Source organism: Streptomyces sp. NPDC015346 (assembly GCF_043078785.1).
In the GTDB taxonomy this organism is placed as follows: domain Bacteria; phylum Actinomycetota; class Actinomycetes; order Streptomycetales; family Streptomycetaceae; genus Streptomyces.
Window position 1 is genome coordinate 467,199 of record NZ_JBIBTW010000002.1, and the last position, 55,198, is coordinate 522,396.

A 55,198-nucleotide genomic window follows, 5' to 3' on the forward strand; every position below is an offset into this window, starting at 1 on the left:
GGCGCCGCGGCGGGTCTAGTCGCCACCCGCCGCCCCCGCCCGCCCCCCGCCGGCACACGTGGGGGGGCCGGGGCCCCCGGCCGGCCGCGGGGCCCCCCCCCCCGACTCCTGGTGCGTGGCGGTCAGGCGCGGTCGGCGCCGACCGGCTCGCCGACGATGCGGCCGGCCAGGGCCTGGGCCCAGGCGTCGACGTCGGCGGTGAGCTCGCGCTCGGCGGCGGCCCGCTCGGCGGCGATGCGCTCGGCGCCGGCCGCGAGGATCGCGTCCCGCTCGGCGATGCCCTCGGCGCGGGCGGCGGCGATGGCGGCCGCGCCCTCCTCGGTGGCACGGGAGCGGATGCGGGCGGCCTCGTGGCGGGCCTCGGCCAGCTCGGCCTCGTACTGCTCGCGGATCCGCGTGGCCTCGGTGCGCAGGTCGTCGGCGCGCTCGGTGCCGCCCGCGATGGCGTCCTCACGCGCGGCGAGGGTGCGGTTGATCTTCGGCAGGATGCCCTTCGCCAGGATGAGGAAGGTGAGGCCGAAGATCACGAAACCGAGGATGAGCTCAGCCGTGACGGGGTTGAGCGGACCGAGGTCCATGTTGAAGAGCGTCGAATTCTGCGCGAGGGTCATGCGCGCATCCTACCTGGTCGCAAAACCGACAATTCATGCGAATGGGCCGGACCGAACGAGAGTTGGCGCGTTCGTGCGAGCCAGGCAAGATTCCCGGCATCCAATGGCTACCGGAAGGTAACCGGGGCTGCTTTGATGTGCGGCGCCGGTTCAACCCCCCACCACCTCACGGGAGTTCCAGTGCCGCTCGCTCCGCTCCACCGCCGTACCCTCGGCGCAGCCCTGTCCGGCGCTCTCGCCGCCGCCACCCTGGCCGCGACCGCGCCGGCCGCCACGGCCACGAACGCCACGGCCACCACCGCCGCCGGTGCCGCTGCCGCCGAGACGCCGACGCTGAGGGTGCTCTCGTACAACGCGTTCCTCTTCTCCAAGAGCCTCTACCCGAACTGGGGCCAGGACCACCGGGCCAAGGCGATACCGGCCGCCTCCTTCTTCCAGGGCAACGACGTGGTCGTGGTCCAGGAGGCGTTCGACAACTCCTCATCGGACGCGCTGAAGGCGAACGCGGCCGCGCAATACCCGTACCAGACGCCGGTCATGGGCCGCGGCAAGACCGGCTGGGACGCCACGAGCGGGGCGTACTCCACGACCACGCCCGAGGACGGCGGGGTGACGATCCTCAGCAAGTGGCCGATCGTCCGCAAGGAGCAGTACGTCTACAAGGACGCCTGCGGCGCGGACTGGTACTCGAACAAGGGCTTCGTCTACACCGTCCTGAACGTCGGCGGCGCCCGCGTCCACGTCGTCGGCACCCACGCCCAGTCCACCGACCCGGGCTGCTCGGCGGGCGAGGCGGCGCAGATGCGCAGCCGCCAGTTCAAGGCGATGGACGCCTTCCTCGACGCCAAGAACATCCCGGCGAACGAGCAGGTCGTCGTGGCCGGCGACCTCAACGTCGACTCCCGCACGCCCGAGTACGGCACGATGCTGGCGGACGCGGGCCTGGCGGGCGCGGACGCCCGCACCGGCCACCCGTACTCCTTCGACACCGAGCTGAACTCGATCGCCTCCGAGCGTTACCCGGACGACCCGCGCGAGGACCTGGACTACGTCCTGCACCGCGCGGGCCACGCCCGCCCGGCGGGCTGGACGAACAACGTGCTCCTGGAGAAGAGCGCGCCCTGGACGGTCTCCAGCTGGGGCACGCAGTACACGTACACGAACCTCAGCGACCACTACCCGGTCACGGGCTTCGCGGCGCGGTAGCGGCGACCGGCGAGCCGGCAGGCCGGGGCCCTTCGGGGCCTCGGCGGACCGGCGGACCGGCGGACCGGTCACCTGGCCGCCGGGACGCCAGGCCGCGTACGTCCGTGCGGAGCAATACGGATGCGCCCGGCAGGGCGGGGCGTACGCTCCGAGTCGGGAGGCCGTCATGACCGCCAACGCCGGACCACCATCGCCCCGCGGGAAGGGCCTGCGGAGCGACTCCGTCGGTCTGCTCGCCACCGTCGCGCTGGGACTCGCCTCCGTCGCCCCCGCGTACAGCATCGCCGTCACCCTGGGCCTGGTGACGCTCACGGTCGGCGAGCTCGCCCCCGCCGCGCTGCTCCTCGGTTTCGTGCCGGTCCTCCTGACGGCCTTCGCCTTCCGGGAGCTGAACCGCCGGATGCCGGACTGCGGCACCACCTTCGTCTGGAACACCCGGGCCTTCGGGCCGGCCACCGGCTGGCTGGCCGGCGGCTGGACGCTCGTGATCGCCACCGTCATCGTGATGGCGACGCTCGCCCAGGTCGGCGCGGCCACGCTGCTCGCCGTCCTCGGTCTCGACGCGGCGGCCGGCAGCACCCTCGTCGTCACCGCCGTCGCCGTCCTGCTGATCGCCCTGGTCACGACCGTCGCCTACCGGGGCGTCCAGCTCGCCGCGCATGTGCAGTACGCGATGCTCGGGCTTCAGCTCCTCGCGCTGCTCGGCTTCGGCGTCGCCGCCTTCGCCCGGGACGGGGCGGCCACCCCCTCCCTGAGCTGGATCGACCCGTTCGCCTTCGAGGGCCTCGGCTCCTTCGCCGAGGCGGTGCTGCTGTGCCTGTTCATCTACTGGGGCTGGGACGCCCTGATCACCTTCAACGAGGAGACGGTCGACAGCGGACACACCCCGGGCCGGGCGGCGGTCGTCGCGACCCTGGTCCTCGTGGTGACGTACGTCTTCACCGCCTTCGCCGCGATCTCCTTCGCCGGAACCGGCGGCGCGGGGCTCGGCCTCGGCAACGAGGAGACCGCCGCCGACGCCCTCGGCCGGCTCGCGCCTGCGGTGCTCGGCGACACCCTCGGCCGGGCCGTCGCGCTCGCCGTCGCGGTCTCGGCCGTCGGCGCCCTGCTGACCGGTACGGGCGCGGTGTCGCGGACCACGCTCTCGATGAGCGCGCACGGCGCCCTGCCGCCGGCCTTCGCGCGGACGCATCCCCGCTTCCGTACGCCGGCGTTCGGCACCGTGTTCTTCGGGATCGCGACCGCCCTCCTCCTCGTCCTGCTCACGCTGGTCTCGCCCGACTTCCTGGGCGACGCCGTCCTGTCGATGGGCCTGCTGATCGCCTTCTACTACGGCATCACCGGCTTCGCGTGCGCCTGGCACTTCCGGCGGGAGATGCGGAACTCCCGCCGCGACCTCCTGATCAAGGGCGTCCTGCCGGCCGCCGGCGGCCTGATGATGCTGGGGGCCTTCGTGCGGAGCGTGTACGACATGCTCGATCCCGGCTACGGCTCCACGTCCGTGGGCGGCGTCGGCGGAGTCTTCCTGCTCGGGGTCGGCTCGATCCTGCTGGGCGCCGTCGTGATGCTTCTGGCCCGCGTCCGCTTCCGCCGCTTCTTCCGCGACGGACGGGCGTCTGTCGCCGCCCTGTCCGTCCCGGAGAACGGATCGCCCCGCTCCGGCTAGTAGCCGTACGCGCCGAACACGCTGTAGGCCCAGAGACCCACGATGCCGGCCACGCAGATCAGCACCACCCAGGAGCTGAGACTGGTGTGCCGCCGGCGGACGGGCTTCGCGGCCTTCGTGGGCTTCTCGGGCTTTCGGGGCTTCGACGCCCGGGCCGGGCGCGCCGGAGCCGTGTCGGCGGCGGCGACGTCGGCGAGCAGGCGGCGGCAGACGGCGGCCAGCTCGTGCGTCCCGGCGGTCAGGTCGACCACCGCCTCCGAGCGGGCCGGGGCCGTGGTGCCCCCGTCGAGGAGCCGCCCGGCGCGGACCCGCGCCTGGTCCTTGCCCCCGGTGGGCGCCAGGCTGATCCATCGCCCGACGTGCTCCCCCCGGATGACCACGCCACCGCCCCGCTCGCGGTAGACGGCGTGCTCCCGCCACAGGACACCGGCCAACTCCGTTGCCGTGTCCCTGAGTTCCGCGTACATCCCGCTCCCCTGTCCCGCTTCCCCATATTCGAACAAGCACGTGACTCTAGCGCCAGCCACCCCCACCCCACCGCCCGGGTACACCCCTGCCCCGAAGGCCCTTTACGCGCCGAAGTCGTACACCATGACCGGTATCCCCGCCTCACCACAGTCGCGGGCCGACCTGGACGAACTGGGTGGCGCCCAGGCCGAAGTCGTTGTGCACCGCCAACAACACCCCCATGCTTTTACAACGCTGGTGAGACAGCAATACTGTTGCACCATGGGGGAACGGCACGGCACCGGAAGCGAGGCACCTCAGATGGCCACCGAGACCGAGGAGCAGCCCGAGCAGCCCGAGCGGGGGCCGACGTTCACCGTCGACGAGTTGGCCGCGCGGGCGGGGGTCACCGTGCGGACCGTGCGCTTCTACGGGACCAAGGGGCTGCTGCCGCCGCCCGTGATCGGTCCGCGTCGGGTCGGGCACTACGGGCCCGACCACCTCTCCCGGCTCGCGCTCATCGAGGAGCTTCAGCGCCAGGGCATGACGCTGGCCGCCATCGAACGGTATCTGCACCAGCTGCCGCCCGATCTCAGCGCGCGGGACCTCGCCATCCACCGGGCCCTGGTCGCCTCCTGGGCGCCGGAGTCCGCCGAGGAGATCACCCGGCGGGAGCTGGAGCGCCGGGCCGGGCGGGCCCTCTCCGACGGGGACGTCGACCGGCTCGCGGCCATGGGCGTCCTCGACAAGAGCGCCGACCCCGACGTCTTCCGGCTCGACTCCACGCTGCTGCGTCTCGGCGTCGAGCTCCTCGACGTGCCCATCGCGCACGAGACGATCCTCGCCTCCCGCACGGTCCTCCTCGAACACGCCCGCGCCGCCGCCCAGGAGCTGTCCCGGCTCTTCCGGGAGGAGGTGTGGAACCCGTACCGCGAGAGCGCCGAGGACCCGGACCACCTCGCCGCCATGAAGTCGCTCTCCGCGCACATGCAGCCGATGGTGATCCAGGCCCTCGTGACCGCGTTCCAACGGTCCCTGCGGGAGGAGCTGCGTGCGGCGTTCGGTACGGAGCAGGCCCCTGCGGCCGACTAGCCGATCGGCCGACTAGACCGGCAACCGCGGCACGGTGCCGGGGGTCAGGCCGATCCACACGGCGTCGCTCTCCCGGATGATGTACATCGCGTCGCGCTCCACGTTCCACCCGAGGGGGACGACGTAGTACCGCCCGTCGCGTTCCAGGAGCAGACGGAGCCCGGTGTAGCGGTAGCGATGACGTAGTCCGCTCGGCAGCACCTCCCTCGTGACCGTCCCGGTGGGGAGGGCGAGCGGATGACTGCTGAGGATCATCACTCCGGTCCAGTCGGTGACGTTCCGGGCACGGGCCCGGGCGTCCCGCTCCGCCGTCTGCACGGTGATCTGGGTGAGCGTCCAGAACAGGAAGACCACGGCGGCGAAGACCGGTAGCGCCTTGCGCCGCAATCCCTTCGGCCGCCGCCCCCGGGAGTCGCGGCACTGTCCGAGGAGCAGCCCGACGGCGATGACGAGGGGGGCGGTCCAGCCGTACGGCTGGATCTCGTTCCACAGGGCGAGGAGCACCACACCGACGAGCACGACCGGCACCGACAGCCGAGCCGCCACAGCCTCGGCCGACGCGAAGCCCTCGTACCTCCTGACCCGGGCCCACGGAGCCGCCACGACCAGCACGATCACCCCGGCTGCCACCAGAACCTCGAGCTTCAGCAGACGCAGGCTCTGGGTGACCAACTCGCCGAAGCCCAGGTCGAGCGTGCTGAGCGAGATGCGGAAGTACGAGTAGAACGTGCTGGTGTACATCGCCCCCAGGTAGAAGAGCAGCGCGGCGATGAACGTCCCTTGCGCGACGACCGCCCGCAGGAGCGAGGTGGCGCGGTACGGATCGGCCTCCGGCTCCTCGGACGGGTCGCCCAGGGGCCGCTCGCTCACGTGCCGTCGGGATCGGGCGGGTCGATCGGCTCCGGAGGCGCGTCCGGCATCGGCGGCGGGGGCGGGGGCGGGGGCGGGGGCGGAGCCGTGGTGAAGCTCGGGGCGGTGGTCGGGTCGCCGTTGTCGCTCGTGGTCCTCGTCGGGGGAGGCGGCGGAGGCGGTACGTACGGGTCCCCCGTGTCCGTCGTGCGCGGCAGCGCGGACGTGGGCGGCGGCGGGGACGTCGGCGGGCTGGACACCACATCGGGCGGCGACGGGGAGCCCGCGGGGCCCGGCTCGTCGGAGTCGCACGCGACGAGCCCTCCGGCGATCACCACGCCGAGCACGGCCGGCACGACGCCCCGGATCCAGCGACCGGTCTTCTCCCGCATCCGACCTCCTCAGATCGTCCGCGAGCGTAGGGGCCCCGCCGCACTCCGCCCCGTACCCACACGTGACGGCCCCGCCGCACCCCTCGATCGAAGGACCGGGGAAGGGCGCGACGGGGCCGTTCGGCCGATGCGGACCGGCGGCGTCACGCGTCCGTGAAGACCTCGCCCCGCTCCGCCTTCTCCACCAGGAGCGCCGGCGGCAGGAAGCGCTCGCCGTACGTCCCGGCCAGTTCACGCGCGCGTGCCACGAAACCGGGCAGCCCCCCTTCGTACCCGTTGATGTACTGGAGCACGCCGCCGGTCCAGGCGGGGAAGCCGATCCCCATGATGGAGCCGATGTTGGCGTCGGCGACCGAGGTGAGGACGTTCTCCTCCAGGCAGCGGACGGAGTCCAGCGCCTCGGAGAAGAGCATCCGCTCCTTCATGTCCTCGAAGGGGATCGTCACGTCGGAACGGGTGAAGTGCTCCCGCAGGCCCGGCCACAGACCGGCGCGCCCGCCGTCCTCGCCGTATTCGTAGAAGCCCGCCCCGCCGCTGCGCCCGGTGCGCCCGAACTCGTCGACCATCCGGTCGATCACCGCGTCCGAGGGGTGGCCGGCCCACGTGCCGCCCGCCTCCTCGATCGCCCGCCGGGTCTCGTCGCGGATCTTGCGCGGCAGGGTCAGGGTCAGCTCGTCCATCAGCGAGAGCACCTTGGCCGGGTAGCCGGCCTGGGCCGCCGCCTGCTCGACGGAGGCCGGGTCGGCCCCCTCCCCGACCATGGCCACGCCCTCGTTGATGAACTGGCCGATCACCCGGGAGGTGAAGAAGCCGCGCGAGTCGTTGACGACGATCGGGGTCTTGTTGATCTGCCGTACGAGGTCGAAGGCGCGGGCCAGTGCCTCGTCGCCGGTCCGCTCGCCCTTGATGATCTCGACCAGCGGCATCTTGTCGACGGGCGAGAAGAAGTGCAGTCCGATGAAGTCGGCGGGCCGGGAGACGCCCTCGGCGAGGACGGTGATGGGCAGGGTCGAGGTGTTGGAGCAGAGCAGGGCGTCCGGCTCGACGACGTCCTGGATCTCCTGGAAGACCTTGTGCTTGAGCGCGGTGTCCTCGAAGACCGCCTCGATCACGGCGTCGCAGCCCGCCAGGTCGGCCGGGTCGGCGGTCGGGGTGATCCGGGCGAGCAGCTCGTCGCGCTTGGCCTCGGTGGTGCGGCCCCGCGAGAGCGCCTTGGCGAGCAGCTTCTCGGAGTACTCCTTGCCGCGCTGGGCGGCCTCGGCCGACACGTCCTTGAGGACGACGTCGATACCGGCCCGCGCGCAGGAGTACGCGATACCGGCGCCCATCATGCCGGCGCCGAGGACGGCGACCTTGCGGACGGGACGCGGTTCGACGCCCTGGGGGCGGTTGGCCCCGGAGTTGACGGCCTGGAGGTCGAAGAAGAACGCCTGGATCATGTTCTTCGCGGTCTGGCCGGTGAGCAGCTCGGTGAAGTACCGCGCCTCGATGGTCTGGGCGGTCTCGAAGTCGACCTGCGCGCCCTCGACGGCGCAGGCCAGGATGTTGCGCGGCGCCGGGTAGGGCGCGCCGTTCAGCTGCTTCTTCAGATTGGCGGGGAAGGCCGGCAGGTTGGCGGCGAACCGCGGGTTGGAGGGGGTGCCGCCGGGGATCTTGTAGCCCTTGACGTCCCAGGGCTGGTGCGACTCGGGGTGGGTGTCGATGAAGGCGCGCGCCTTGGCCAGCATCTCTTCCGGGGTGGCGGCCACCTCGTGGACCAGGCCGTTCTCCAGCGCCCGCCGCGGGGAGTACTGGGTGCCCTGGAGGAGCACCTTGAGCAGCGCGTCGGCGATGCCCATCAGCCGTACGGTACGGGTGACACCGCCGCCCGCGGGGAGGAGGCCGAGCGTGACCTCGGGCAGGCCGATCTTGGAGCCGGGCGCGTCGAGGGCGATGCGGTGGTGGGAGGCGAGGGCGATCTCGTAACCGCCGCCGAGGGCCGCGCCGTTGATGGCGGCGACGACCGGCTTGCCGAGGGTCTCGATCCGGCGCAGGGACCGCTTGATGGCCATGCCGGTGTCGAAGGCCTGCTGGGCCTGCTCCGGCCCGACCTTCATCATGTCCTTGAGGTCGCCGCCCGCGAAGAAGGTCTTCTTGGCGGAGGTGTAGACGATCCCTCGGATGGAGTCCTTCTCCGCCTCGGCACGGTCGGCGATCGCGGCGATGGAGTCCTTGAACGCCTGGTTCATGGTGTTCGCCGACTGGTCGGGGTCGTCGAGGACGAGGGTGACGATCCCGGTCTCGTCCTGTTCCCAGCGGATGGTCGTGCTCTCGGTCATTGCTGCTTCTCCGTATGAGGGTGCGGACGGGACGGTCAGACGCGCTCGACGATGGTGGCGATGCCCATGCCACCGCCCACGCAGAGCGTGGCGAGGCCGTAGCGCTTGTCCTGGCGCTCCAGTTCGTCGATCAGGGTGCCGAGGATCATCGCGCCGGTCGCGCCGAGGGGGTGGCCGAGCGCGATCGCGCCGCCGTTGACGTTGACCTTGTCCAGGCTGATGCCCATGTCCTTGACGAAGCGGAGCACGACGCCGGCGAAGGCCTCGTTGATCTCGACGAGGTCGATGTCGTCCATCGTCAGGCCGGCCTTGGCGAGCGCCTTGCGGGTCGCGGGCGCCGGGCCGGTGAGCATGATGGTCGGCTCGGAGCCGGAGACGGCGGCGGCCACGATCCGGGCCCGGGGCGCGAGGCCGTACCGCTCGCCGACCGCCTTGGAGCCGATGGCGACGAGCGAGGCGCCGTCGACGATGCCGGAGGAGTTGCCCGCGTGGTGGACGTGGTCGATCTTCTCCACCCAGTGGTACTTCTGCAGCGCGACGGCGTCGAAGCCGCCCAGGTCGCCGATGTCGGCGAAGGAGGGCTTGAGCGCGGCGAGCGAGTCGGCGGTGGTGCCGGGGCGCATGTGCTCGTCGTGGTCGAGGACGAGCAGGCCGCTGCGCAGGTCCCTGACGGGGACGACGGAGCGGTCGAAGCGGCCGTCCTTCCAGGCGGCGGCCGCGCGCTCCTGGGAGAGCGCGGCGTACTCGTCGACGTCGCGGCGCGAGAAGCCCTCGATGGTGGCGATGAGGTCGGCGCCGATGCCCTGGGGGACGAAGCCGGTCTCGTAGTTGGTCATCGGGTCGGCGAACCAGGCGCCGCCGTCGGAGGCCATGGGGACGCGGGACATGGACTCGACGCCGCCGGCCAGGACGAGGTCCTCCCAGCCCGAGCGGACCTTCATGGCGGCCATGTTGACGGCTTCGAGGCCGGAGGCGCAGAAGCGGTTCTCCTGGACTCCGGCGACGGTGTCGGGCAGTCCGGCGGCGATCGCGGCGATCCGGGCGATGTCGGAGCCCTGGTCGCCGACCGGGCCGACGACGCCGAGGACGATGTCGTCGACGGCGGCGGGGTCGAGTCCCGGGAAGCGGGCCCGGATCTCGTGGATGAGGCCGACGACGAGGTCGATGGGCTTGGTGCCGTGCAGGGAGCCGTTGGCCTTGCCGCGGCCTCGCGGGGTGCGGATCGCGTCGTACACGTACGCTTCGGTGCTCACGAGAAGCCTTTCAAGAGGGTGGGTGACGGGCGGGGGTCAGCCGAGCAGGGAGCGGCCGATGATCTCCTTCATGATCTCGGTCGTCCCGCCGTAGATGGTCTGGATGCGGCCGTCCGTGAAGGCCCGGGCGACCGGGAATTCGGCCATGTAGCCGTATCCCCCGTGGAGTTGCAGGCAGCGGTCGGCGACCCTCTTCTGCAGCTCGGTGGCCCACCACTTGGCCATCGAGGCGTGGACGGCGTCGAGCTCCCCGTTCGCGTGGTCGACGATGCAGCGGTCGAGGAAGGTACGGGTGACGGCGCACTCGGTCGCCATCTCCGCGATCTCGAAGCGGATGTGCTGGAGCCTGGCCAACGGGCGCCCGAACGCCTCGCGCTCCTTGACGTACCTCGTGGTGATCTCCAGGAGGTGTTCGGCGGCGGCGATGCCGGCCACGGCGATGGCCATCCGCTCCTGGGCGAGGTTCGTCATGAGGTGGACGAAGGCGCCGTTGAGCTCGCCGAGGAGGTTCTCCTTGGGGACGCGGACGTCGCGGAAGAAGAGTTCGGCGGTGTCCTGGGACTTCTGGCCGATCTTGTCGAGGTTCCGGCCGCGCTCGAAGCCCTCCATGCCGCGTTCGACGACGAGGAGGGAGAGCCCGTGGGCGCCGCCCTCGGGCGTGGTCCGCGCGACGACGATCACCAGGTCGGCGAGGATGCCGTTGGAGATGAAGGTCTTGGAGCCGTTGAGCACCCAGTGGTCGCCCCGGTCCTCGGCCGCGGTCCTGATCCCCTGGAGGTCGGAGCCGGCGCCCGGCTCGGTCATCGCGATGGCGGTGATGAGCTCGCCGGAGCAGAAGCCGGGCAGCCAGCGGCGCTTCTGCTCCTCGGTGGCGAGGGAGGTGAGGTACGGGCCGATGATGTCGTTGTGCAGGCCGAGGGCGATCCCGGGCGCGCCGGCCCGGGTGAACTCCTCGGCCAGGACGGCGCTGTAGCGGAAGTCGGGGTTGCCGCCGCCTCCGTACTCCTCGTCGACGGCGAGGCCGAGGAGCCCCTGGCGTCCGGCGGCGCGCCACGCCTCGCGGGAGACGATGCCGTCCTTCTCCCACTGGTCGTAGTGGGGCAGCACCTCCTTGGCGAGGAAGGTGCGGACGGTCTCGCGGAAGGCGTCGTGGTCGTCGGTGTAGAGCAGGCGCTTCATGCTGGGGGCTCCTGGGAGGCGTCTGTGCTGATCAGGGACGGTACGGCCCAGTCGCGGGCGACCTCGTCGGTGTCGGCGCCGGGCAGCGCGGGGCCGCTGCGGACGGCGCCGGGGGTGGCGGAGAAGCGGGGCGCGGGGGCCGGCTGGGTGAGGCCGCCGTGTTCGACGAAGGTGGAGCGGGCGGCGAGATGCGGGTGGGCGGGGGCCTCGCGCAGGGAGAGGACCGGCGCCACGCAGGCGTCGGTCCCGGCGAAGACCTCGGTCCATTCCGCTCGCGTACGGCTGCGGAAGCGGTCGGCGACGGACGCGCGCAGCTCGTCCCAGCGGCCGAAGTCCTTACGGGCGGGGGCGGCGTCCTCGATGCCGAGGAGGGTGACGAACTCGTCGTAGAACTGCTGCTCCAGTGCGCCGACGGCCATGTGGCCGCCGTCGGAGGTCTCGTAGACGCCGTAGAAGGGGCAGCCGCCGTCGAGCAGGTTGACGCCCCGGCGGTCCTGCCAGCCGCCGGCCGCCAGCATGCCGTGGATCATGGTGGCGAGGTGGGCGGCGCCGTCGACGATCGCCGCGTCCACGACCTGGCCTTCGCCGTGCGTGCGGGCGTGCTGGAGCGCGGCGAGGACGCCGATGACCAGGTAGAGCGAGCCGCCGGCGTAGTCGCCGACGAGGTTGGCGGGGACGGTGGGCGGGCCGTCCGGGTCGGGGCCGATCATGCCGAGGGTGCCGGTGATCGCGATGTACGCGATGTCGTGTCCGGCGCTGGTGGCGAGCGGCCCGTCCTGCCCCCAGCCGGTCATCCGGCCGTAGACCAGCTTCGGGTTGCGGGCGAGGCAGGCGTCGGGGCCGACGCCGAGCCGCTCGGCGACCCCGGGGCGGTAGCCCTCGATCAGGATGTCGGCCCGCTCCACCAGGTCGAGGACGGCACCGGGGCCGTCCTCGGCCTTGAGGTCGACGAGGACGGAGCGTTTGTTCCGGTTGGTGAGGTCGTACGCGGGGTCGATGCCGAGCCCCGAGCCGCCGGGCCGGTCGACCCGGACGACGTCGGCGCCGAGATCGGCCAGGAGCATGGCGGCGAAGGGGCCGGGCCCGATCCCCGCCAGCTCGACCACGCGCACCCCGGAGAGCGGGCCGTTCCGGGCGTTCCGCGTCCCTGCCATCAAGCCCCCAGCGATGTGTGACACCAATGATGTAACACCGATGATGCTAGGAACGTGTTCCACTCCGCACAAGCCCCCTGCCGAGCAAGCGCTTGGAAATTGTGTCTGGGGAGAGTTCCGCTAGGCTCCGCCGACGACAAGCGCCCGGAGAGCGGCGCAGGGGAAGGCGAGGGGCCGGATGGAGACAGGGGCGGTCGCGGGGCGGGACGCCGGAGGGAGACCGTACGACGTCGTCCTCTTCGGGGCGACGGGGTTCGCGGGCGAGCTCACCGCGGAGTATCTGGCCGAGCACGCCCCGGGCGGGTGCCGCTGGGCGCTCGCCGGGCGCAGCCGCGACAGGCTGGCGGCCCTGCGCGAGCGTCTCGCCGCACGGTGGCCCCGGTGCGCGGAGCTGCCGCTCCTTGTCGCGGACTCCGCCGACGCGGACGCGCTGCGCGAACTGGCCGAGTCCACCCGGGTGGTGGCCACCACCGTCGGCCCCTACGTCTGGTACGGCGAGGGCCTGGTGGCGGCGTGCGCGGAGGCGGGTACCGACTATGTGGACCTCACCGGCGAGGCGGAGTTCGTCGACCTGATGTACGTACGGCACGACGCGCGGGCGCGGGAGACCGGGGCGCGGATCGTGCACGCCTGCGGCTTCGACTCGGTGCCGCACGACCTGGGCGTGTACTTCACCGTCCAGCAGCTCCCGGAGGACGTGCCGCTGCGGATCGACGGCTTCGTGCGCGCCGGCGCGCTCTTCTCCGGCGGGACCTTCGCCTCCGCGCTCACGGCGATGGGGCGCGGCCGCCAGATGCTGCGCGCCGCCCGCGAACGGCGCCTGTACGAGCCCCGGTTGGTGGGCCGACGGGCGCGGGCACCGCTGGGCGGGCCGCGGTTCAGCCGCGAGACGGGGACGTGGGCGCTGCCGCTGCCGACCCTGGATCCGCAGGTGGTGGCGCGTTCGGCGGCGGCGCTGAGCCGGTACGGACCGGACTTCCGCTACCGGCACTACGCCTCGGTCAGGACACTCCCGATGGCACTCGGCGGCGCCGCGGCAGCGGGCGTGGGCGTGGCCGCCGCCCAAGTCCCCGCCGTTCGCGCGTGGCTGATGGACCGTTACGAGCCGGGCGAGGGTCCGGACGCCGAGCGGCGGTCCCGGAGCTGGTTCTCGGTGCGGTTCGTCGGCGAGGGCGGCGGGCGGCGGGTCTTCACGGAGGTCTCGGGCGGCGACCCGGGGTACGACGAGACGGCGAAGATGCTCGCCGAATCGGCGCTCTGCCTCGCCCTCGACCCGCTCCCGAAGACCTCCGGCCAGGTGACGACGGCGGTGGCGATGGGCGACGCCCTGCTCGACCGGCTCCGCGCGGCGGGCATCCGCTTCCGGGTGGCCGACGCGCGCTAGCTGTTCAGGGGTGGCGGCGGTCGTCGCCGCCACCCTGCCCAACTCCCGCCCTCCGGGCGGCCCCTTGGGCCCGGCGGGTGGACCGGGCCCCGGCACGGCGTCCAAGATCACCTCGGTGCAGAATGACCCGTATGTCGATGACGAACACCCCGACGGCGGCGACGATCGACGACGCCGCCGCGATCGGTCGCACCTTGTCCCGCGCCTTCGACGACGATCCGATGATGCGCTGGCTCTTCCCCGACGACGCCTCCCGTGAGGTGGGGCTCGGGCGCTACTTCTCCACCCTCTTCACCCGGCAGTACGTCCGCCACGGCGTGTGCGAGCGCACCGAGGCCGCGGCCGCCTTCTGGGTGCCGCCGGAGGCGGCGGCCAAGGCCGTGCCCGACGCGGAGACCGTCCAGGAGCTCTCGGACATCCTCGGCGACCGGGCCCCCTTGCTGCGGGACGCCGTCATGACGGCCGCGGAGCACGGGCCCCGGGATCCGCACTGGTACCTGGCGGTGATCGGCGCCGACCCGGCCGCCCAGGGCCAGGGCCACGGAGCCGCCCTGCTCCGCTCGGGACTGGCCAGGGCCGACGCGGCGGGCCTGCCCGCCTACCTGGAGTCCTCCAAGCGGTCCAACCTGCCCTTCTACGAGCACTTCGGCTTCACCGTCTGCGGCGAGGTGAAGCTGCCGGGCGACGGGCCGGTGCTGTGGGCGATGCGGCGCGCACCGGGCCGCCCGGCCGGCGCCCCGTAGCCCCGCGACGCGCCGGGTGGCGGCCGGGCTCCCCGTCGAGGGCCTCCCGCCACCCACTCCCGCTACGCCACCCCGTGCTGGTGCCGTACGAGACAGAAGGGGTGACCGGCCGGGTCCGCGTAGATGCGCCAGCCGCCGTCGCCGTCCCCGTCGTCGAGCTGCCACGCCCCGAGCGCGAGGACCGCGTGGTGGGCGGCGTCCAGGTCCGTCACCCGCACGTCGAGGTGGAACTGCTGCTCGGGCGCGCCCCAGACGGGCGGGCGGTGGTCGGCCACGCCCTGGAAGGCGAGGACGGGGGCTCCGGCGGCGTCGTGCAGGGTGGCCCAGCCGTCGCCGAGGGCCCATTGCGGGTCGGGGCGGTTGATCTCGCCGCCGAGCAACGCCTGGTAGAACGAGGCCAGTTCCATGACGTCCGTACAGTCGAGCACGACGCACTGCAGGGTGCCGATCATGCCATCACCCAGGCGGCGACGACGTAGACCATGGCGCAGACCCAGGCCAGCGCGACGAGACCGGCGAAGGCGAGGATCGCGGTCATGCCGCGCTCGGCGGGGCGCGGCGAGGTGGGGAGGGAAGCGGGGGCTGTCATGCCCCCCACTGTGCCGCCCATGATCGAAGGCCGGTATCCGTACTCGTACTCAGGTCGCGCACGATGCGGTGCCACGCCTGCTCGCCTCCGGGCAGGGGCCAGGCCCAGCTGGGGCGGCTTCCCGTGCGCAGCTCCTCCAGGCGACGGGCGAGGATGCCGCCCGCGATCTCGGCCCCGTCGGGGACGGCCGGACCGTGGCGGGCCATGAGGGCCGAGTAACGGGCGAGTTCGGCCTCGTAGTCGGCCGCCGCCTCGGCCTCCCCGCGCTCGCGCTCGTCGCGGGGCACGGTGCGCCGCAGGATGAGGACGGACGGCTCCACGTCCTCGGCGAGGGCGGCGGCGAGCCGGGCGTGGCCGTCGAGGACGACGTAGCAGTCGAGGCCGCTCACCCACCACAGCAGGACCGGGGGCAGGATGCCGGCGCGGGCCTGCTTGCGGTACGCCTTGACGCGGGCGTCGCCGGGCGCGGGCAGGGGCCGCAGCGGCAACAGCTCCCAGGAGCCGTTGTGGATGAACCAGTCGATGTATCCGTCCGGGTGCCCTTCGACGACCAGTTCGCGCCAGAAGGCGGCCGGGCCGAGGCCGTGGCGGTTCCACTGCGGCTCCGTCGCCGAGGTGAGCAGCCAGCGGCCGTCGTGGAGCGGCCCGTCCGGGTCGGCGGTCAGCAGCTGCGCGAAGCGATGGGCCCACCGCTCGGGCCGGTCCGCGTACGCCTCGGCGGTGGCGGCCCGCAGGGGCGGGAGCAGAGGAAGGGGTGCGGCCGTGCGGTGGAAATCGACGCCGAAGTCGCCCCGGTCCACCACCGCGAGCAGCAGCGGATCGCCGCCCTGCGTCAGGACAAGACGGCTCCCCGCCGTCCACAGGCACAGGCCCGGCCGGGGGCGGTCCCGTACGTCGAGGATCAGCTCGGTCACGGCCCGCCGCCGAGCGCCGCCTTCAGTGCGCGGCGGCAGAGGGAGTCCGCGCGGCGGGTCGTCTCCGGGATGCGGTAACGCGGGGCGAGGTGGAGGGTGTGGGCGCAGGCGTGGTCCAGGGAGATCCGGTGGCCGACGGAGACGAAGACGGGTTTCACACCGGACTGCGTACGCAGGGCGCGGCCGACCTCCTCCTCGTCGGCGAGCAGCGGGCTGGAGTCCCCGCGGGCCGGGCCCGGCTGCTCGTAGGTGAAGGTGAAGGGGTTCTTGGCGACCCCGATCGACGGCAGGCCGGTCAGCACCCCGAGGTGGCTCGCCAGGCCGAAGCGGCGCGGGTGGGCGAGGCCGTAGCCGTCGCAGACGAGCAGGCCCGGCTCGGCGGTGAGCGAGTCGAGCGCGGCGAGCACGGTGGGGATCTCGCGGAAGGCGAGCAGTCCCGGCACGTACGGGAACGAGACGCGGCCGACCGCCGTGGCCTCCGCCACGACGTCGAGCGTCCGCGCGTCGAGCACGACGGCCGCCGCCGCCACGAGGTCGCGCTCGTCGTCGTACGCCACGTCGAGCCCCGTGACATGCCCCGTACCGGGCCGTGGGCCCGGCTCGTCGAGGACGAGCCGTCCCCGCAGCTCCCGCTGGAGCGCGCGGGCGGCGGCCTCGTCGGCGGGCCAGCCCGCGGGAATGTCGATGATCGTCATGATGACGGCCACCCTACGGCGCCCCCGCGTCCGAAGGACGAACAGTTTTCCGCACCCCTCGGACGCCCGGGTAGCCTGGCGATCATGTTCGTACTGGAATTGACCTACACCGCGCCCGTCGAGCGGGTCGACGCCGTGCTCGACGCGCACATCGAGTGGCTCGACGCGCAGTACGCCGCGGGGGTCTTCATCGCCTCCGGCCGCAAGAACCCGCGCGACGGCGGGATCATCCTCGCCGCCGGCGTCGACCGCGAGCGGATCGAGAAGATCGTCGCGGCCGACCCCTTCACGGTCGAGGGCGTGTGCGCGTACCGGATCACGGAGTTCTACGCGACCAAGACCGCCGAGGAACTCGCCCCGTACCGGGAGCAGTTGCCCTCCTGAACGCGGCGAAGCGCCCTAGGCCCGGTGCCAGGGCACGCGAGCCCGGCCTGATCGGCAGGACACCCCCTAGCCGCGCGTGAGGCGGGCGATTCTGCCCTGTTCGCCGGAGGCCCAGCACGCGCCGTCCCGCGTGCAGTCGACGGTGTCGTACGAGCCGGTGTCGACCGTCCGCCAGGTGTGGCCGCCGTCCGTCGTGAGGTCCGTGCCGGTGGGGCCGACGGCGAGCGCCGCCGAGCCGCCGTGCGGAAGCCAGGCGACGCCGGAGCGGTACGCCGGCGGCGGCGTGGCGGCCTGGCGCCAGCTGTGGCCGCCGTCCCCGGTGACCGCGGCCGCCCGCTGCGACGGCCGGTCCGCGCGGTAGTCGCCGCCGACCGCGATGCCGTGCGTACGGTCGCGGAACGCGAGCGCGAAGACGCCCCGCGCCGGGTCGCCCGCCGGGATCGTCGATTCGGCGGCCGTCCAGGTCATGCCCCGGTCGGCGGAGTGCAGCACCCGGGCCGTGGCGCCGCCCCCGGTGGCCAGCCAGACGTCCCGGGGGCCGGAGGAGACGAGGCACTGCCCGCTCGCCGCGAACCCCGCCTCGCCCGGCAGCGCGGTCGGCATCCCCTCGTCGGGGAGCACCCGCCAGGACCGCCCGCCGTCGCGGGTGGAGAGGATCCGGTACTTCCCGTCGACCGGGTCGCTCATGGCGAGTCCGTGCCGGTGGTCGAAGAAGGTCATGCAGTCGTAGAACGCGCGCGGGTCGGTGTTGCGGAAGGACTCGGTCCAGCTCGCGCCGCCGTCCTCGGTACGGAAGACCCGGGACGCCTCCCCCTCCCCGATGGCGAGGACCACCGCGCGCCGGGCGTCGAACGCCTCGACGTCGCGGAACTGCAGCTCCGCCGCCCCCGGCGGCGACACGTTCCGCCAGCTCCGGCCGCCATCGGTGGTCCGGAGCACGGTCCCCTTGGAGCCCGCGGCCCACGCCGTGTTCCGGCTCACGGCGGCGAGCCCCCGGAAGCGGGCGTCGGTACCGGTCGGTGTCAGCTGCCAGCCGGGCGCCGCCGCGGGGGTCTCCCCGGCCTGCGCGGGGACCGCCAGGGCCATGGCCAGGGCCGCCCCGCTCAGTCCCAACGACAGCATTCGTCTCGTCTTCCCCATGGACGTCATGGCGCGGGAAGCTAGCCCACGGGGCCGGTCCCGTCCAGGGTGCGTCGCGAGGGGGAGGTGCGGCGCCGATGGGCCATCCGGCTATGGCGCACGGACACGCCGTGTGGATACGGAGGTTCGGGGAACCAGACGTACTGCGATCGCTCGGGCCGGCTCCCACCGGCGGGGGGGTACGGACGCGTGAGGAGCGGTGACACAGCTCACGTGGCCCTCCAGTGCACGTTCCGGCCCGATCGTTCGTCCTCCCTTGTGTCAGGGAGACGTCAGGAACCGAAGCCGCGTGACAGGAGCTGGCCTTGTCCACCGTCATCGAACAGGCCGTCCAGGCCCGTATGGTCGCATCCGCTCCCCGGATGGAAACCGTCCCCGCCACACTGCGCTACGACCGCGAGGATCCGTTCGCGGTGAGCATGGCCTTTCCGCCCCGGGCGACCCTGGAGGGCGTCGAGGTGTCGTGGGCGTTCTCGCGCGAGCTGCTCGCGCAGGGCGTGGAAGGCCCGGCCGGGGTCGGGGACGTGCGTGTCCGTCCGTACGGCTTCGACCGCACCGTCGTGGAGTTCCACGCGCCCGAGGGTGTGGCGGTGGTCCACATCCGTACGACGGAGGTGCGGCGCTTCCTGGAGCGCTCGCAGCATCTCGTGCCGGCCGGCCGCGAGCACCAGTACCTGGAGTGGGACAAGTGGGACGAGGAGCTGGCGGCGCTCCTTGAGGAGTACTCCTGACACGCCGCCGACGGCCCGCGGGCCGTCGGCTCCCCGCCCGTAAATCGATTGCCTCCCGCCCGGCGGCGCGCGTACCGTCCTGACCTGGCCCTGTCGTCGCCAGATCGGAGAAGGCCGTTGCTCGTCTGAGGTTCGAGACACCGTGCCGCGCGTGCCCCTTCGTGCCGCGTGTGCCGTGTTCGACCTCGGCGTACGAGCCTCTGTGCCTGCCCGCGCCCCCCGGTGTCTCACCCGTTGCCCCAGCCCACGCTCTCGCAACAGGGAGGCCCCCATGGCGACCCGCCCCACCTTCATCACCTGCTCGTCCCTCTCCTTCTCCTGGCCCGACGGCACGGAGGTCCTCGACGACTTCCGGCTCGCGGTCGGTCCCGGCAGGACCGGTCTGATCGGCCTGAACGGCTCGGGGAAGTCCACGCTCCTCAAGCTGCTCGCCGGTGAGCTGACCCCCGCCTCCGGCACCGTCCGGACCGTCGGCGAGGTCGGGTACCTGCCGCAGAACCTGGTCCTGGACACCACGCTCCGCGTCGACGAGGCCCTCGGCATCGCGCGGACCCGTGCCGCGCTGCACGCCATCGAGGCCGGCGATCCCGCCGAGGAGCACTTCGCGGCCGTCGGCGACGACTGGGACGTGGAGGAGCGGGCCCGCGCCACGCTCGACGGGCTCGGCCTCGGCCGCATCGGCCTCGACCGGACCATCGGCGAGGTGTCGGGCGGCGAGTCGGTCCTGCTGCGGCTCGCCGCGCTGCTGCTGGCGCGGCCGGACATCCTGCTGCTCGACGAGCCGACCAACAATCTCGACCTCCATGCCCGGGGGCGGCTCTACGAGGCGGTGGAGGCCTGGTCCGGGGTCATGGTCGTCGTCAGCCACGACCGCGAACTCCTGGAGCGGGTCGACCAGATCGCCGATCTGCGGGACGGCGAGGTCGCCTGGTACGGCGGCGCGTACTCCGCGTACGAGGAGGCGCTCGCCGCCGAACAGGAGGCGGCGCACCGCATGGTGCGGGTCGCCGAGGCGGACGTACAGCGTCAGAAGCGCGAACTGTCGGAGGCCCACCTCAAGTTGGCACGGCGCAAGCGGTACGCGCAGAAGAGCGCCCAGAACAAGGTGGTACCGAAGATCGTCGCCAACGGCCGCAAGAGCGAGGCGCAGGTGTCCGCGGGCAAGCACCGGGCCCTGCACTCCGAGCGGCTCGCCGAGGCGAGGGAGCGGTTGGACGCGGCGGTGGAGGCCGTACGGGACGACGACGAGATCCGGATCGAGCTGCCGCGCACCACGGTCCATCCGGGCCGGGGCGTGCTGACGCTGCGGGAGCTCGAACTGCGGTACGGCGCCCGGGTCGGCGGCGAGTTCGAGCTGCGCGGTCCGGAGCGGATCGCGCTCGTCGGCCGGAACGGAGCGGGCAAGACCACGCTGCTGCGGACCGTCGCCGGGGAGCTGGAGCCGGTGTCGGGCGAGGTGGTGACGGAGGTGCCGCTGCGCTTCCTGCCGCAGCGCCTGGATGTGCTGGACGACGGGCTCAGTGTCGTGGAGAACGTCGCCCGGTTCGCGCCGACGGCGACGGTGAACGCGATCAGGGCGCGGCTCGCCCGGTTCCTGTTCCGGGGCGCCCGGGCCGATCAACCGGCCGGCACGCTGTCGGGCGGGGAGCGGTTCCGGGCGACGCTCGCGGCACTGTTGCTCGCCGAACCGGCACCGCAGCTGCTGATGCTGGACGAGCCGACCAACAACCTGGACATGGCGTCGGTCCAGAAGCTGACGGCGGCGCTGGAGTCGTACGAAGGCGCGCTGATCGTGGCCAGCCACGACGTGCCGTTCCTGGAGTCGCTCGGGATCACCCGTTGGCTGCTACTCGACGGTGAGCTGCGGCCGACGACGGCGGACGCGGTACGGGAGGGTCTGCCGGAGGCCCGGTCGGCCGGCTCGGCGGGGTAGTCCGCCGCGCCCTTTCGCGCGCCACCCGTTCGGGGCGTCTGCTCTGCGTAGCCATGATCGCGACGGACGGGCCCGCCCACGCACGTGACCTGGATCTCTACGGGCGGGCCCGAGCCGCGCACATGCTGCGTACATAACGGAACGTAACCGGACATCGCTGAGACGGGCTTGGCCGACGCCTTACGGAGCCTTAACCTACGGTTTCGTAACCTACGAATGCGTAGGTAATTCCGTTCCCCTTTCCCCGTCCCCCAGGAGTCCCCGTGACGCTCACCTCTCCCCACCTCGGCAGCTCGACGGGGTGGACCGACGCCCGCCTGCTGTACGCGCTGGAAGAGGTCGTGGAGAAGGAGCTCAACCGGCACCTCAAGGTCACCAAGGATTGGATGCCGCACGAGTACGTCCCTTGGTCCGACGCCCGGAACTTCCCCGGTTTCTTCGAAGACGGCGAGGCCTGGGACCCTTCTCAGTCCAAGGTCACCGACATCGGCAAGATCGCCCTCGTGGTGAACCTGCTCACCGAGGACAACCTCCCCAGCTACCACCACGAGATCGCCAGCCTCTTCGGCCGCGACGGCGCCTGGGGCACCTGGGTGCACCGCTGGACCGCCGAGGAGGGCCGCCACGGCATCGTGATGCGTGACTACCTCCTCGCCTCGCGCGCGGTGGACCCGGACAAGCTGGAGCAGTTCCGGATGGCGCACATGAGCGAGGGCTTCGAGTCCGACAACCGGCACTCGATGCTGCACTCGGTCGCGTACGTCGCCTTCCAGGAGCTCGCCACCCGCATCTCGCACCGGAACACCGGCCATCAGTCGGGCGACCCGGTCTGTGACCGGATGCTGGCGCGCATCGCCACCGACGAGAACCTGCACATGGTCTTCTACCGCAACCTGCTGGGCGCGTCCTTCGAGCTGGCCCCCGACCTGACCATGCAGGCCGTGCGGGACGTCGTGGTGAACTTCCGCATGCCCGGTCACGGCATGCCGGGCTTCGAGCGGGCGGCCGCGCAGATGGCGATCGGCGAGATCTACAACATGCGCATCCACCACGACGACGTCCTGCAGCCCGTGCTGCGGTTCCTCAAGGTGCTCCAGATCGAGGGCCTCGGCCCGGAGGGCCTGAAGGCCCAGGAGGAGCTGGGGCTCTACATGGACGGTCTGGACAGCGAGGCCAGCAAGTTCGACGAGAAGCTCGCCGCCCGCAAGGCGCGGATGGCGGCCCGCGCGGCCGGCTGATCCTTCTGCGCGCCCGGGTCCTCCTGAGGGGTCACCACTCCGCCACGGCGTAGTCCTTCAGGAAGACCCCGGACTGGGGCTCCCCCGCCTCGCCGCGCACGATCGGGTCGTAGATCCTCGCCGCGCCGTCGACGACGTCGAGCGGCGTACGGATGCCCACGGCCGCGATCCTGGCCTTGCGGGGCGCGGGGTTCTCGTCCGTGATCCACCCCGTGTCGACGCTGCACATGTGGACGCCCTGCTCCGCCAGCTCAGCGGCGCTGGTGCGGGTCAGCATGTTGAGGGCGGCCTTCGCCATGTTGGTGTGGGGATGGCCGCCCGTCTTGTTCCGTACGGCGAACCGGCCCTCCACCGCCGACACGTTGACGATGTAGCGGCGCGGCCGCGGCGAGGCGAGCAGCAGTGGAAGCAGCCGGTCGCAGAGCAGCGTCGGCGCGACGGCGTTGACGAGCTGCGCCTCCAGGAGCTCGACGGCGTCCAGGTCACCGAGGCGTACCGACCACGAGTTCCGCGGCGAGGGGTCGGGCAGCAGCCCGGCCTCGTCCGGCCCGTCCGGCCCGTCCAGACCCGTGAGGGCGGGCAGATCGGCGAGTGCGGGCAGGCCGGCGAGGGCCGGGAGGCCGGCGGCGGCCGTGGCACGGGCGTCGCCGGGCCCGTACCCCGGCGCGGGGATCACGCCCTCGGGCAGTGCCCCGCGCTCCCCCGCCGCCAGCAGGGCGTACGACTCCGGGGGCCGGCGGATCGTCTGGGCGGCGTTGTTGACGAGGATGTCCAGCGGCCGGCCGTCCGCGCGCAGCCGCTCGCACAGGCCGAGGACCTGACGCGGGTCGCGCAGGTCGATCGCGACGACCGTCAGCCGGTCCATCCACCGCCCGCTGCCCTCGGCGGCCCGGAAGCGGCGCAGGGTGTCGTGCGGGAAGCGGCTGGTGACGAGCAGCTCGGCCCCGTCGCGGAGCATCATCAGGGCCAGTTGGAACCCGATCTTGACGCGGCCGCCCGTGAGGAGCACACGCCGTCCGGTGAGGTCGGTGGTCAGGGCACGGCGGGTGGTGTTGTCGGCGGCGCAGGGCGGGCAGAGCCGGTGGTAGAAGGAGTCGGCCTGTCGGTACGGCGTCTTGCAGACATAGCAGTGGCGCGTCCTGAGGAACGTGCCCGGTGATTCCCTCCCCGCGTCCGCGAGCGGCGCGTCCTCGCGTCGGTCGAGGGCCCCGGTCGCGGTGCGCGCGGTGAGCGCGGCGTCGGCGGCCGACTGCTCGGCGCGCAGCGCCCTGCGGCGCTTGTTGCGACTCTCGCGCACGAAGCGGGCCGCGGTCCGCTCGCCCCGGATCCGCGCGGGATCGTCGAGGGGCATGCCGCGCAGCCTGGCGATCGTGCGGTCGAAGGCGTCGAGTTCCTCGTCCGTGACGGGTATGTGGTGGGGCTCCATGATCCGGTGATCGTAGTGACGGCGGGCCGGGCTCGGCATCCCGTTATCCCCGCTCTCCCCCCTGTCCCGGGACGCCGCCGCTCAACCCCGCTGCCGCTTCAGGCGGATCCGTTCCTTCTCCGAGAGGCCGCCCCACACCCCGAACCTCTCGTCATGTGTCAGCGCGTACTCCAGGCACGCCACCCGCCCCTCGCACGCCCCGCAGAGCTGCTTCGCCTCGCGGGTGGAGGAGCCGGGGGCCGGGAAGAAGAACTCGGGCCCGGCCTGGGCGCAGAGGGCGTTCTCCTGCCAGGACATGTCGGGGGCGGGGGCGGGAGCGGTCAGCACGGTGGTGTCGGTCTGCATGGCTGACACGCTCCCCCGTGGCCGTAAACGGTCCATCAACGTTCGATCAATGCGGCGCGCCGAACGCCGTCTCGTCCCTGCGGAAGAGGGCGGTCCACAGGAAGGGCTCGCCGAAGCACGGGGAGTCGGGCGCCTCGTCGCGCATGCGCCGCAGTTCGACCTCCGTCAGATCGGAGAAGATCCACCGCAGGGACTCCTCGGTGTAGGCGAGCCCACCCTCCAGACCCGAGGTGCGGTAGAAGTCCGCGTCGGGCAGCTCCGACCCCATCCGGCCCGAGGCGAAGCACGTCAGGGCGAGATGGCCACCGGGAGCGAGGACGCGGTCGAGCAACTGAAGGTAGCTGATACGGCGGTGGGGCGGCAGGTGGTGGAAGCAGCCCGAGTCGCAGATCAGGTCGTACGGGCCGGAGAGGACGGTCGCGGCGAGTTCGAAGGCGTCCCCGTGGTGGAAGCGGACATCGGCTCCGGCCTCCTCCGCGCGCTGTTCGGCCCAGGCCAGCGCCTCCTCGGAGAGGTCCACCGCGTCCACCTCGAAGCCCAGGGAGGCCAGATGGAGGGCGTTGCGCCCAGGGCCGCAGCCCAGGTCGAGGGCGCGGCCGGGTGCGACAAGACCCCGGTCGACGTACGAGACGAGGCTTTCGTCCGGCTTCGCCACGAAGAACGGCACGCCTTTGGACCGGTCGCTGTAGAAGCCGTTCCACCAGCCGGCTCCGTCAGCGGTCCAGCGGTCGGCCTCCGGTGCGAACAGCCCGTCCAGGAGCTTCATCACATCGTCGACGGTACGTATGTTCCGGTCCATCCGGTTCCCCTTTCCCGATGGGGGGAACGGTAGAACGGATCATGAGGAAAGCCCAGGTGGTGGCGGCTCCTCGCCCTCGTCGGTCGCGGCGGGCTTCGCCGGCTTCTTCGCGCGGCTCGGCTGGACCCGTTTCGGCTCGCCCGGCATCTTCGGGTACTCGGGCGGGTACGGCAGGTCCCCCAGGCCGTGTTCCGCCTCGTCGCGGCGGGCCAGTTCGAGCAGGCCCTCCAGGCTGAACCGCTGGTCGTCTATGTCGGCGTGGACGTCACCCATCTCGGCGTACCGGGTCGGCATCGTCCTGATGTCGAAGTCCCGCGGCGTCGCGTCGTCGACCTCCTCCCAGCGCAGCGGAGCGGAGACGGGGGCGTGCGGCCGGGGGCGTACGGAGTAGGCGGAGGCGATGGTGCGGTCGCGCGCCGTCTGGTTGTAGTCGACGAAGATCTTCCTCCCGCGCTCCTCCTTCCACCATTTCGTGGTCACGTGATCGGGCATCCGGCGTTCCAGTTCACGGCCGGCGGCGATGGCCGCGCGGCGGACCTGGGTGAAGGTCCAGAGCGGCTCGATGGGGACGAAGACGTGCAGGCCGCGCCCGCCGGAGGTCTTGGGCCAGCCGCGCAGCCCCGCCTCGTCGAGGACGGCGCGCAGTTCGTGGGCGGCGCGCACGGCGTCGGCGTAGTCGGTGCCGGGCTGCGGGTCGAGGTCGAGACGCAGTTCGTCGGGGTGGTCGGTGTCCTCGCGCCGTACCGGCCACGGGTGGAAGGTGACGGCGCCGAGGTTGGCGGCCCACAGGACGGCCGCGGGTTCGGTCGGGCACATCTCGTCGGCGGAGCGCCCGCTGGGGAAGGTGATGTGCGCGGTCGGGATCCAGTCCGGGAGGTTCTTCGGGGCGCGCTTCTGGAAGAAGGACTCGCCGGTCACCCCGTCGGGATAGCGCTCCAGCGTCGTGGGCCGGTTCCGCAGGGCGCGGGTGATGCCTTCGCCGACGGCCAGGTAGTAGCTGACCATGTCGAGCTTGGTGTAGCCGGTCTCGGGGAAGTAGACCTTGTCCGGATTGGAGACGCGTACGGTCCGCTCTCCGACCTCCAGCTCGATCGCTGCCGCTTTGCCTGCCATGCGTGACAGCCTAGGGCTCGCCGACATTAGCCGCATACCGGACAATCGACCCATGGATCTGCCGGTGATGCCGCCCGTGAAGCCGATGCTGGCCAAGGCCGTGAAGAAGATCCCGCCCGGGATGCAGTACGAGGCCAAGTGGGACGGCTTCCGTGCCATCGTGCACCGCGACGGCCCCGAGCTGGTGATCGGCAGCCGTACGGGCAAGCCGCTCACCCGTTACTTCCCCGAGCTGGCCGCGGCGCTGCCGCCCCGGCTCCCGCACCGGTGCGTCATCGACGGCGAGATCGTGATCGAGCACGACGGCCGCCTCGACTTCGACCGGCTCACGGAACGCATCCACCCCGCCGACTCCCGCGTGCGGATGCTGGCCGAGCGGACCCCGGCCCGCTTCATCGCCTTCGACCTGCTCGCCCTCGGCGACGAGTCGCTGATGGACACTCCCCTCACGGACCGGCGGGCCGCTCTCGAGGAGGCCCTGCGCGGGGTGGACGCGCCGGTCCATCTGGCACCGGCGACGACGGATCCGGACGTGGCGGCGCACTGGTTCGAGCAGTACGAAGGGGCGGGCCTGGACGGCGTGATCGCCAAGCCGCTGGATCTGCCCTACCGGCCGGACGCCCGGCTGATGTACAAGATCAAGCACGAGCGGACGGCCGACGTGGTGGTGGCCGGTTACCGCTTCCACAAGACCGGGCCGGTGGTCGGCTCGCTGCTGCTCGGCCTGTACGACGAGAACGGCTCACTCCAGCACGTCGGCGTCTGCGCGGCCTTCACCGCCAAGCGCCGCGCGGAGCTCGTCGAGGAGCTCGAACCGCTGCGGATGGACCCGCCCGACGGGCATCCGTGGGCGGCGTGGGCGGAGGAGTCGGCGCACGAGAGCGCGCGGCTCCCGGGCGCGCCAAGCCGCTGGTCGGGGAAGAAGGACCTGTCGTGGGTGGCGCTCCGGCCCGAACGGGTCTGCGAGGTCGGGTACGACCACATGGAGGGCGACCGGTTCCGGCACACGGCCCAGTTCAAGCGGTGGCGGCCGGACCGTGCGCCGGAGTCCTGCGGGTACGGGCAGCTGGAGGAGCCGGTCTCGTACGACCTGTCCGAGGTGCTCTCCTCCGGCGGTCCCCCGTCCCGGCGGTAGCCGCAGTCGGCCTCGGCCCGAGCCGGTGCGCGAGCGGTGCCCGAGCCGCCGCTCGCACCTCATCTCCCCCCGTACGGAGGTGAGATGCTTCACATTCCCCGACGGGCCGCCGGCCGCCGAAAAACGGAATCATGACCCGTTGTTCGACGGACGTCTGAGCGATCCTCACCATCCTTTCGGTGCGGTGATCGCGCCGCGCGCCGCGCACCTGCGGGAACGCGGCGCGCCTCCGATGCTCCCGCCCCGCGCCCGGTGCCTCGATGATCCGTACACCTCGCCGAACGGCCCGACCGCCGTTGCGGCACGGAGACATCCCCGTCGACGAACCACGAAGCACATCCGGTACGTATGTAGGAGAGACCCCGCCTCGACCCGGACCCACAAGGACTGACTCGTGATCACCTCGCCCTCGCGCCTCGTTCCCGTTCCGATCCCCGACCGTGTGGCCGCGCTGATCGGTTCGTGCCTGCCGCTGCACGTCCTGCAGGCGGAGATCGACGCCGACTGCGCCGCGCGCGAGGTGTACCGGTTCCGCGGGCCGCTCTGCGCGGAGGACCGCGCCGACCGCGAGCACGCCCTGTCCACCCTGGCGCGGGCCAACAAGATCCTGGCCAAGCACCACCCCCTGCTGCCGGTCCGCCACAACTGACCGCGCCGCCCGAGCTGACCGGGCCGGATCGACCGGACCGACCGGACCGACCCGGCCGACGGACCGACCGGACCGACCCGGCCGACGGACCGACCGCGCCGACCCGGCCAGGAAACCCGGCGTAGCCCGTTCGGGGCGCGCCCCCGGCGCCGCACCGGTTCGGCCGTCCCCCGCATGCGGGCGGCCGCGCCCGGTGTGAGGCTGCGAGGGTGACCACCACCAGCGACGTCGCCCCCGCGCCCCCGGCCGCCGAGCCCCCCGTGCTCGACCGTCGCCGCCGCAACATCGTCTTCGGCACGATCATGCTCGGCGTCCTGCTCGCCGCGCTGGACCAGACGATCGTCGGCACCGCCCTTCCGACGATCGTCTCGGACCTCGGCGGCGCCGCCCACATGTCCTGGGTGGTCACCGCCTATCTGCTGGCCGAGACGGTCGCCACCGTCCTGGTCGGCAAGTTCGGCGACCTCTTCGGCCGCAAGGTGATCTTCCAGATCTCCGCGATCGTCTTCATCACCGGCTCGTTCCTCTGCGGCCTCGCCACCAACATGACCCTGCTGATCGTCTGGCGCGGCCTGCAGGGCATCGGCGCCGGCGGCCTGATGGTCACCTCGATGGCGCTGATCGCCGATGTGATCCCACTGCGCGACCGCGGCAAGTACCAGGGCGCGATCGGCGCCGTCTTCGGCATCTCCACCGTCATCGGGCCGCTGCTCGGCGGCCTGTTCACCGATCACCTGAGCTGGCGCTGGGCGTTCTACGTCAACGTCCCCCTCGCGATCCTGGTGGTCATCGCCGCCGCCCGCACGATCCCCTCCGTCCGCTCCGCGAGCCGGCCGGTCATCGACTACGCGGGCATCGCGCTGGTCGCCCTCGGCGCCAGCGCCCTGATCCTGGCGACCAGTTGGGGCGGCAACGAGTACGCGTGGGGCTCCGGCGTCATCATCGGGCTCTTCGCCGGCGGTCTGGCCGCGCTCGCGCTGTTCTGCCGGGTGGAGACGCGGGCCGCCGAACCGATGCTGCCCATGCGGCTCTTCGCCAATCCCGTGTTCACCGTCTGTTCCGTGCTGAGCTTCGTGGTGGGCTTCGCCATGCTCGGCTCCATGATCTTCCTCCCGTCGTATCTGCAGTACGTCGACGGGGACTCGGCCACCGTCTCCGGCATCCGGACCCTGCCGATGGTCGTCGGTCTGCTGATCGCCTCGATCTACAGCGGCAACGTGGTGAGCAGGACCGGCCGCTACCGGATCTTCCCCATCGCCGGCTGTCTGGTGATGGGGATCGGCCTCTTCCTGCTCTCGCTGATGGACACGCGGACCGGCACCTGGCTGGAGTCGCTCTACATGTTCGTGCTCGGCGCCGGCATCGGTCTGTGCATGCAGGTGCTCACGATCGCCGTGCAGAACACGGTGGACTACGCCGACCTCGGCACCGCCACCTCGGGCGTCACCTTCTTCCGTACGCTCGGCAGCGCCTTCGGCACCGCCGTCTTCGGCACCATCTACGCCAACTCCCTCGGGCCCAACCTCGCCCAGGGGGTCGGCGAGGCCGCCGCCGTCCCCGGGGCCGGGGATCCGGCCGCCCTCGCGAGGGCCGCGCAGAGCCCGGCGGGTGTCCACGGACTGCCCGACGACGTGGCGGCGCCGATCGTCCAGGCGTACGCGGACACGCTCCACACCGTGTTCCTGTGGACCGTGCCGGTCGCCGCCGTGGGCCTCGTCGTGGCGCTCTTCCTGAAGGAGGTGCCGCTCCGGGACACCGCCCGGGCCCTGGCCCCCGACATGGGCGAGGGCTTCGGCTCCCCCACGACGGCGGGCGACTCGGCCAAACTGCTCGAACTCGCCGTCGGCGGGATCCTGCGGAAGACCGACCTCGACACCGCGCGCCGGATCGTCGCCGAATCCGACACCCGGCTCGACATGGCCGGCGCGTGGGCGGTGATGCAGGTCGAGCTCTTCACCCGGCTGGTCGGGCACGCCAGCCTCGGCCTGATCTCGGCCGGCCGCCGGGTGCCGCCGGAGGTCCTGCTGCCGGTCTTCGACCGCATGGTCGACGAGGGCTTCCTGACCCGGGACGGCTCGCTGCTCTCGCACACCCCGGCGGGGAAGCGGGAGGCCGAGGTCATCACGCGCGCCTGGGGGCAGTGGCTGAGCTCCCGGATCGAGGGGGAGCGGGGCCGGCCGAGCGGGCCGGAGCTGCGGGCGGCGACGGACGCCATCGCCAAGAAGCTGATCGCGGAGGACCTCTCGAACGGCCTGCCGTCGGTCCGCCGCGAGCCGGTCGGCGTCGTGTCCTGACGGCCTCAGGCGCCGTCGAGGAACTCCCCGTCCACATACACCCACGCGCCCTCGTGGCGGCGGAACCGGCTGCGCTCGTGCAGCGAGCCGGCTTCTCCTGCCTGGGTGTAGCGGGCGACGAAGGTGACGGTCCCGGCCTGGTGGAAGGCGGTGCCGTCGGTGGTGTCCCGGATCTCAAGCCCCGTCCAGCGCAGCGACGGGTCGAAGTCGATCTCACCAGGACGGGTCTCCGGCGCCCAGGTGCGCAGCAGATACGTCTCGTCGCGGACGACGAAGGCGCTGTAGCGGGACCGCATGAGGAGCTCCGCCGTGGGCGCTGCCGTCGCCCCGGCGTGGAAGCGCCCGCAGCACTCGCCATAGGCGGCGGCGAGACCACAGGGGCAGGGAGCGTCGGCGGTGACTGCGGTGAGAGGGGTGGTGGCGGCGGGGCGCCGGGAGCGGGCGGGGTTCCTGCGGGCGTTGCGTCGGGACATGGGGTCCATTGTGTCGTGGGGCCTCGGGGGCGGGATCGCGCCATGTGTGCGGCGGGCGCCGCACGGGACTTCCGGGCGTCGGCGGGCGCCCGTATGCTCCTGCGCCGGACGTGACTGTTACCGCCGGTAAAGGGGTTGGGCATGAACCGTACGGGCACCTCGCGACGCACCTTCGTGACCACGGCCGCCGCGGTCACCGGCGCGGCCGCCGTCGGGGCCGTACCGACCCCGGCCGCCGCGGCCGGGACGGCGGCACAGGCCGACGCCGCCACCGCCATCACCGCGAGCACCGGTGCGCCGTCGGTCGCCGTGCTCGGCGGCGGGGTCGCCGGCCTGACCGCCGCCCACGAACTGGCCGAACGCGGCTTCCACGTCACCGTCTACGAACGGCGGGCGCTCGGCGGCAAGGCCCGGTCCATGGACGTACCGGACAGCGCGCGGGGCGGGCGGCGGGCGCTCCCCGCCGAGCACGGCTTCCGGTTCATCCCCGGGATCTACCACAACCTGCCCGACACCATGCGCCGCATCCCCTTCCCGGGGAACGCGAACGGCGTCTGGGACAACCTGGTCGCCCCGGCCGAGATGTCCTTCGCCCGCACCGGCCGCGAGGACCTGCGCATCCCGCTGCCCTGGCCCGGCCACCGGCCCGCCGAGCTCACCCTCGACGAGATCCGCCGCGCCCTGACCGCGCTCCTGGAGACCGCCCGCTCCATCCCGCTCCACGAGTCGGCGTACTTCGTCAACCGCTTCCTGGTCTTCCTCACCAGCTGCGACGAGCGGCGGAACGAGACATGGGAGCGGACGCCGTGGTGGGATTTCCTGCGGGCCGAGCGGATGAGCTACGACTACCAGCGCATCCTCGCCGTCGGCCTCACCCGCAACATCGTGGCCACCAAGGCCGAGGAGGCCAGCACCCGCACGGTCGCCACGCTCCTGGAGGCCTTCGCGTTCAACGCTCTGGGCCGCGGCGCCGACGGGCCCCTCGACCGGATCCTGAACCTGCCCACCAACGAGGCCTGGATCGACCCGTGGGTCACCCATCTGACCGGTCTCGGCGTGGAGTTCCGGGTCGGCTGGACCGTACGGGAGATGGCGTACGACTCCGGTGCCGGGCGGATCGCGGCGGCGGTGATCGAGGATCCGGGAGGCGTCCGCCGTTCGGTCACCGCCGACCATTACGTCTCGGCGATGCCGGTCGAGCACGCGCGGCGGACCTGGGGCGCCGCACTGCGGGCGGCGGATCCGCAGCTCGCGCGGTGCGACAAGCTGGAGACGGACTGGATGACGGGCATCCAGTTCTATCTGACCGAGCCCGCGCCGCTGCTCGCCGGGCACGCCAACTGCATCGACTCGCCCTGGTCGCTGACGTGTATTCAGCAGGCAGAGCACTGGCCGTCCCGCGACTTCGCCGCCGACTACGGCGACGGGGCCGTCGTCGACTGCCTCTCGGTGGACATCTCGGAGTGGGACCGGCCCGGCGTCCTCTACGGCAAGACGGCCAAGCAGTGCACCCGCACGGAGGTCGCCCGGGAGGTGTGGGCGCAGCTCAAGGCGGCGTTCAACGACACGGGCCGTACGGTGCTCAAGGACGGTGCCCTGCACTCCTGGTTCCTCGACCCGGGCGTGGACGGCCTCGGCACCCCGAACCCGACCAACGACGACCAGCTCCTCATCCACCCGGTCGGCACCTTCCACAACCGCCCGCGGGCGGCGACGGCCGTGCCCAACTTCTTCCTGGCCGGCGACTACGTGGCCGTCGACATCGACCTGGCGACCATGGAGGGCGCCAACGCCTCCGCCCGCCAGGCGGTCAACGCGCTCCTCGACCGCACGGGCTCCCCGGCCACCCGCTGCGCGGTGAAGCCGCTCTTCCGCGCCCCCGAACTGGAGGCGCTCAAGCGGCACGACCGGCTGCGCTACCGCCTCGGCCTGCGCAACGCCCTGGACGCGGGCTGAGCCCGCTCCGGTCCCGCCCTCAGGGGCGGTAGCGCAGCGGATGGTCCTCGGGGACCTCGACGACGGCGATCTCCACCCCGTCGGGGTCCGCGATCCACATCTCGACCAGCCCCCACGGCTCGGTCACCGGCTCCCGCAGGATCACCACGTCACGGCCCACCAGCTCCTCGTGCGCCGCGCGTACGTCGGCCACCTGCATCCAGAGCCGCAGCTCCGGCCGGGCCGGCGGCGCGCCGGCCCGCCCGGAGACCTCCAGAAAGCCGCCGCCGAGGAAGTAGACGGTCCCCCGGTCGGGGCCGGTGCCGAACTCGCGGTACACCGCGAGGCCGAGCGTCTCGCCGTAGAAGCGCCGGGAGCGTTCGGGATCGGCCGGCCGCAACAGAATCCGGCTGCTCAATACGTGCATCGCAGTAGCGTACGACCATGAAACTGACGATTCTCGGAGGCGGCGGATTCCGGGTCCCGCTCGTGTACGGCGCGCTGCTCGGCGATCACGCCGAGGGGCGGGTCACGCACGTCACGCTGTACGACCTCGACGGCGGGCGGCTCTCGGCCGTCGCCCGGGTCCTCGCCGAGCAGGGCGCGGGGGTGCCCGACGCGCCGGCGGTCACGGCGACGACCGACCTCGACGAGGCGCTGCGCGGCGCCGACTTCGTCTTCTCGGCGATCCGGGTGGGGGGCCTCGAAGGCCGGGCGGCCGACGAGCGGATCGCGCTCGCCGAGGGCGTCCTCGGGCAGGAGACGGTCGGCGCGGGCGGGATCGCCTACGGTCTGCGGACGGTGCCGGTCGCGGTGCGCATCGCCCGGCGGATCGCCGCACTCGCCCCGGACGCCTGGGTCATCAACTTCACCAACCCGGCCGGTCTGGTGACCGAGGCCATGTCCCGGGTCCTCGGTGACCGGGTCGTCGGCATCTGCGACTCCCCGGTGGGGCTCGGCCGCCGGGTGGCCCGGGTCCTCGGCGCCGACCCCGGCGAGGCGTGGATCGACTACGTGGGCCTGAACCACCTCGGCTGGCTGCGCGGGCTGCGGGTCGGCGGCCGGGACGAGCTGCCCCGCCTGCTGGCGGACGAGCGGGCGCTCGGCTCCTTCGAGGAGGGCAGGCTCTTCGGCCCGGAGTGGCTGCGCTCGCTGGGCGCGATCCCCAACGAGTACCTGCACTACTACTACTTCAACCGGGAGGCCGTTCAGGCCTACCGGCAGGCCGAGCGGACCCGCGGCGCCTACCTCCTGGACCAACAGGCCGGTTTCTACGAGGAGATGGCGAAGCCCGACACGCCTCCCCTGGCCACCTGGCACCGCACGCTCGCCGACCGGGAGGCGACGTACATGGCCGCCAACCGGGAGGCCGCCGGGGTCGGCGAGCGGGACGAGGACGATCTGGAGTCGGGCGGGTACGAGAAGGTCGCCCTGGCGCTGATGCGGGCGATCGCGCGCAACGAACGCGCCACGCTCATCCTCAACGTCCGCAACGGCACCACCCTTTCGGTGCTCGACGCGGACGCGGTCGTCGAAGTGCCCTGCTTCGTGGACGCGGCCGGCGCCCATCCGGTGTCGGTGGCACCGCTGCCGTACCACGCGGTGGGCCTGGTGACGGCGGTCAAGGCGGTGGAGCGTGAGGTCCTCGCGGCGGCGGAGAGCGGATCGCGGGCGACGGCGGTGAAGGCGTTCGCGCTGCATCCGCTGGTCGACTCGGTGTCCGTGGCGCGCCGCCTTGTCGACGGCTACACGGCGGAGCACGAGGGTCTGGCGTACCTGCGAAGCTGAGGCGACTGTCCGACGACTGTCCGGCGAACATCTTTACGCCACCGGGGGCGCGGCATACGCTCGCGCCCCATGACCTCACCTGGGACACGTCTTCGAAGGGCCATGGTCCGTCTCACCGCGGGCTGTCTGCTGACCGCCGGTCTGGTGGGCGCCGGACCGGCGGCGGCCGGCTCCGCCGCGGTCGTCGGCTCCACCGACGCCGTCGAAGCGGCGACCGTCGTTCCCGTGCAGACCACGGGCCCCGCCGACAAGCGCTTCAACCTGGTCCTGATGGGCGACGGCTACACGGCGCAGGAGATGCCGGCGTTCCGGGCCGACGTCGAGAAGCATCTGAACGTGCTGTGGAGCATCGAGCCGTTCGCCTCCTACCGCTCGTACATCAACGTCTGGGCGGTGGAGGTCCCTTCGCCTGAGTCGGGGGTCGACTGCGATCCGGGGCTCGACGCGCCCCGGCGCGACACCCCGCTGGACATGGGTTTCTGGGGCGGCTGCGACCCGGGCAGCGTGCAGCGGCTGCTGACGGTCGACAGCGCGAAGGCGGCCGCGCTCGCCGACCTCGTCCCGGGCACGAGCGGCGCCAACCGGCAGGTCGTGGCCCTCGCCCACAGCGACACCTACGGCGGCGCCGGCGGCGGTTACGCCACCGCGTCCGGCGGCAACGCGCTCTCCTCACTGATCACCCCGCACGAGATCGGCCACTCCCTGGGCAAGCTCCAGGACGAGTACGACTACTACGCGCGCGGCGTCCCCGGCGGCGCCTACTCCGGCCCCGAGCCGTCGTCGGCCCACCACACCCTGCTGACCGAGGAGCAGATGCGGGAGCGGCGCGCCAAGTGGTGGCGCTGGCTCGGCGAGAAGAGCGAGGCGGGCGGTGTCATCGGCCGGCACGAGGGCGGGATGTACAGCACCCGGGGCGTCTGGCGGCCGAGCAAGCACTCGATCATGAAGACGCTCGGCTACGGCTTCGACCAGGTCGAGCGCGAGGTGATGGTCCAGGCGATCTCGGCGAAGGTGAACCTCGTCCAGGCGCACACGCCCAACGGGACGCCGATCGGGGCCGATCGGACGGTGTGGGTGGACACCCTGCACCCGCTGGGCGGTGAACTGGACGTGGTGTGGCGGCTCGACGGCCGGACGCTCGGCACCGGCGGCGCACGGACGGTCGACCTGCGCGCCCTGACCCTCTCCCCCGGGAACCACACGCTGACGGCGACGGTCAGCGACCCGACCCCGTTCGTCCGTGACCCCGCGATCCGCGGCTCGGCGGCCCTGACCCGTACGGTGAGCTGGACGGTGAACCGCGCGCTGACCACCCCCGAGGACGACGCCGAGGGCGGCGTCGAGGCGGCCTTCACCGGCCACACGCCGACGACGTCCCCCGTCGCCGCCCGCTCGGTGGTCCACGCCGACACCACCCACCCGACGCGCGCCACCCTCGCCGTCCGGTGGCTGCTGGACGGCCGGACGGTCGACAACCCGGGCAACGACCGTGACCTGGACCTCCGTTCGCTGCGCCTCAGCCCCGGCACTCACCTGCTGACGGCCCGGATCCCGGGAACGGACGCCGAGTTGAGGTGGACCGTGGACGCCCGTCCGGCGACGGAATCGTACGAGCTGTCCGAGCCGCTGCGTACGGTGCACCGGCCCGGCCGCCCGGTCGAGTACGTCTACGACCGGGAGTTCACGATGAGGCTGGCGGCGCGCGACGACCGACCGGGCGCCGTGGTCAGCCAGTTCCGGGTGGACGGCGACGGCTGGTACACGTACTACGGCTGGCCGACCGACGCCGACGCGCCGTTCCGCTTCTCGCCGGGCGGCACGGTCATCGACGGTCTCGTCTACGGCAAGCTGGGCAGGACCCGGGCGGTCCCGTGGGACGACGCGACGCCGGACTACGGCACGCACACGGTCGAGTACCGCTCGATCGACGCGGCGGGCAATGTGAGCGCGCCGGAATCGTTCCTGGTGACGCTGGTCGCACCGCAGGACGACTGAGGCACGCGGGCCCCCGGCCCTTTCGGGGCTGCGGGCGCGTGGCCCTTTCGAGACTGCGGGCCCGCGGCCCTCCGAGGCCGCGGGCCCGCGCGTACGGGGAGATCGTCAGCGCTTGCGTCCGACGGCGGCCCATCCCGGGATGGGGTCGTCGCCCTGGACCGGGACGACCTCGCCCAGCTCCGGGTGCCACTCGGCGGTGAGCGAGACTCCGGGCTCGACGAGCTCCAGACCGTCGAAGAACGCGGCCAGTTCCTCCCGCGACCTCGGCCGCAGGGTCAGCCCGCGGGCCTTGTACATGCCCGCCGCCTTCGCCGCGCCCTCCGGGTCGAAGTCCCCGGTGACGTGCGACAGGACGAGGTAGCTGCCCGATGCGAGCTTGTCGACGAGCTTGCCGACCAGGTCGTACGCCCCGTCCTCGTCCCCGACGAAGTGCAGCAGGGCGAGCATCGACAGAGCGATGGGCCGGTCGAAATCAAGGACCTTTCCGGCTCTTTCGAGGATCAGCTCGGGGTCGCGGGCGTCCGCCTGGATGTACTCGGTCGCCCCCTCGGGCGTCGAGCGCAGCAGGGCGGCCGCGTGCGCGAGCACGATCGGGTCGTTGTCGCAGTAGACGATCCTGGACTCGGGCGCGGCGCGCTGGGCGATCTGGTGCAGGTTGGGCTCGGTCGGGATGCCGGTGCCGATGTCGAGGTACTGCCGTACGCCGTTGGCGCTGAGCCAGCGGATGGCGCGGTGCATGAAGGCCCGGTTGACCCGGGCCATGTCCCGGCCGCGGGCGTCGACGGTGAGCAGCTGCCGGGCCATCTCCTCGTCGACCGGGTAGTTGTCCTTGCCGCCCAGGAACCAGTCGTACATCCGCGCGGGATGCGGCCTGCTGGTGTCGATCCGTACGGCTGCGGGGTCCTGGGTCATCGGAGAGCTCCTGGTCGGCGGAGAGAACGACGGTTGCTGGATCAAGAGTTACGCGACGGTAGGGGTGTGACGGAAGGGCTCACGTGAGCAGAAAGTCGGCCTGGCCGGATTTCGCTCCCTGGATGAACGCGGCGATCTCGCCGTGGGTGTAGATGAGCGCCGGTCCCTCGGGGTCTGCGGACTGTCGCACGGCGACTCTGCCGTCGGCCAGCTTCATGGCCTCCACGCAGTTGCCCCCGTTCCCGCCGCTCCACGGCTTGTGCCAACCCTCGGCACCCAGTTCCGCGGCGGGCATGCCGTTGTATATGCGGTCCATTCACAGCTCCTTGCGGAGATCCCTGAGGATCTCCTTCGTGCGTTGTGCAGTCGCGGCCTGGGCCGCCATGCGGTCCATGACCTCGAGGTGAGAGGCCACCTCGGGGCGCGCGTCGAGATAGACGGCGCCGGTGAGGTATTCGCTGTAGACCATGTCCGGGAGTTCGGGCATGGCGAAGCGAAAGAGGACGAACGGTCCGTAGGTGCCGGGGTGATGGCCGGACGCGAACTCCGCGATCTGCAGGGTGACGTTCGGCAGCTCGCACGCTTCGAGCAGCCGGCCGAGCTGGTCGCGCATCACTTCGGGCCCGTCGCCGACCGGACGACGGAAGACGGTCTCGTCCATGATCACCCAGAACTTCGGCGCGTCTTCCCTGGTCAGCAGGGACTGACGCTCCATCCGCAGGGCTACATGACGTTCTGTCTCCTCGGCGTTCTCGGCGTTCCTCCCGCCGACGGCCCCACTGCGCAGGATGGCGCGGGCATACTCCTCGGTCTGCAGCAGACCGGGGACGAACTGTGGTTCGTAGGCGCGGATGAGGCTCGCGGCCCCCTCCAGGCTGACGTACATGGAGAACCAGCCGGGCAGCACGTCGTGGAACCGCTGCCACCAGCCGGGAAGGTTGGCCTCCTCGGCGAGGGCGATGAACCCCTCGGCCTCGGAGTCGGTGATTCCGTACGCCTTGAGCAGGAGCTGTACGTACGGGATCTTCAGCGCGACTTCCGCGGTCTCCATGCGCCGGATGGTGGCCGGCGCGACGCGGAGGACCTTGGCGGCCTCCTCCCGCTTCAGGCCGGCCCGCTCGCGCAGATCCTGCAGTCGCTTGCCGAGGACGACCTGTCCCACCGTGGGGGCGGACCGCGGCTCGCTCACTTCAGACCTCCCCGACGCGCTGTTTGGACCGAGTGTGCCACGAAGAGGTGCCAGAGAGAACATGGCACTCTGCAATTTTCAGAGTGCCCCTTGCCAAGTGTCCGAGTCGGGAGCAGAGTATTCCGGTGAACCAGTACGCGCTGCCGCCGCGCGCCGCCACGGTGGGCGACGTACGGCGCTGCTTACCCACTGTTGTGAGGAACCGGTCGTGGCTTCTGGTAACGCGCTCCCCTCAGGCCTCATGAGCCCCCGCGTCATGACCCAGCGCCCACGCACCGATGTCTTCCGCCCCGAGATCCGGCGGTTCGCCTTCGAACTCCCCGCCCGCACGGAATCGGTCGCGCGCGCCCGCAGACTGGCCGAGGAGCGGCTCATCCTCTGGGGCTGCGATCCGGAGATACGCGACACGGTGACGCTGATCGTCTCCGAACTGGTCACCAACGCGGTCGTGCACACCGCGAGCGGCCATGTCGTCTGCGAACTGCGGGAGGGCGAGGAGCAGTTGCGCATAGCGGTACGGGACGAGGGCGGCGCGGGCGACCCGTTGATCCGGGACTGCGGCGAGGAGGAGCGCGGCCGCGGCCTTGTGCTCGTCGACAGCCTGTGCAGCGCCTGGGGCGCGGAACGCACGGGACACGGGACGGCCAGAGTCGTGTGGGCGGAGCTGGCCCATGGCATGGGTGAGCCGTGCTGAGGTCGATGGCGACGCTGCTGACCCCCCGGGGCCGCAGGTCCACGGCCACCGGCTCGACCCGTCTGATCGTCCCGCCGGCCTTCTCGACGAGGCTGGGCTGCGACGCCGTCGGCGTGCCCGCCCGCTACGGCTTCCGGATCCTCTCCCGCCTGCCCGCGAAGGGCTGCGTCTACGCCGACACCGACTGGTGGTGGTGGCTGGTCCCGGCCGGCTCCGACCTGGACCTGATCTGGCCGATGCCGGCCTGTTACGCCCCCGGCGCGGAGATCCCGGACCGCCGCCCGCGCCTGATCCACCACCCGGACGGCACCTCCCCGTACTCCCCACCGATCCCGCTCTATCTGCTCACCTGCCAGCTGACCGGCATCGCTCCGTCCTGGACGGCCGTGCGGACGCCAGGCGACGGCGTACTGTCTGAGCATGTTCACCCCACAGGGCCCGACCGCCCGTGAGCTGACCTTCCAGGCGCTCTCCTCGGTGGAACGCGGCTACGACCTGCTGGCCGAGAAGTTCGACGAAACGCCCTTCCGTACCCCGGACCACCTCCTCTCCGCGGTGACGGACACCCTGCGCCCGCTCGGCCCGTTCGCCACCGGCCTCGACGTGTGCTGCGGCACGGGCGCGGGCCTCTCCGTCCTCCGGACGCTGTGCACGGGCCGGGTCGCGGGCGTGGACTTCAGCGCGGGCATGCTGACCGAGGCCCGCCGCGCCCACCCCACGGCGACCCTGATCCGCGCGGACGCCCTGGCCCTCCCCTTCGCCCCGGTCTTCGACCTGGCAGTGAGCTTCGGCGCCTTCGGCCACTTCCTCCCGCGCGAGCAGGTGCCGCTCTTCGCCCAGGTCCACGCCTCCCTCCGCCCGGGCGGCCGGTTCGCCTTTCCCCTCCCGGCTCCCCCGCGCGTCGGTTCGCCGCCCTACTGGGCCCTGCTCGGCTTCGACGCCGTGATGCGGGTCCGTAACGCGGTGTGGCGACCCCGCTTCGTCATGTACTACCGGACGTTCCGGCTCGCGGACGTACGGGCGAGGCTGGAGCGGGCGGGGTTCGACGTGTCGCTCATGGCGATCGAGAGCCTGGGCCGACGCGAGGACGGGAGCCCGAAGTGCCGACTGGTGGGCGCGGAAGTAAGGAAAGACGGACATACGGAAACGCGAAAATCCCCGTAGTTCGCGAGGAACTACGGGGATTTCGGCTGGTGTCCGAGGGGGGACTTGAACCCCCACGCCCGATAAAGGGCACTAGCACCTCAAGCTAGCGCGTCTGCCATTCCGCCACCCGGACAAGGTGTATGTCGCTCGGGGTTTTCCCCGCGGCGACATGGATAACTCTACCAGGGGTTCGAGGTGGCTTTCACCCGCGTTTCCCGTGGTCAGTGGGGTGCGGTGGGTGCGTCGGCGCTGATCCGGGCGGGGCCGGGGAGCCGCCCGTGCGGAGTGTTACGACGGCTTCACGGGGCGTCGTCGCACCCCATGGGGAGAGGGAGGCCTAGCCTCCGCGAGGTGGGTTACTTCTCCGAGTACCGCCGGCCCCGGATGCTGTCGCCGCTGCGCGAGCATCTGCGGGACACCTTCTGGTTCGCGCCGGTCGCGTCGATGGTGGCCGTGTTCGCGCTGTGGATCGCCGCGGCGACGCTGGACGAGGCGATCATCGGCGTCCTGCGCGACGACGGCGCGTACGAGGAGATCTCCGAACTGATCGGGATCGCCGACGACGCCAAGACGATCGTGACGACGATCGCCTCGGCCATGATGACCTTCATCGGTGTCGTCTTCTCCATCTCGCTGGTCGCCGTTCAGATGGCGAGCGGGCAGTTCAGCCCCCGGGTGGTACGGATCTTCATCCGCAGCCGCATCACCAAGGCGACCTTCTCCGTCTTCCTCGCCACCTTTCTGCTGTCGCTGCTCGTGCTGACCTCGTACGAGAGCGAGACCGACCCCCGGTACGTGACGAGCGTGCCGCTGGTGCAGTCGGTGCTGACGCTGCTGCTGGTGGGAGTGAGCCTGCTGCTCTTCGTGGCGTACGTGAACACGACGCTGCGGCTGATGCGGGTGGGGCACGTGGTGGAACGGATCACGACGGAGTCGCTGGCCGTCCTGGCCAAGCAGCCGGCGTACGGCGACGAGGCCGGTGAGCTGGGAGAGCCGACGGCCCACCTGGTGCACCGGGGGCGGGCCGGGGTGCTGCGGGACGTGAACGTGGCGTGGCTGGTGCGGGGCGCGCGGCGGCACGGAGTCGTACTGCGGCTGCTGCCGCGGATCGGGGACTTCGTGGTGCCGGGGACCCGCATCCTCGCCGTACACGGTGGGCGGGCGCCGCGCCGGATGGCGGCGGCGGTCTCCGTCGGGGTCGAACGGACTTTCCACCAGGATCTCGGCTTCGGGCTGCGCCAGCTCGCCGACATCGCGCTGCGCGCCCTCTCCCCCGCCGTCAACGACCCGACGACGGCCGTGCAGTGCCTGGACCGGATCGTCCAGATCCTCGCGGTGCTCGCGGACCGGCCGCTGGGGGCCGTCCTGCACCGGGACCGGAAGGGTGAGGTCCGCCTGGTGCAGGACGTACCGGGGTGGACCGATCTGGTGGATCTGGGGTTCACCGAGATCCGGGGCTGCGCGGCGGACAGCCCGCAGGTGTCCCGGCGGATGCTGGCCGGGCTCGACGATCTGCTGTCGCTGGCTCCGGAGGACCGGCGGGAGCCGCTGGTCCGGCACCGCACGCTCCTGGTCCAGCGGGTGGAGCGCACGGCGCCGGAGGCCGCCGACGTGGCCTTCGCCCTGGCGGCGGACCGTCAGGGGATCGGCTGAACGCCGGCTGGCACGGGGCGGGCTGGCATGGGGCGGGCCTCGGCTGCCTCTCCCGGACCCGCGGTCGATCAGCCGCGACGCGGGGTCGGAGTGACCCGCCCGGTCAGCTCTTCTCCCGCAGCGAGTGGAGGTGCGCGCTGGACTTGCGGGCGAAGTCGAACGACTCGACGGGGTTGTCGCGTTCGGCCTGCCAGTGGTGGGCGTGGCGGCCGTGACGTGTGCGGTTCACGGCCGAGATGAAACGCCCGTAGTCGATGTCGCCGTCCCCGACGTCCGCCATGCGGTAGCCGTCGCGGAGGGAGTCGTCGCGTTCGCCGTCCTTGACGTGGAAGAGGGGATAGCGGTGGGGCTGGTCGAGGACGTAGCTCAGCGGGTCGAAGGGGGCCGGGGTGCCGTCGGCGCGGCGGGAGAAGCGGAACTGGGCGACGTACGCCCAGTAGATGTCCATTTCGAGGTGGACGAGGTCCGGGTCGGTCTCGGCGAGCAGGACGTCGTAGAGGCGGACGTCCGGCCGGTCGGTGGCGAAGGAGAACTCCTCGGCGTGGTTGTGCTGGTAGAACTTCATGCCGCGCTTCTTCGCCTCGGCCCCGTACCGGTTGAACTCCTCGGCGCAGCGCTTCCAGCCGTCGACGGTGGCTCCGTAGCGCCAGGGGCCCGAGGCGGTGCCGATGTGCGGGAGTCCGAGGGCCTGGGCGTCGTCGAGGACCCGGTCGAGGTTCTGGGCGAAGGTGTAGGCCTTGGGATCGGAGGAGTAGTAGCCGACGTGGCTGCCGATGCCGCGCAGGCCGTGGTCGCGGGTGAGCCGCTTGAGTTCGGCGAGGGTGAGGGGGCCGGCGGAGCCCTGGGTGTATCCGGCGAACTCGACCTCGTCGTAGCCGTACTTCTTCAGCTCGGCGAAGACGGTGGCGAAGCCGAGCGTGGAGACCTTGTCGCGCAGGGAGTAGAGCTGGATGCCGAGGCGGCCGGGGGGCAGCACGGGCCTGCCGTGGCCGTCGCCGCGGGTGGCCGGGTCGGCCGCGGCCGGGGCGGCTTCGGTGGCGGCCGCGGCGGGGGCGGTCGCGCCGAGGAGGGCGGCCGCGGTGGCGCCGGCGGCGACTCCGAGCATGTTCCGTCTGCTGAGCTTACGGGCCAGTTCGGGGTCGGCCGGGGTGCTGTGGATACGTCGGGTGCGGCTCATCTGTGGATAACTCCTCGTTGTCGGTGGGGTCTGCTTCACTGGAGTCCGGTCAGCAGAGACCGGCCAGTCGGAGCAAGAGGGACTTCACATCGGTGGCCGCGACGCGGCCGCTCACAGCGCGGGGGGTGGAGCACAGAATGAGCGGACTTTCGTCGTCGCTCGTGGGGAGGCGGCCATGGCTGCCGCGAATAGGTGAGGGATCGAGGGGCACGACCGCGAGCCGGTAGCGCATGCCGAGCTTCTTGCGGGCGATCGCCTTCGCCGCCCTGACCCGTACGTACGGGTCGAGCGGGTCCATGAACAGTTCGGCGGGGTCGTAGCCGGGTTTGCGGTGGATCTCGACGAGCCGGGCGAAGTCGGGCGCCAACGCGTCGTCGAGCCAGTAGTAGTACGTGAACCAGGCGTCGGGTTCGGCGAGGGCGACGAGCTCCCCGGAGCGGGGGTGGTCGAGGCCGTGTTCCTTCTTGCCCTCGTCGTCGAGGAGCCGTTCCAGGCCGGGGAGGCCCGCGAGGGCTTCGCGGGTGGCGGCCATCTCGCCGGGGTCCTCGGGGCGGCGGACGTAGACGTGGGCGAGCTGGTGGTCGGCGACCGCGAAGGCACGGGAGGCCATCGGGTCCAGGTACTCCATGCCGTCCTGGGTGTGGACCTCGAGCAGCCCGGCGCGGCGCAGGGCGCGGTTGATGTCGACGGGCCGGTCGACGCGGGTGATGCCGTACTCCGAGAGGGCGACGACGGTGCGTCCTTCGGTGCGGGCCTCGTCGAGGAGTGGTCCGAGGGCGGCGTCGAGTTCGGCGGCGGCGCGCAGGGAGCGCGGGTCGTCGGGGCCGAAGCGCTGGAGGTCGTAGTCGAGGTGCGGGAGGTAGCAGAGGGCGAGGTCGGGGCGGCGGGTGCGCAGGATGTGGCGGGTGGCGTCGATGATCCACCGGCTGGAGACGAGGTCCGCGCCGGGGCCCCAGAAGTGGAAGAGGGGGAAGGTGCCGAGTTTCTCGGTGAGTTCGTCGTGGAGGGCCGGGGGCCTGGTGTAGCAGTCGGGTTCCTTGCGGCCGTCGGCGTAGTAGACGGGGCGGGGGGTGACGGTGATGTCGGTGTCGGCGCCCATGGCGTACCACCAGCAGATGTTGGCCACGGTGTAGCCGGGGTGGGCGCGGCGGGCCGCGTCCCAGAGTTTGTCGCCGGAGACGAGGCCGTTGTGCTGGCGCCACAGGAGGACGTCGCCGAGTTCGCGGAAGTACCAGCCGTTGCCGACGATGCCGTGCTCGGAGGGGAGGGTGCCGGTGAGGAAGGTGGACTGGGCGGTGCAGGTGACCGCCGGAAGGACGGTGGAGAGGGCGGCCTGCGAGCCGGACCGGGCGAGCGCTTTCAGACGGGGCATGTGCGTCAGGAGGCGGGGGGTGAGACCGACGACGTCGAGGACCAGGAGGGGGGTGGGTCGGGTGTCGCTCCGGGGACCGGTCATGGGAGTTCCTTGAGGCCGAGGTCGGTCAGGAGGTCACGGGCCAGGGTGAGTTCGGCGGCGATGCCGTCGGCGAGGCGGGCGCGGTTGCGGGGGCGCCGCGCGGCCGGAAGGGCCTGCCAGGTGTAGGTCTCGACCTCCAGGTGGTGGGTGCGGGGGCGGGGGCCGCCGACGAGGAGGCCGAGGGTGTCCTGGAGCACGGAGAGGGTGGAAGTGAGCGGAGGAGCGGGCGGCGCGTGGAGGGGGACGTGGAAGTGGGCGCGCCAGGGGGCGCCGTCGGGGAGGGACCGGCCGGCGAGCGCCTCGGGGAGGTCGTCGGTGCCGCGCAGTCCGGTGGCGGTGCTGGTGCGGGTCTGATGAAGGAAGCGGGGTTCGGCGAACGAGGCGAGCGCGGCGCGGACCTCGGGGAGGTGGGGGTGCTCGGCGTGCAGGGCCGCGGAGAGCTGGGACTTGACCACGGGGATCCCGGCGGCGGCGAGGTCGTCCAGGGCGGTGCGGGGGTCTTCGAAGGAGGTGGCGAGGTGACAGGTGTCGACGCAGACGCCGATGCGGGGGCTCGAGACGGCGGTGAGCGGGGCGATCGCGTCGGCGGTGGTCTCGACGGTGCAGCCGGGTTCCGGTTCGAGTCCGATCCGGACCGATTTGCCGGTCAGCTCCTCCAGGGCGTCGAGGCGTTCGGCGAGGGTCGTCAGGGCGGCGCGGGCGGTGTCGGCGGCGTGGGAGTCGAAGGGGGTGCGCCAGGCCAGGGGCAGGGTGGAGACGGAGCCGTCGGTGATGTCGTCGGGAAGGAGCGCGGCGAGGAGTCGGGCGAGGTCGGTGGTGTGGGCGAGGCGTTCGGGGCGGGTCCAGTCCGGCTGGTAGACGCGGTACTTGACCTCTTCGGCGCCGAAGCCGTCATAGGGGAAGCCGTTGAGGGTGACGACTTCGAGGCCGCGGTGGTCGAGTTCGGCGCGCAGCGCACGGAGGGAGACGGGGTCGGTGATGAGGGAGTGGGCGGCGTCGCGGGCGAGCCAGAGGCCGATGCCGAGGCGGTCCCGGCCGAGGCGCCGGCGGACGGGTTCGCAGTGGTCGCGGAGTTGTGCGAGAACACCGTCGAGGGTTTCGGCGGGGTGGACGTTGGTGCAGTAGGCGAGGTGGACGGTGGAGCCGTCGGGGTGGCGGAAGCGCATGGACGGCCTCCCTCATTCCCCGCCGCGGAGGATGGAGTTGCCCTCGTGGGTGGTGTCGGGTGAGGGGAGGTCGAGCCTGAGGCGGCCGCTGAGGCCGTAGAAGGCGACGGGGTTGCGCCACAGCACCTGGTCGACGTCGTCGTCGGAGAATCCGGCGGCGAGCATGGCGTCGCCGACCTTGCGGGTCTTGAGCGGGTCGCTCATGCCCCAGTCGGCGGCCGAGTTCACGAGGACGCGGTCCGGGCCGTGGTCCTTGAGGACGGCGACCATGCGGTCCTCGTCCATCTTGGTGTCGGGGTAGATGGAGAAGCCGAGCCAGGCGCCGCTGTCGGCGGCTTCCTTGACGGTGGTCTCGTTGAGGTGGTCGAGGAGGACCCGGTCGGGGGCGAGCGCCGATTCGCGTACGACGTCGAGGGTGCGGCGCAGGCCGGCGAGCTTGTCGCGGTGCGGGGTGTGGACGAGGGCGGGCAGGCCGTGGTCGGCGGCGAGCTGGAGCTGGGCGGCGAGCGCGGTGTCCTCGGCCGGGGTCATGGAGTCGTAGCCGATCTCGCCGACGGCGACGACATTGTCCTTCACGAGGTAGCGGGGCAGGGCGTCGAGGACGGGGGTGCAGCGGGGGTCGTTGGCCTCTTTGGGGTTGAGGGCGAGGGCGCAGTGGTGGGCGATGCCGTACTGGGCGGCCCGGAAGGCCTCCCAGCCGAGGAGGGAGTCGAAGTAGTCGAAGAAGGAGGCGGGTGACGTGCGTGGCTGGCCGAGCCAGAAGGAGGGTTCGACCAGGGCGCGGACGCCGGCGTCGTACATGGCGCGGTAGTCGTCGGTGGTGCGTGAGGTCATGTGGATGTGGGGGTCGAAGATGCGCATCAGGAGTCCTCCGTGGGGGCGGCGGTCAGGGTGAGGACGCGGTGGAGGTCGTCGGGGACGGGGCGTCCCGCGGCGGTGCGCTCGGCGGCGAAGTCGGTGAGCATCCGGGCGAGTTCGGCGTCGCCTCGGGCTCGGTGGGCCAGGCCGGCGACGGTGTCGACGGGGACGCCGGTGAAGAGGCACTTGAGGACGGCGTGGCGCCAGGAGTGGGGCGCCAGATGGGAGGCGGCGTAGGGGCCGAGGGCGGCGGCGATCAGCGTGGTGTCGTGGGTGCGCAGGGCGTCCTCGACGAGGGGGAGGGCCTGCGGGCCGGTGAGGAGTGCGGGGAGGGAGAGGAGGACGGCGCGGCGTTCGGCGGCGGTGCCGTGGTGGTAGAGGCGGGTCAGGGTGGTCGCGTCGGCGCGGGCCTCCTTGAGGAGCAGGACGCGGACGGAGTCGGCGTGTTCCTGGCCGCAGTGCCGGCCCGCTGAGGCGAAGCGCAGCTCCCACAGGGAGGTGCGGGCAGCGGCGGCGGTGAGGGCCTCGTCGAGCCAGCGGCGGGCGGAGTCGGTCAGCATGCCGGGCTCTCCCGTCGGGCCGGGTGGTCGCGGAGGAAGGCGAGGGAGGTGCGGGCGAGTTCGGGGCCGGCGTGGGAGTGGCGGGGCAGTTCGACGACCGTCAGGCCCTGGTAGCCGCCGGCCGTGAGGTCGGCGAGGGCGGCGAGCACGGGCGGGAAGTCGATCTCGCCCTCGCCGAACGGGAGGTGTTCGTGGACACCGCGGCGCATGTCCTCGATCTGGACGTGGTGCAGCCAGGGGGCGGCGGCGCGGAGGCAGTCGGCCGGGGCGGCCGGCTCCAGGCACTGGCAGTGGCCGATGTCGAGGGTGAGGCCGAGGACGGCGGGTTCCGGATCACCGAGGAGGCCGCGGAGGTGGTGGAAGTCGTCGAGGGTGGCGAGGAGGTGACCGGGTTCGGGTTCGACGGCGAGGGGGACACGGGCGGCGGCCGCGGCGTCGAGGACGGGGGTGAGGGATTCGGCGAGACGCTTCCAGGCGGTGGCCTCCGAGGTGCCCTCGGGGGTGATGCCGCTGAAGCAGTGGACGGCGTGGGCGCCGAGGTCGGCGGCGACGCGGACGGCCCGCAGGAGGAGACCGGTGCGGGTGGCGCGGGCGTCGGGGTCCGGGTCGAGCAGGGAGGGGCCGTGCTTGCGCCGCGGGTCGAGGACGTAGCGCGCGCCGGTCTCGACCGTGACCTGGAGGCCGAGGCCGTCGAGGCGGCGGGCGAGCTGGGCGGTGCGTGCGGCGAGGTCGGGTGCGAGGGGGTCGAGGTGCATGTGGTCGAGGGTGAGGCCGACACCGTCGTAGCCGAGGTCGGCGAGGAGGGCGAGGGCGTCGTCGAGCCGCAGGTCGGTGAGGCCGTTGGTGCCGTATCCGAGGCGGGGAGCGGGGCCGGGGGTGAGGGGGGTGCTCATGTGGGGCTCACCTTCCGGGCGAGGGCGCGGGCGAGCGGGGCGAGAGCGAGGAGTGCGAGGGCGGTGACGGGGGCGCCGGAGCGGGCGGCGAGGGTGGCCTGGAGGGGGATGAGGGCGCGGATGCCGGCGCCGACGGAGCGCTGGGTGAGGGGCGGTGACGGGTTGAGGGCCGCGTGGAGGAGGGGGGCGGCGGGGGTGCGGGCGTAGTCGGCGGCGAGTGCGGCGACGACGAGACGGGCCGGCGCGGCGGGGGTCCGGTCGCCTGCGACCGGGCGGGTCGCGGTCGCGGCCACGGCGAGGGTGGCGGCGAGGGCCAGCGAGGGGGCGCGGGTGGAGCCGCCCTGGGCCTCGTGCCGTGACACGGCGGTGACGGCGTAGGTGTGTACGGCGAGGAGGGCGGCGGAGGCGAGGGGGCTGGCGGGAGGGCGGGGGCGCGGGGAGGGTGGGCGGGGGGAGGGGGAGGGGGAGCCCCCCGTGGCGGTGGCGCCGAGGAGGAGGTCCAGGGCCCTGGCCGCCGCCATCGCCGCCGGCCCGGCCGGGGTGTGCTTGAGGTGGAGGTCGTAGGACCAGACCGTCGCGGCGAGGGCGGTGGCGACCCCGAGCGCCGGGCGGCCCGCGCGGGCGGCGAGGCCGAGGCCGGCCGCCGTCAGGGCCGCCGATGCGGTGAGGGCCGCGCGGGGGGTGATCCGTCCGGACGGGATCGGACGGTGCGGGCGGTCGACGGCGTCCTCGGCGCGGTCGGCCCAGTCGTTGAGCGCCATGCCCGCCTCGTACAGGCAGACGGAGGCGCCGATAGCCAGGAGCGTGGCGCGGTTCGGGCGCAGGCCCGCGGCCGCCGCGCCGGCGAGGGCGTCTCCGGGCACGGTGCAGAGGGCGGAGACGCGGAGCAGTTCCGCCCACGGGGCGACGCGCCGGGCGACGCGCCGGGCGAGGCGCCCGCTCACCGCCGTCACCACCGTCACCGCCGCCGCCGTCACCGCCCCTCCCCCAGGCGTGCGCCGAAGGCCAGCAGGCGGTCGTACTGTTCCGCCAGGGCGGCGGGCGCGTCGCCCTCCGGGTCCTTGAAGTAGAAGGCCAGGTCCTCCAGGGGTCCGGTGAGGCCCTTCTCGTGGGCGCGGGCCGTCAGTCGGGCGAGGTCGAGGACGAGCGGGGCGGCGAGGGCCGAGTCGCATCCCTGCCAGGTCGTCTGGAGGGTCATGCGGGAGCCGAGGAAGCCGTCGAAGGCGATGTGGTCCCAGGCCGTCTTCCACTCCCCCAGGGCCGGTACGTCGTCGATGTGGACCTGGCCCTGGGGTGCGCCGCCGAGGACCTCGGCGAGGACGCGTTCCTTGCCGGCGTTCTTCGCGGCCGCGGCGGCCGGGTCGGCGAGGGCCGCGCCGTCGCCGCCGCCGAGCAGGTTGGTGCCGGACCAGGCCCGTACGGTCAGGGCGCGCTGGACGAACATCGGGGCGAGGACGGAGCGCAGGAGTGTCTGGCCGGTCTTGCCGTCGCGGCCGGCGTGGGGAAGTCGGCTCGTGGTGACGGTGTCGGTGAGGGCGGGGTGGCGCAGTCCGGTGGAGGGGGTGAAGTTGACGTAGGGGCAGCCCGCGCGGAGCGCGGCGGCCGCGTAGAGAGAGCTGGGCGGGAGTCCGGCGCCCCCCGACGCCGGTTCCGCACCACCCGGAAGCCGCCCGTCCCCCGACGCCGGTTCCGTGGAGGCCACATTGACGACCACGACCCTGGCCAGGTCCAGTCGTTCGCGGAAGTCCGTCAGGTCGGCGGCGAAGAGGGTGATGAGTTCTTCGTCGGTGCGGGGGTCTCCCGGCAGGGGGCCGCCGGGTCTGATCCGTTCGTCGGCGGTGTGGAGTTCGGTGGCCACGGCGGCGGCGAGGCCGTGGGGCAGGACGCCGGCGGCGGTGAGTTCCTCGGCCCGTTTGGGCAGGGGGCAGGTGGTGGTGTCGTGTCCACCGAAGACGAGGGAGGACAGTGGGGGCAGGCAGGCCGTGGCGAAGGCGCGGGTTTCGGTGGCCATGCCGGTGGGTGGGTGCAGGCCGGCCGTCATGGCGGCGCAGCCGGCCACCACGGTGGTGGCGACGGAGCCTCTCGCTCCGATGAGCCAGACTCCGGTACGTGTTGGTGTTCCAGGGGTCACGTCGCTGCCTCCCTTGTTCTGGGGTGGAGACGGCGGGCGGGGGGTACGGCGCCTCCCCGCCCGCCGCCGGCTGTGCGGGGAGCTCTACGGGGTCGGGGTGAGCTCCTTCAGTCGGATGTCGCGGAAGGACACCTGGTCGTCGGCTCCGTGGTTCTGGATGCCGATGTGGCCGTTCGTGAGGCTGCGGGCGGGGTCGGTGTTGGTGAAGTCGTTGATCTTTACTCCGTTGAGGAAGACCTGGAGCCGTTCGCCCTGGACGCGGATCTCGTAGGTGTTCCACTGGCCGGGGGGCCGCAGGGCCGCGTCGCGGGCGGTGAGGTTCGCCGACTTGAAGCCGTAGACGGCTCCGGTGGTGCGGTCGGGGGCGTCGGTGGCGTCGATCTGGATCTCGTAGCCGTTGTTCACGGCGGACCAGGGGTCGTCGGAGGCGGGGAAGCCGACGAAGACCCCGGAGTTGTCGTCGCCCTCGGTCTTCCAGTCGAGGGTGAGGGAGTAGGAGGTGAACTCCTTGGCCTGGTACCAGAGCATTCCCATGCCGCCGACGGTGCGCAGTTCGCCGTCGGCGACGTCGAAGCTGCCGGGGCCGGCCTGCTTCCAGCCTTCGCGGGTCTCGCCGTTGAAGAGGTCGCGGTAGCCGGTCCGGGGCCGGCAGTCGGCGGTGACCTGACCGGTGGCGTAGCGCAGTCCGCCGAGGAGGTGTTGGCGGAAGGCGGGTTCGGTGTAGGACTCCTTGGTGTGGCCGCCGCCGGTGTAGAAGGAGCGGCCGCCGCCGTAGGACTTGCACCAGGCGATGGGGTGGTCGCCCTTCATCGTGCCGCCCTGGTAGGTGGTTTCGTCGAGGGTGGCGAGGATGCGGGCCTGGCCCCGGGGGTTGGTGCGGTAGTTGTACCACTCGTCGGTGCGCTGCCAGGGTGCGTCGATGTGGGCGGTGGCGGGGTGGTCGTGGTCCTCGACGCGTACGGTCGCGGGCTGGATGTGCGGGTGGGAGTGGAAGTGGGCGCCGACGAGTCCGCCGTAGAACTCCCAGTCGTATTCGGTGTCGGCGGCGGCGTGGATGCCCATGTATCCGCCGCCGTTGGAGAGGTAGTTCTCGAAGGCGGTCTGCTGGTCGGCGTCGAGGACGTCGCCGGTGGTGGAGAGGAAGACGACGGCGTCGTAGCGGGCGAGGTTGGCGCTGGTGAACTGGCGTGGTTCTTCGGTGGTGTCGACGGTGATGTCGCTGCCGGCGCCGAGTTCCTTGAGTGCGGTGATGCCGGTGCCGATGGAGTCGTGGCGGTAGCCGGCGGTGCGGGAGAAGACGAGGACGCGCTTGGTGGTCCGGTCGACGGGGGTGTTGCTGATGGTGAAGTCGTCGAGGTCGTAGAGGGCGCCGGCGCCTCCCTTGAAGACGAGGTGGAGCTGGGTGGTTCTGCGGGGGACGTTGCGCAGGGGTACGTCGATGTCCTGGAAGGTCTCCCAGCCGCCGGTGACGGGTACGGGGGCGGAGCCGAGGAGGGTGCCGGTGGGTGATCCGGTGCGGACTTCGAGGAAGCCGCCGGCGCCGCCGGAGGAGACGCGGGCGGTGAGTTTGGTGGATCCGGTGAGGTTGTAGGGGGTGAAGGCGATCCAGTCGCCGTTGTGGATGTCGCCGACGGTGCGGCCGCCGTTGGCCGGTGCCTTGTCGATGACGCTGGTGCCGCTCTGGGTGTCGAAGTGTTCGGCCTGGCGGTGGCGGGGCTGGAGTTTGGCCTGGTCGTGGGTGGTGAGGGGGGCTTGGCCGCCGCCTCCGCCGTCGGTGTATTCGGCGTCGAAGACGGCGAAGATGTTGGCGTCGTCGTCGTGGCCGCCGTCGGCGGAGGTCTTGATGGTGCCGGTGCAGCCGTTGGCTGAGGTGACGGGGTGGCCGTGGCTGTCGTGGCCGAGGATGTAGGTGACCTTGACCTTGGTGCAGTCGATGGGTCGGGTGGCGCCGTCTTCGGGGTCGGTGACCGTCACCTTGAAGGGGATGTCGTCGCCGAAGTTGAAGAGGGCTCCTTCGGCGGGCAGTTCGAGGGTCACCTTGGGTGCGGTGTTGCCGACGACGATGTGGACGGAGGCGGAGCCGGTGCGGCCTGAGGGGTCCTTGGCGGTCACGGTGGCGGTGTAGGTGCCGTTCTTGCGGTAGGTGTGGGTGGGGTGGGCGGCGGTGGAGGTGGCGCCGTCGCCGAAGTCCCAGTGGTAGGTGAGGGGGTCGCCGTCGCCGTCGGTGGTGCCGGCGGAGGAGAAGGTGACCTTGAGAGGTGCGACGCCGGAGGTTTTGGTGGCGCTCGCTTCGGCGACGGGTGAGCGGCCGCCGGTGGCGTTCTCGATGCGGTAGAGGCCGGCGTTGTGGTCGCCGCCGAACCAGGCGGTGCCGTAGTCGAGGACGTAGAGGGCTCCGTCGGGGCCGAAGCTCATGTCCATGACCTGGGTGCCGGTCCAGGGGACGGGGTTGATGGACTGGACGGTGCCGTCGGCGCCGTGCTCGATGCGCTTGATCCAGCGACGGCCGAATTCGCCGGCGAAGAAGTCTCCGTCGTACGACTCCGGGAACTTGACCGGGGAGGTGTTGGCGGGGTCGTAGCGGTAGACGGGTCCGCCCATGGGGGATTCGGAGCCGGTGCCGAACTCGGGGAGGGAGCCGCCGTTGTAGGGGATCCAGGCGGGTTCGGAGGGTGGGAGGTCGACGAGTCCGGTGTTGTGGGGGGAGTCGTTCTTGGGTGCGGCGCAGTCGAAGGTGGCGCCGGAGGTCTTGGTGGCGAAGTCGTAGTCGACGTAGGGGTCGTTGTTACCGGTGCAGAAGGGCCAGCCGAAGTTGCCGGGTTTGGTGACGCGGGCGAACTCGACTTGGCCGGCGGGTCCGCGGGTGGGGTCGGCGGCGCCGGCGTCGGGGCCGTAGTCGCCGACGTAGAGGACGCCGGTGGTCTTGTCGACGCTGAAGCGGAAGGGGTTGCGGAAGCCCATGGCGTAGATCTCGGGGCGGGTCTTGTCGGTCCCGGGGGCGAAGAGGTTGCCGGGCGGGATCGTGTAGGAGCCGTCGTCGGCGACCTTGATGCGGAGGATCTTGCCGCGCAGGTCGTTGGTGTTGCCGGAGGTGCGGCGGGCGTCGTAGGCGGGGTTGCGGCCGGGGCGTTCGTCGATGGGGGTGTAGCCGTCGGAGGCGAAGGGGTTGGAGTCGTCGCCGGTCGACAGGTAGAGGTTGCCCTGGGCGTCGAAGTCGATGTCGCCGCCGACGTGGCAGCAGATGCCCCGGGTGGCGGGGATGTCGATGACCTTCTTCTCGCTGGCGTTGTCGAGGGTGCCGTCGGTGTTGAGGGTGAAGCGGGAGAGGCGGTTGACGCCTTCGTACGGGGCGAAGTCGGCGGGGGTGCCGTCGTTGGGGGCGTCGCCTGCGGGGGTGGTGAGGGGCGGGGCGTAGTAGAGGTAGATGGCTCTGTTCTGGGCGAAGTTCGGGTCGAGGCCGATGCCTTGGAGGCCTTCCTCGTCGTGGGAGTAGACGGGGACGGTGCCGATGACGCGGGTGTTGCCGGCGGCGTCGGTGCGGCGGAGTTCGCCGCTGCGGGAGGTGTGCAGGACGCTGCGGTCGGGGAGTACGGCGAGCGACATCGGTTCGCCGACTTCTTCGCCGCCCTTGGCGAGGGTGACCTGCTGGAATTCCTCGGCGGCGGCGGTCGCGGCCGCCGCCGCGCCGGTGGTGGTCGCTGCCGGGGTCCTGGTGGCGGTGGTGTCGTCCGTGTCCGCGGCGAGGACCTGGGGGGCGCCGAGGGCGAGCAGTCCGACGGTGAGGAGGGCGAGGGTTTTCCTGGCTCGGAGTCGTTGTCTGTGCACGGGTGTCCTCCGGAGTAGGGCCGGGTGTGCGGGGGTGTCCGGGGACCGGCGTGCGCCGTCACGCTGGTCGTCACGTACCGCTGTCACGTCATGTACACATCAGGGACCGTAGCCTTTGGCCGTCCGCCACGGAAAGCCCTTGTGCACCACTGGGGTTGAACTTTTCACCGCGAGAGGACAAAGCCTCCCGAGGGCAGGCCGGATCGACCTGGCAGCGAGGCCGCCGCCAGGCGCTCACCTGCGCGGATGGCTAGCGGTCGGCTCCGAAGGCGGCGTCGAAGGAGGCCGCCGGGGGGTCGAAGTCGTACCGCTTCAAGTGGGAAAGCGCTTCAGGCGCGCCGGTGAGCCGGTCCATGCCGGCGTCCTCCCACTCCACCGAGACGGGCCCGGTGTAGCCGATCGAGCGGAGCATCCGGAAGACGTCCTCCCAGGGGACGTCGCCGTGCCCCGCCGAGACGAAGTCCCAGCCGCGCCGGGGGTCGCCCCAGGGCAGATGGGAGCCGAGCCGCCCGTTGCGGCCGTCGAGGCGTTTGCGGGCCTCCTTGCAGTCCACGTGGTAGATCCGGTCGCGGAAGTCCCAGAGGAAGCCGACCGGGTCCAGGTCCTGCCAGACGAAATGGCTCGGGTCGAAGTTGAGACCGAAGGCCGGCCGGCGGCCGACCGCCTCCAGGGCCCGCTGGGTGGTCCAGTAGTCGTAGGCGATCTCGCTCGGATGGACCTCGTGCGCGAACCGCACGCCCTCGGCGTCGAAGACGTCCAGGATCGGGTTCCAGCGCTCCGCGAAGTCCTCGAAGCCGCGCTCGATCATCCGCTCCGGCACCGGCGGGAACATCGCGACCAGGTGCCAGATCGACGATCCGGTGAACCCGACGACGGTGTCGACGCCGAGGGCCGCCGCGGCGCGTGCGGTGTCGGCGAGCTCGGCCGCCGCCCGTCGCCGTACGCCTTCCGGCTCCCCGTCGCCCCAGATCCTGGCCGGGACGATCGCCTGGTGGCGTTCGTCGATCGGATGGTCGCAGACGGCCTGCCCCACCAGGTGGTTGGAGATCGCCCAGCAGGTCAGCCCGTACTTCTCGAGGAGGGCGCGCCGGCCCTCGACGTACGAGGGGTCGGCGAGGGCCTTGTCGACCTCGAAGTGGTCGCCCCAGCAGGCGAGTTCGAGGCCGTCGTAGCCGAAGTCACGGGCGAGCCGGCAGACCTCCTCCAGGGGCAGGTCGGCCCACTGGCCGGTGAAGAGCGTGAAGGGACGTGGCACGGTCGCGGCCTCCTAGACCTGTACGGGTACGGGGGTGTAGACGGCGTTCTTCTGGGCGCTCTCCTCCACCGCGGCCAGCACCCGCTGGACCTGGAGCCCGTCTGCGAAGGACGGCGCGGGCGCGGTCCCGGTCGCGATGGCGTGGACGAGGTCGCGGGCCTGGTGCGCGAAGGTGTGCTCGTAGCCGAGCGCGTGTCCGGGGGGCCACCAGCCCTCCAGGTACGGGTGGCCCGGCTCGGTCACCAGGATGCGGCGGAAGCCCGCGGAGACGGCCGGTTCGGTGTGGTCGTGGAAGGAGAGTTCGTTGAGCCGCTCCAGGTCGAAGGCGAGGGAGCCCTTCTCCCCGTTGATCTCCAGGCGCAGGGCGTTCTTGCGGCCCGCCGCCATCCGGGTCGCCTCGAAGGAGGCGAGCG

At 72.2% G+C, this 55,198-nt stretch carries 52 protein-coding genes and 1 tRNA gene (1 of these 53 running past the window's edge); 19 read left to right on the plus strand and 34 right to left on the minus strand.

Translation table 11 applies throughout. From position 1 onward, the window contains the following. Positions 1-122 precede the first annotated feature (122 nt). A complete protein-coding gene (locus ACF06X_RS08075) occupies positions 123-611 on the minus strand; it encodes a hypothetical protein (protein WP_392286375.1) in 489 nt (162 codons plus the stop codon). A 135-nt stretch (positions 612-746) separates the two neighbouring features. Here ACF06X_RS08075 and sph point away from each other — a divergent pair, with 135 nt between their 5' ends. Beyond that, positions 747-1,817: a sphingomyelin phosphodiesterase gene (gene sph / locus ACF06X_RS08080; protein ID WP_392286376.1), complete on the plus strand. Its 1,071-nt coding sequence runs from the start codon at positions 747-749 to the stop codon at positions 1,815-1,817. A 166-nt stretch (positions 1,818-1,983) separates the two neighbouring features. Beyond that, positions 1,984-3,483, plus strand: coding sequence for an APC family permease (locus ACF06X_RS08085; protein ID WP_392286377.1), 1,500 nt, complete (start codon positions 1,984-1,986; stop codon positions 3,481-3,483). Here ACF06X_RS08085 and ACF06X_RS08090 read toward each other — a convergent pair. After that, complete coding sequence (locus ACF06X_RS08090; protein WP_392286887.1) at positions 3,480-3,950, minus strand: hypothetical protein; 471 nt, start codon at positions 3,948-3,950, stop codon at positions 3,480-3,482. The genes ACF06X_RS08085 and ACF06X_RS08090 overlap by 4 nt on opposite strands. Positions 3,951-4,251: 301 nt before the next feature. On the opposite strand from ACF06X_RS08090, the gene ACF06X_RS08095 reads away from it, so the two are divergent. After that, positions 4,252-5,022 (plus strand): MerR family transcriptional regulator, encoded by a 771-nt coding sequence (locus tag ACF06X_RS08095; protein ID WP_392286888.1) that lies wholly within the window; start codon positions 4,252-4,254, stop codon positions 5,020-5,022. Between the two features lie 12 nt (positions 5,023-5,034). On the opposite strand, the gene ACF06X_RS08100 is transcribed toward ACF06X_RS08095, so the two are convergent. From ACF06X_RS08100 to ACF06X_RS08125, 6 genes are all read right to left on the minus strand, one after another. Beyond that, positions 5,035-5,892 (minus strand): hypothetical protein, encoded by an 858-nt coding sequence (locus ACF06X_RS08100; protein ID WP_392286378.1) that lies wholly within the window; start codon positions 5,890-5,892, stop codon positions 5,035-5,037. Next, complete coding sequence (locus ACF06X_RS08105) at positions 5,889-6,263, minus strand: hypothetical protein (RefSeq protein ID WP_392286379.1); 375 nt, start codon at positions 6,261-6,263, stop codon at positions 5,889-5,891. Before ACF06X_RS08105 ends, ACF06X_RS08100 begins: the two co-directional genes overlap by 4 nt. Positions 6,264-6,406: 143 nt before the next feature. After that, the gene (locus ACF06X_RS08110; RefSeq protein WP_392286380.1) at positions 6,407-8,581 is read right to left on the minus strand and encodes a 3-hydroxyacyl-CoA dehydrogenase NAD-binding domain-containing protein; all 2,175 of its coding nucleotides are present in this window, start codon (positions 8,579-8,581) and stop codon (positions 6,407-6,409) included. Between the two features lie 35 nt (positions 8,582-8,616). Then, positions 8,617-9,834 (minus strand): acetyl-CoA C-acetyltransferase, encoded by a 1,218-nt coding sequence (locus tag ACF06X_RS08115; protein WP_392286381.1) that lies wholly within the window; start codon positions 9,832-9,834, stop codon positions 8,617-8,619. A gap of 36 nt (positions 9,835-9,870) precedes the next feature. Next, complete coding sequence (locus tag ACF06X_RS08120) at positions 9,871-11,013, minus strand: acyl-CoA dehydrogenase family protein (RefSeq protein ID WP_392286382.1); 1,143 nt, start codon at positions 11,011-11,013, stop codon at positions 9,871-9,873. Continuing rightward, the gene (locus ACF06X_RS08125; protein WP_392286383.1) at positions 11,010-12,167 is read right to left on the minus strand and encodes a CaiB/BaiF CoA transferase family protein; all 1,158 of its coding nucleotides are present in this window, start codon (positions 12,165-12,167) and stop codon (positions 11,010-11,012) included. The genes ACF06X_RS08120 and ACF06X_RS08125 overlap by 4 nt, the downstream gene beginning before the upstream one ends. A gap of 178 nt (positions 12,168-12,345) precedes the next feature. Here ACF06X_RS08125 and ACF06X_RS08130 point away from each other — a divergent pair, with 178 nt between their 5' ends. After that, positions 12,346-13,551: a saccharopine dehydrogenase family protein gene (locus ACF06X_RS08130; RefSeq protein ID WP_392286384.1), complete on the plus strand. Its 1,206-nt coding sequence runs from the start codon at positions 12,346-12,348 to the stop codon at positions 13,549-13,551. 131 nt (positions 13,552-13,682) lie between these two features. Continuing rightward, the gene (locus tag ACF06X_RS08135; protein ID WP_392286385.1) at positions 13,683-14,294 is read left to right on the plus strand and encodes a GNAT family N-acetyltransferase; all 612 of its coding nucleotides are present in this window, start codon (positions 13,683-13,685) and stop codon (positions 14,292-14,294) included. Between the two features lie 62 nt (positions 14,295-14,356). On the opposite strand, the gene ACF06X_RS08140 is transcribed toward ACF06X_RS08135, so the two are convergent. The 4 genes from ACF06X_RS08140 to ACF06X_RS08155 are packed head-to-tail and all read right to left on the minus strand — an operon-like array spanning position 14,357 to position 16,492. Beyond that, entirely contained in the window at positions 14,357-14,746 is a 390-nt protein-coding gene (locus tag ACF06X_RS08140) for a VOC family protein (RefSeq protein WP_392286386.1), read from the minus strand. Beyond that, complete coding sequence (mmpA, locus tag ACF06X_RS08145) at positions 14,743-14,883, minus strand: morphogenic membrane protein MmpA (RefSeq protein ID WP_392286387.1); 141 nt, start codon at positions 14,881-14,883, stop codon at positions 14,743-14,745. Before mmpA ends, ACF06X_RS08140 begins: the two co-directional genes overlap by 4 nt. Next, on the minus strand, positions 14,880-15,797 hold the full coding sequence (locus ACF06X_RS08150) for a hypothetical protein (protein WP_392286388.1): 918 nt from the start codon (positions 15,795-15,797) through the stop codon (positions 14,880-14,882). The genes mmpA and ACF06X_RS08150 overlap by 4 nt, the downstream gene beginning before the upstream one ends. Continuing rightward, positions 15,794-16,492 carry an endonuclease V gene (locus ACF06X_RS08155; protein ID WP_392286389.1) on the minus strand — a complete coding sequence of 233 codons (699 nt, stop codon included), beginning with the start codon at positions 16,490-16,492 and terminating at the stop codon, positions 15,794-15,796. Before ACF06X_RS08155 ends, ACF06X_RS08150 begins: the two co-directional genes overlap by 4 nt. An 84-nt stretch (positions 16,493-16,576) precedes the next feature. Here ACF06X_RS08155 and ACF06X_RS08160 point away from each other — a divergent pair, with 84 nt between their 5' ends. Then, positions 16,577-16,876 (plus strand): YciI family protein, encoded by a 300-nt coding sequence (locus ACF06X_RS08160; RefSeq protein WP_392286390.1) that lies wholly within the window; start codon positions 16,577-16,579, stop codon positions 16,874-16,876. Positions 16,877-16,942: 66 nt separating this feature from the next. On the opposite strand, the gene ACF06X_RS08165 is transcribed toward ACF06X_RS08160, so the two are convergent. After that, positions 16,943-18,025: a WD40/YVTN/BNR-like repeat-containing protein gene (locus ACF06X_RS08165; RefSeq protein WP_392286391.1), complete on the minus strand. Its 1,083-nt coding sequence runs from the start codon at positions 18,023-18,025 to the stop codon at positions 16,943-16,945. Positions 18,026-18,321: 296 nt separating this feature from the next. On the opposite strand from ACF06X_RS08165, the gene ACF06X_RS08170 reads away from it, so the two are divergent. The 3 genes from ACF06X_RS08170 (at position 18,322) to ACF06X_RS08180 (ending at position 21,918) form a co-directional block, all read left to right on the plus strand. Beyond that, positions 18,322-18,747 (plus strand): SsgA family sporulation/cell division regulator, encoded by a 426-nt coding sequence (locus tag ACF06X_RS08170; protein WP_392286392.1) that lies wholly within the window; start codon positions 18,322-18,324, stop codon positions 18,745-18,747. Positions 18,748-19,018: 271 nt separating this feature from the next. Continuing rightward, on the plus strand, positions 19,019-20,680 hold the full coding sequence (locus ACF06X_RS08175; protein WP_392286393.1) for an ABC-F family ATP-binding cassette domain-containing protein: 1,662 nt from the start codon (positions 19,019-19,021) through the stop codon (positions 20,678-20,680). A gap of 263 nt (positions 20,681-20,943) precedes the next feature. Beyond that, a complete protein-coding gene (locus tag ACF06X_RS08180) occupies positions 20,944-21,918 on the plus strand; it encodes an acyl-ACP desaturase (RefSeq protein WP_392286394.1) in 975 nt (324 codons plus the stop codon). A gap of 31 nt (positions 21,919-21,949) precedes the next feature. Here ACF06X_RS08180 and ACF06X_RS08185 read toward each other — a convergent pair whose 3' ends face one another. The 4 genes from ACF06X_RS08185 to ligD all read right to left on the minus strand — a co-directional run bounded on the left by ACF06X_RS08185 (position 21,950) and on the right by ligD (position 25,601). Further along, a complete protein-coding gene (locus ACF06X_RS08185) occupies positions 21,950-23,344 on the minus strand; it encodes an SDR family NAD(P)-dependent oxidoreductase (RefSeq protein WP_392286395.1) in 1,395 nt (464 codons plus the stop codon). Between the two features lie 81 nt (positions 23,345-23,425). Beyond that, entirely contained in the window at positions 23,426-23,689 is a 264-nt protein-coding gene (locus ACF06X_RS08190; protein WP_392286396.1) for a WhiB family transcriptional regulator, read from the minus strand. 46 nt (positions 23,690-23,735) lie between these two features. Beyond that, complete coding sequence (locus ACF06X_RS08195; protein ID WP_392286397.1) at positions 23,736-24,488, minus strand: class I SAM-dependent methyltransferase; 753 nt, start codon at positions 24,486-24,488, stop codon at positions 23,736-23,738. Between the two features lie 39 nt (positions 24,489-24,527). Next, complete coding sequence (gene ligD / locus ACF06X_RS08200; protein WP_392286398.1) at positions 24,528-25,601, minus strand: non-homologous end-joining DNA ligase; 1,074 nt, start codon at positions 25,599-25,601, stop codon at positions 24,528-24,530. A gap of 52 nt (positions 25,602-25,653) precedes the next feature. On the opposite strand from ligD, the gene ACF06X_RS08205 reads away from it, so the two are divergent. The 3 genes from ACF06X_RS08205 to ACF06X_RS08215 all read left to right on the plus strand — a co-directional run bounded on the left by ACF06X_RS08205 (position 25,654) and on the right by ACF06X_RS08215 (position 29,679). Then, positions 25,654-26,736 carry an ATP-dependent DNA ligase gene (locus tag ACF06X_RS08205; protein ID WP_392286399.1) on the plus strand — a complete coding sequence of 361 codons (1,083 nt, stop codon included), beginning with the start codon at positions 25,654-25,656 and terminating at the stop codon, positions 26,734-26,736. Between the two features lie 394 nt (positions 26,737-27,130). Further along, on the plus strand, positions 27,131-27,385 hold the full coding sequence (locus tag ACF06X_RS08210; protein ID WP_392286400.1) for a hypothetical protein: 255 nt from the start codon (positions 27,131-27,133) through the stop codon (positions 27,383-27,385). Positions 27,386-27,594: 209 nt separating this feature from the next. Then, positions 27,595-29,679 (plus strand): MDR family MFS transporter, encoded by a 2,085-nt coding sequence (locus ACF06X_RS08215; RefSeq protein ID WP_392286401.1) that lies wholly within the window; start codon positions 27,595-27,597, stop codon positions 29,677-29,679. Positions 29,680-29,684: 5 nt separating this feature from the next. Here ACF06X_RS08215 and ACF06X_RS08220 read toward each other — a convergent pair whose 3' ends face one another. Beyond that, positions 29,685-30,152: a YchJ family protein gene (locus ACF06X_RS08220; protein WP_392286402.1), complete on the minus strand. Its 468-nt coding sequence runs from the start codon at positions 30,150-30,152 to the stop codon at positions 29,685-29,687. 141 nt (positions 30,153-30,293) lie between these two features. Between ACF06X_RS08220 and ACF06X_RS08225 the strand changes: the two genes are divergently transcribed. Further along, complete coding sequence (locus ACF06X_RS08225) at positions 30,294-32,108, plus strand: FAD-dependent oxidoreductase (RefSeq protein ID WP_392286403.1); 1,815 nt, start codon at positions 30,294-30,296, stop codon at positions 32,106-32,108. 19 nt (positions 32,109-32,127) lie between these two features. Here the strand turns inward: ACF06X_RS08225 and ACF06X_RS08230 are convergent, their stop codons facing one another. Next, positions 32,128-32,514 (minus strand): VOC family protein, encoded by a 387-nt coding sequence (locus ACF06X_RS08230; protein WP_392286404.1) that lies wholly within the window; start codon positions 32,512-32,514, stop codon positions 32,128-32,130. A gap of 17 nt (positions 32,515-32,531) precedes the next feature. Between ACF06X_RS08230 and ACF06X_RS08235 the strand changes: the two genes are divergently transcribed. Together ACF06X_RS08235 and ACF06X_RS08240 are read left to right on the plus strand one after the other, a co-directional pair. After that, positions 32,532-33,875 (plus strand): 6-phospho-beta-glucosidase, encoded by a 1,344-nt coding sequence (locus ACF06X_RS08235; RefSeq protein ID WP_392286405.1) that lies wholly within the window; start codon positions 32,532-32,534, stop codon positions 33,873-33,875. 102 nt (positions 33,876-33,977) lie between these two features. Then, positions 33,978-35,870, plus strand: a complete 1,893-nt coding sequence (locus tag ACF06X_RS08240; RefSeq protein ID WP_392286406.1) for a M64 family metallopeptidase — start codon at positions 33,978-33,980, stop codon at positions 35,868-35,870. Positions 35,871-35,975: 105 nt separating this feature from the next. On the opposite strand, the gene ACF06X_RS08245 is transcribed toward ACF06X_RS08240, so the two are convergent. The 3 genes from ACF06X_RS08245 to ACF06X_RS08255 form a co-directional block, all read right to left on the minus strand. After that, on the minus strand, positions 35,976-36,782 hold the full coding sequence (locus ACF06X_RS08245) for an SAM-dependent methyltransferase (protein WP_392286407.1): 807 nt from the start codon (positions 36,780-36,782) through the stop codon (positions 35,976-35,978). A gap of 79 nt (positions 36,783-36,861) precedes the next feature. Then, positions 36,862-37,098, minus strand: a complete 237-nt coding sequence (locus tag ACF06X_RS08250; protein ID WP_015037566.1) for a DUF397 domain-containing protein — start codon at positions 37,096-37,098, stop codon at positions 36,862-36,864. Beyond that, on the minus strand, positions 37,099-37,971 hold the full coding sequence (locus ACF06X_RS08255; RefSeq protein WP_392286408.1) for a helix-turn-helix domain-containing protein: 873 nt from the start codon (positions 37,969-37,971) through the stop codon (positions 37,099-37,101). A gap of 256 nt (positions 37,972-38,227) precedes the next feature. Here ACF06X_RS08255 and ACF06X_RS08260 point away from each other — a divergent pair, with 256 nt between their 5' ends. From ACF06X_RS08260 to ACF06X_RS08270, 3 genes are read left to right on the plus strand one after another with little or no spacing between them, the layout of a single operon-like run. Then, positions 38,228-38,665, plus strand: a complete 438-nt coding sequence (locus ACF06X_RS08260) for an ATP-binding protein (RefSeq protein WP_392286409.1) — start codon at positions 38,228-38,230, stop codon at positions 38,663-38,665. 5 nt (positions 38,666-38,670) lie between these two features. Then, positions 38,671-39,117 carry a hypothetical protein gene (locus tag ACF06X_RS08265; protein WP_392286410.1) on the plus strand — a complete coding sequence of 149 codons (447 nt, stop codon included), beginning with the start codon at positions 38,671-38,673 and terminating at the stop codon, positions 39,115-39,117. Beyond that, positions 39,086-39,829 carry a class I SAM-dependent DNA methyltransferase gene (locus tag ACF06X_RS08270; protein WP_392286411.1) on the plus strand — a complete coding sequence of 248 codons (744 nt, stop codon included), beginning with the start codon at positions 39,086-39,088 and terminating at the stop codon, positions 39,827-39,829. The genes ACF06X_RS08265 and ACF06X_RS08270 overlap by 32 nt, the downstream gene beginning before the upstream one ends. A gap of 27 nt (positions 39,830-39,856) precedes the next feature. Here ACF06X_RS08270 and ACF06X_RS08275 read toward each other — a convergent pair. After that, positions 39,857-39,944, minus strand: a tRNA-Leu gene (locus ACF06X_RS08275). 188 nt (positions 39,945-40,132) lie between these two features. Between ACF06X_RS08275 and ACF06X_RS08280 the strand changes: the two genes are divergently transcribed. Then, a complete protein-coding gene (locus tag ACF06X_RS08280) occupies positions 40,133-41,464 on the plus strand; it encodes a DUF2254 domain-containing protein (RefSeq protein ID WP_392286412.1) in 1,332 nt (443 codons plus the stop codon). 103 nt (positions 41,465-41,567) lie between these two features. Here the strand turns inward: ACF06X_RS08280 and ACF06X_RS08285 are convergent, their stop codons facing one another. From ACF06X_RS08285 to ACF06X_RS08335, 11 genes are all read right to left on the minus strand, one after another. After that, positions 41,568-42,641, minus strand: a complete 1,074-nt coding sequence (locus tag ACF06X_RS08285) for a sugar phosphate isomerase/epimerase family protein (RefSeq protein ID WP_392286413.1) — start codon at positions 42,639-42,641, stop codon at positions 41,568-41,570. Positions 42,642-42,690: 49 nt separating this feature from the next. Then, on the minus strand, positions 42,691-44,097 hold the full coding sequence (locus tag ACF06X_RS08290) for an alkaline phosphatase family protein (protein ID WP_392286414.1): 1,407 nt from the start codon (positions 44,095-44,097) through the stop codon (positions 42,691-42,693). Continuing rightward, positions 44,094-45,263, minus strand: a complete 1,170-nt coding sequence (eboE, locus tag ACF06X_RS08295) for a metabolite traffic protein EboE (RefSeq protein ID WP_392286415.1) — start codon at positions 45,261-45,263, stop codon at positions 44,094-44,096. The genes ACF06X_RS08290 and eboE overlap by 4 nt, the downstream gene beginning before the upstream one ends. Before the next feature lie 12 nt (positions 45,264-45,275). Beyond that, entirely contained in the window at positions 45,276-46,124 is an 849-nt protein-coding gene (locus ACF06X_RS08300; protein ID WP_392286416.1) for a TatD family hydrolase, read from the minus strand. Further along, positions 46,124-46,681, minus strand: a complete 558-nt coding sequence (locus tag ACF06X_RS08305; protein WP_392286417.1) for an EboA domain-containing protein — start codon at positions 46,679-46,681, stop codon at positions 46,124-46,126. Before ACF06X_RS08305 ends, ACF06X_RS08300 begins: the two co-directional genes overlap by 1 nt. Continuing rightward, positions 46,675-47,574 carry a sugar phosphate isomerase/epimerase family protein gene (locus ACF06X_RS08310; protein ID WP_392286418.1) on the minus strand — a complete coding sequence of 300 codons (900 nt, stop codon included), beginning with the start codon at positions 47,572-47,574 and terminating at the stop codon, positions 46,675-46,677. Before ACF06X_RS08310 ends, ACF06X_RS08305 begins: the two co-directional genes overlap by 7 nt. Continuing rightward, the gene (locus ACF06X_RS08315; RefSeq protein ID WP_392286889.1) at positions 47,571-48,527 is read right to left on the minus strand and encodes an SCO3242 family prenyltransferase; all 957 of its coding nucleotides are present in this window, start codon (positions 48,525-48,527) and stop codon (positions 47,571-47,573) included. Before ACF06X_RS08315 ends, ACF06X_RS08310 begins: the two co-directional genes overlap by 4 nt. Before the next feature lie 20 nt (positions 48,528-48,547). Next, on the minus strand, positions 48,548-49,705 hold the full coding sequence (locus ACF06X_RS08320) for an inositol-3-phosphate synthase (protein WP_392286419.1): 1,158 nt from the start codon (positions 49,703-49,705) through the stop codon (positions 48,548-48,550). Positions 49,706-49,789: 84 nt separating this feature from the next. Next, positions 49,790-53,530, minus strand: a complete 3,741-nt coding sequence (locus ACF06X_RS08325) for a ThuA domain-containing protein (RefSeq protein ID WP_392286420.1) — start codon at positions 53,528-53,530, stop codon at positions 49,790-49,792. A gap of 250 nt (positions 53,531-53,780) precedes the next feature. Beyond that, on the minus strand, positions 53,781-54,785 hold the full coding sequence (locus tag ACF06X_RS08330; RefSeq protein ID WP_392286421.1) for a sugar phosphate isomerase/epimerase family protein: 1,005 nt from the start codon (positions 54,783-54,785) through the stop codon (positions 53,781-53,783). 12 nt (positions 54,786-54,797) lie between these two features. Next, on the minus strand, positions 54,798-55,198 hold the end of the coding sequence (locus tag ACF06X_RS08335; RefSeq protein ID WP_392286890.1) for a Gfo/Idh/MocA family protein. Its footprint extends 838 nt past the window's final position; the window shows 401 of its 1,239 coding nt (coding positions 839-1,239); its start codon lies beyond the right edge, outside the window; it ends in the stop codon at positions 54,798-54,800.

What these genes read in the sequence shown, in the direction of transcription:
- ACF06X_RS08285 (WP_392286413.1), bottom strand. Translation starts at nt 42,641, where the DNA reads ATGAGCCGCACCCGACGTATCCACAGCACCCCGGCCGACCCCGAACTG.
- ACF06X_RS08195 (WP_392286397.1), bottom strand. Translation starts at nt 24,488, where the DNA reads ATGGACCGGAACATACGTACCGTCGACGATGTGATGAAGCTCCTGGAC.
- ACF06X_RS08130 (WP_392286384.1), top strand. Translation starts at nt 12,346, where the DNA reads ATGGAGACAGGGGCGGTCGCGGGGCGGGACGCCGGAGGGAGACCGTAC.
- ACF06X_RS08175 (WP_392286393.1), top strand. Translation starts at nt 19,019, where the DNA reads ATGGCGACCCGCCCCACCTTCATCACCTGCTCGTCCCTCTCCTTCTCC.
- ACF06X_RS08190 (WP_392286396.1), bottom strand. Translation starts at nt 23,689, where the DNA reads ATGCAGACCGACACCACCGTGCTGACCGCTCCCGCCCCCGCCCCCGAC.
- ACF06X_RS08085 (WP_392286377.1), top strand. Translation starts at nt 1,984, where the DNA reads ATGACCGCCAACGCCGGACCACCATCGCCCCGCGGGAAGGGCCTGCGG.
- ACF06X_RS08105 (WP_392286379.1), bottom strand. Translation starts at nt 6,263, where the DNA reads ATGCGGGAGAAGACCGGTCGCTGGATCCGGGGCGTCGTGCCGGCCGTG.
- ACF06X_RS08165 (WP_392286391.1), bottom strand. Translation starts at nt 18,025, where the DNA reads ATGACGTCCATGGGGAAGACGAGACGAATGCTGTCGTTGGGACTGAGC.
- ACF06X_RS08250 (WP_015037566.1), bottom strand. Translation starts at nt 37,098, where the DNA reads ATGGACCGCATATACAACGGCATGCCCGCCGCGGAACTGGGTGCCGAG.
- ACF06X_RS08270 (WP_392286411.1), top strand. Translation starts at nt 39,086, where the DNA reads ATGTTCACCCCACAGGGCCCGACCGCCCGTGAGCTGACCTTCCAGGCG.
- ACF06X_RS08090 (WP_392286887.1), bottom strand. Translation starts at nt 3,950, where the DNA reads ATGTACGCGGAACTCAGGGACACGGCAACGGAGTTGGCCGGTGTCCTG.
- ACF06X_RS08185 (WP_392286395.1), bottom strand. Translation starts at nt 23,344, where the DNA reads ATGGAGCCCCACCACATACCCGTCACGGACGAGGAACTCGACGCCTTC.
- ACF06X_RS08220 (WP_392286402.1), bottom strand. Translation starts at nt 30,152, where the DNA reads ATGTCCCGACGCAACGCCCGCAGGAACCCCGCCCGCTCCCGGCGCCCC.
- mmpA (WP_392286387.1), bottom strand. Translation starts at nt 14,883, where the DNA reads ATGACAGCCCCCGCTTCCCTCCCCACCTCGCCGCGCCCCGCCGAGCGC.
- ACF06X_RS08160 (WP_392286390.1), top strand. Translation starts at nt 16,577, where the DNA reads ATGTTCGTACTGGAATTGACCTACACCGCGCCCGTCGAGCGGGTCGAC.
- ACF06X_RS08140 (WP_392286386.1), bottom strand. Translation starts at nt 14,746, where the DNA reads ATGATCGGCACCCTGCAGTGCGTCGTGCTCGACTGTACGGACGTCATG.
- ACF06X_RS08205 (WP_392286399.1), top strand. Translation starts at nt 25,654, where the DNA reads ATGGATCTGCCGGTGATGCCGCCCGTGAAGCCGATGCTGGCCAAGGCC.
- ACF06X_RS08290 (WP_392286414.1), bottom strand. Translation starts at nt 44,097, where the DNA reads ATGACCGGTCCCCGGAGCGACACCCGACCCACCCCCCTCCTGGTCCTC.
- ACF06X_RS08245 (WP_392286407.1), bottom strand. Translation starts at nt 36,782, where the DNA reads ATGACCCAGGACCCCGCAGCCGTACGGATCGACACCAGCAGGCCGCAT.
- eboE (WP_392286415.1), bottom strand. Translation starts at nt 45,263, where the DNA reads ATGCGCTTCCGCCACCCCGACGGCTCCACCGTCCACCTCGCCTACTGC.
- ACF06X_RS08075 (WP_392286375.1), bottom strand. Translation starts at nt 611, where the DNA reads ATGACCCTCGCGCAGAATTCGACGCTCTTCAACATGGACCTCGGTCCG.
- ACF06X_RS08235 (WP_392286405.1), top strand. Translation starts at nt 32,532, where the DNA reads ATGAAACTGACGATTCTCGGAGGCGGCGGATTCCGGGTCCCGCTCGTG.
- ACF06X_RS08120 (WP_392286382.1), bottom strand. Translation starts at nt 11,013, where the DNA reads ATGAAGCGCCTGCTCTACACCGACGACCACGACGCCTTCCGCGAGACC.
- ACF06X_RS08280 (WP_392286412.1), top strand. Translation starts at nt 40,133, where the DNA reads ATGGGGAGAGGGAGGCCTAGCCTCCGCGAGGTGGGTTACTTCTCCGAG.
- ACF06X_RS08125 (WP_392286383.1), bottom strand. Translation starts at nt 12,167, where the DNA reads ATGGCAGGGACGCGGAACGCCCGGAACGGCCCGCTCTCCGGGGTGCGC.
- ACF06X_RS08310 (WP_392286418.1), bottom strand. Translation starts at nt 47,574, where the DNA reads ATGAGCACCCCCCTCACCCCCGGCCCCGCTCCCCGCCTCGGATACGGC.
- ACF06X_RS08225 (WP_392286403.1), top strand. Translation starts at nt 30,294, where the DNA reads ATGAACCGTACGGGCACCTCGCGACGCACCTTCGTGACCACGGCCGCC.
- ACF06X_RS08155 (WP_392286389.1), bottom strand. Translation starts at nt 16,492, where the DNA reads ATGACGATCATCGACATTCCCGCGGGCTGGCCCGCCGACGAGGCCGCC.
- ACF06X_RS08305 (WP_392286417.1), bottom strand. Translation starts at nt 46,681, where the DNA reads ATGCTGACCGACTCCGCCCGCCGCTGGCTCGACGAGGCCCTCACCGCC.
- ACF06X_RS08230 (WP_392286404.1), bottom strand. Translation starts at nt 32,514, where the DNA reads ATGCACGTATTGAGCAGCCGGATTCTGTTGCGGCCGGCCGATCCCGAA.
- ACF06X_RS08300 (WP_392286416.1), bottom strand. Translation starts at nt 46,124, where the DNA reads ATGCGCATCTTCGACCCCCACATCCACATGACCTCACGCACCACCGAC.
- sph (WP_392286376.1), top strand. Translation starts at nt 747, where the DNA reads ATGTGCGGCGCCGGTTCAACCCCCCACCACCTCACGGGAGTTCCAGTG.
- ACF06X_RS08095 (WP_392286888.1), top strand. Translation starts at nt 4,252, where the DNA reads ATGGCCACCGAGACCGAGGAGCAGCCCGAGCAGCCCGAGCGGGGGCCG.
- ACF06X_RS08110 (WP_392286380.1), bottom strand. Translation starts at nt 8,581, where the DNA reads ATGACCGAGAGCACGACCATCCGCTGGGAACAGGACGAGACCGGGATC.
- ACF06X_RS08135 (WP_392286385.1), top strand. Translation starts at nt 13,683, where the DNA reads ATGTCGATGACGAACACCCCGACGGCGGCGACGATCGACGACGCCGCC.
- ACF06X_RS08240 (WP_392286406.1), top strand. Translation starts at nt 33,978, where the DNA reads ATGGTCCGTCTCACCGCGGGCTGTCTGCTGACCGCCGGTCTGGTGGGC.
- ligD (WP_392286398.1), bottom strand. Translation starts at nt 25,601, where the DNA reads ATGGCAGGCAAAGCGGCAGCGATCGAGCTGGAGGTCGGAGAGCGGACC.
- ACF06X_RS08260 (WP_392286409.1), top strand. Translation starts at nt 38,228, where the DNA reads ATGACCCAGCGCCCACGCACCGATGTCTTCCGCCCCGAGATCCGGCGG.
- ACF06X_RS08265 (WP_392286410.1), top strand. Translation starts at nt 38,671, where the DNA reads ATGGCGACGCTGCTGACCCCCCGGGGCCGCAGGTCCACGGCCACCGGC.